Origin of the sequence: Streptomyces endophyticus (assembly GCF_035798155.1) — a bacterium.
GTDB lineage: Bacteria > Actinomycetota > Actinomycetes > Streptomycetales > Streptomycetaceae > Streptomyces > Streptomyces endophyticus.
Window position 1 is genome coordinate 1 of record NZ_JAOZYC010000189.1, and the last position, 44,410, is coordinate 44,410.

Consider the following 44,410-nt stretch of genomic DNA (forward strand, 5'->3'; position numbering starts at 1 on the left):
CGTCCACCCACTCGTCGCCCGACGCGTCGTCGTGCACGACGACACCCTTCGGGACGTACGGCGCCGAGTCCCGGTCGCCGCGCACCCACGCGAGGCCCGCCGCGTCCGTGACGCCGAGGTCGGCGCGCAGGTCCGCCTCGCCGAGCGCGATGCCGTGCACGGAGCGGTGCGCGGCGATGTCGTAGGCGTGCTCGACACCCGTCGCCGACTCCAACAGGGCGTACAGGGGCGGGACTTCGACCGCCCAGTCCTGTACGCGGGTCAGGTCCGCGGGGCCGCCCACCTTCGGCAGGCGCAGCGCGTCGAGGCCGGGGAGCGGGGTGAGGCGGCGCACCTCCTGCTCGGCGAGCGGCCCGTCCAGCGCATTGACGCGGACGTGCACCGGCACCTTGTGCTTGTCGGCGAGGAGTTCGACGGTGGCGTCGAGCGCGTACGCCTTGCGGTCGGGGGCGACCGCGTCCTCCAGGTCGACCAGGACCACATCGGCGCCCGAGCCGAGTGCCTTGGCGACGACGTCGGGGCGGTCCCCGGGCACGTACAGCCAGGTCAGGAACGTCTTTTCCAGTGACTCGGTCATACCGCACCAGCCTCCCGCAAGGACGCGACGGCCGCCTCCGACAGGCCGAGCCCTCCCAGGATCTCGTCGGTGTCCGAGCCGTGCGGGCGGCCCGTCCACCGGATGGCGCCGGGGGTCTCGGAGAGGCGGAAGAGGACGTTCTGCATCTTGACCGTGCCGAGGTCCGGGTCGGGGAGTTCGGTGATCGAGTCGAGGGCCCGGTACTGCTCGTCGGCCAGGACGTCGCGGATGTCGTAGACCGGAGCGATGGCGGCCTCCGCCTTCTCGAAGGCCGCGACCACCTCGTCGCGGGTGTGCGCGGCGATCCAGCCGCCGACCGCCGCGTCGAGCTCGTCGGCGTGGAGCGCGCGGCCCGCCCCCGTCGTGAACCACTCCTCGTCGATGAACTCGGGCCGTCCGACCAGGTGCATCACGCGCTCCGCGATCGACTGCGCGGACGTCGACACCGCGACCCACTTCTCGTCCCTGGTGCGGTACGTGTTGCGCGGCGCGTTGTTCGTCGAGCGGTTCCCCGTGCGCGGCTGGACGTAGCCGAGCTGGTCGTACCAGGTGGCCTGCGGGCCGAGGATCGCCAGCATCGGCTCGATGATCGCCATGTCGACGACCTGGCCGCGGCCCGTCGTGTCCCGGCCGCGCAGCGCCGCCATCACGGCGTACGACGTGGCGAGCGCGGCGATGGAGTCGGCGAGGCCGAACGGCGGGAGGGTCGGCGGCCCGTCCGGCTGGCCGGTGATCGCGGCGAAACCGCTCATCGCCTCCGCGAGCGTGCCGAATCCGGGGCGGTGGGCGTACGGGCCGAACTGGCCGAAGCCGGTGACACGGGCGAGGACCAGACGCGGGTTGGCGGCGCTCAGCTCGTCCCAGCCGAGGTGCCACTTCTCCAGGGTGCCGGGGCGGAAGTTCTCGACGACGACGTCCGACTCGGCGACCAGCTTGAGGAGGACCTCGCGGCCGCCGGGGGAGGAGAGGTCGAGGGTGAGGTTCTTCTTGTTGCGGCCGAGGGTCTTCCACCAGAGGCCGACGCCGTCCTTGGACGGGCCGTGGCCGCGGGAGGGGTCGGGCCTGCGCGGGTGCTCGACCTTGATGACCTCGGCGCCGAAGTCGCCGAGCATCGTGGCGCAGATCGGCCCCGCGAAGAGGGTGGCGAGATCGAGGACGCGCAGGCCGGTGAGCGGGCCCTGGGGCGTTTCGGAGGCGGTGTCGGTGGTGTCGGCGGGGGGTGTCATGCGCGGGCCTCCAGGGTGAGCCGGGCCAGTTCGTCGAAGCCGATGCCGTCGAAGCCGGCGACCGTGGTGGCGAGCCGGTTCTTCAGCGGGGCGGTCCAGCGGTCGCCGAGCGCGTCCGGGTGCCCGGCGAGCAGACCGGCGATCGAGCCGGCGGTCGCGCCGTTGGAGTCGGTGTCCCAGCCGCCGCTCACCGCGCGGCAGATGGAGCCCTCGAAGTCGCCCTCGGCGTGGGTGAGGGCGGCGGAGAGGAGGGCGGCGTTGGGCAGGACGTGGACCCAGTGGTGGTCGGCGTAGGCGGCGTGCAGCTCGTCGACCGCCGTGTCGAAGTCCGCGTGTCTTCCGGCCAGTTCGATGCCGAGGCGGACCGCCTGGGCGTAGCGGGAGTGCGGGGGGACGACGGTGAGGCCCGTACGGAGCGCCGTGTGTACGTCCACCGTGCCCGATGCTGCGGCGGCGATGGCGGCGGCCGTGAACATCGCGCCGTACACGCCGTTCGCGGTGTGGGTGAGAACGGCGTCCCGGTGGGCGAGACGGGCTGCGCGGGCCGGGTCCCCGGGGTTGATCCAGCCGAAGACGTCGGCGCGGATCTGGGCGCCGATCCATTCGCGGAAGGGGTTGCGGTACGTCGCCGTGTGCGGGGGTTCGAGGCCGGTGAGGAGGTTGCGGTAGGCGATGCGTTCGGCGGTGAAGGTGCGGCCCGCGGGGAGTTCGTCGAGCCAGAGCTTGGCGACGTCGGCGGTGGTGAAGTCGGTGCCGTGGCGCTGGATCAACAGCAGGGCGAGGAGGGGGTAGTTGAGGTCGTCGTCCTCCGGCATGCCGTCGATGTTCTCGGCGAGGGAGGTGGGGGCGCTGCGGCGGTTCCAGGGGTAGCGGGCTGCGATCTCCCGGTCTAGGCCGACCTCCGTGAACCAGCCGTTCAGCGGCCAGTTCCCGGTGGACCGGGCGATGGCGCGGATGCCTTCGAGGGGCAGCTTCTCCACGGGTTTGCCGAGGAGGCAGCCGGCGGCGCGGCCGAGCCAGGCGGCGTGCAGCCGGTCGACCGGGGAGTCCTCTTCCCCCGCCCCGCCCCTTCCCGAAAGTCCTGCCGGACGGGCCTCCTCAATCGCCGGAGGGGCTCCAAATGGAGCCCCTCCGGCGATTGAGGAGCGGGGTCCGGGGCGGAGCCCCGGTTTCGGGAAGGGGCGGGGTGGGGGAGAGTTCTTCGTCGCGGACTCGATGGCCGCCAGGTCGGTCGGCTCTCCCAAAGGGGACCGCATCGCGGCGAGTTCGTCGAGCAACTGCTCGGCCAGGGCGCGCAGTTCGGGTGACGCCGGGGCGGCGGAGGCGCCGGCCCGGTCCGGCGCCAGGTGGCCGCCTGCCGCCACCCAGCGGGACGCGACCGCGGAACCGTCCCGACCGTCCTGCGCCGCTTGGCGCAGTTCGTGGCCGATCAGATCCTCGGGCTGCACCCAGGTCAGTCGCAGTGTCACAGGGAATCGCCTCGCGAGGACGCGCCGCTCAGATCGTCCGACCCGCTTGTCCGGCCGGGGGGCCGGGGGTTGTCCCCCGGGAAGGCGCTGTACGGCCCCGCCACCGCCGCGAACGCGGCATCGTGGGCGCGGCGCCGGTCCAGGTCCTTCGCATACACCTCGCGCGTGACGCGCGCGAGCGAGGCCGCCGGGCCGTGCAGGTCCAGCTTGCTGGCCCGCGCGATCTCGGCGCTCCACTCCTTGGGCACGGCCCCCTCCCCGTACAGCGCGCCGACGATCGCCCCGCTCATCGTGGCGATCGAGTCGCAGTCGCGGCCGTAGTTGACCGAGCCGAGCACGGTGTGCCGGAAGTCGCCGCGGCCGACCAGCAGCATGCCGAGGGCGACCGGGAGTTCCTCGATGGCGTGCAGGCGGGAGGGGCGGCGGGCGCCGAGTGACGGCTTGCGGTAGTCGGGGCCGACCGTGTCGAAGGGGGCGACCGCCTCGCGCAGCGGCTTCAGCGCGTCCTCGAAGTCGTCGTGGCGGGACGCCACTTCGCAGACCGCCTCGATCGCCGAGCGGGTGCCGTCCTTGGCGAGCGCGAGGGCGTCCTCGACGACGGACTCGGGCGTCGCGCCCGGCTTGTACGCGGCCGCGACCGCCGCCGCGAAGACGCCCGCCGCCTCCCGGCCGTACGAGGACTGGTGGGCGCCTGCCACATCGAGCGCCTCTTCGTACGCCTTCAGCGGGTTGCCCGCGTTGACCGCGCCGACGGGGGCCATGTACATCGCCGCGCCACAGTTCACGATGTTGCCGGCGCCCGCCTCGCGCGGGTCGATGTGACCGTAGTGGATCCGGGCCACGATCCACTTCTCGGCGAGGAAGATCCGCTGGAGGGGGAGGGCCTCGGCCTCGAGTTCCGGGATCCAGCGGGGAGTCGTCATCAGGTCGGGGACCAGGTGGTCGGCGACCGCGTACGCGTCCAGGTGGTCGCGGACCTTGTCGTAGACCCGGATCAGGGCGTGGGTCATGAGGGTGTCGTCCGTTACGTGGCCGTCGCCCTTGTGGTACGGCGCGATGGGCCGCGCCGTCTTCCAGTCGTCCTTGTAGAACGGCTCCACGATGCCGCGCACCCGGCCGCCGTGCCGCTCCGCGATGGCCTCCGGCGTCCAGCCCTCGACCGGGCCGCCGAGCGCGTCGCCCACGGCCGCGCCGACCAGGGCGCCGGTGGTGCGGTCTTCCAAGCTCATGGTGAAGTTCCTTCCGCTGCAAGGGAGTTCGAGGTGGCGCGGGCGAGCCGGCCGGCCAGGGTGGACAGCTCGGTTCCCGCGAGTTGCGGCAGCGCGCAGCCCGCGAGGATGTCGCAGGCGTCCCGCCAGGTGTGCGGCAGCGCCTCCGCGCCGCCGATGGCGCCGGTGAGGGCGCCGGTCAGGGCGGGCGCCGAGTCCGCGACGCGGGACAGGCAGGCCGCGGTGGGTACGGCCTCGGTGACCGATCCCGCGGCCGCCGTCGCCACGGCGAGTGCCACCGGGACGGTCTCTGCCGCCGCGATGCCGTAGCTGTAGACGTGGTCGACGATCTCGTGTTCCAGGACGGGTACGAGGGCGAACGCGTTGCCGGGGAGGCCGGGTCTGGCCGCCGCCGTGGCGCGGCCCAGCTCCACCGCGCGGTGCGCGTTGCGGTGGATCTCGGTGCCGGCCGGGAGTTGGGCGAGCGCCGCGTCCACGCAGGCGTCGACGTCCGCGCCGCCGAGCGCGGTCGCGACGGCCGCGGCCATCGCGCGGGCGCCGTGCACGCCGTCGCCGTCCTGGGTGTAGCGGGCGTCGAACTCGGCGAGTTCCGCGGCGAGTTCGGGCTCGCCCGGGTGGACGACCGCGAGGACCGCGGCGCGGACGCAGGCCGCGTCGTCGAAGTAGTGCGGGTTGTCGTGTCCTGTGGCGGGTGGGCGCAGGCCCGCCGCCAGGTTGCCGAGGCCGGCGCGGACCGAGATGCGGGCGCGCAGGGGGATGTCGGCGGACTCGATCTCGTCGGCGCGGGCCGCGGCCGCGGCGATCTCGTCGGCGAGGGTGTTCCAGGCGAGGGAGAGGGAGGAGCGGACGCGGTGGTCGGGTGGGAGGTCGCCGAGGCCGTCGGCGTGGGCGGAGAGGACGGCGAATGCGGTGAACGCGGCCCATTCCGCGTCGTCCGAGGGGCCCAGGCGGAGGGGTTCCGGGGGTTGGTTCAGGGCGATGGGGACGGGGAGGGTGGTGGTGGCGTTCTGCTCCGCGAAGGTGTCGAGTTCGCGGGTGAGGCGGCGGGTCCAGTCCGGTAGACGCGCCGCGCGGTGTCGTCCCGACGGCCAGCCGGCGGCGTCCCCTGCGGCGATCCCCAGGAGCAGGCCTTCGATGCGGTTGATGTTCGTGGAGGCGGATGTGGTTGCGCCCCTGGGGCTCTGCCCCAGACCCCGCTGCTCAATCGCCGCAGGGGCTTGATTGTCCGGACCTGCGCTTGAGTGCGCCACAGGGGCTTGATTGTCCGGACCTGCGCTTGAGTGCGCCGCAGGGGCTTGAATGGCGCGGTCCGGGTCGGTAAATCCAGCCCCGCCGGCGTTTGAGGCGCGGGGTCCGGGGCGGAGCCCCGTGGCGTGATCGGGATTCATGCCACCGCCCCCGTCCGGTCCGGTGGCGGAGGTGTCAGGCGGTCCGCGACGTCGAGGACGTGGCGGCCCGCCATTGACGGGAGGCAGCTGCCCCGGACGGGGCCGATGGCCGAGGCCCACGCCGGGGGGATCGCCGACGCGCCGCCGAGGGCACCGGCAAGCGCGCCCGCCACCGCCGCCGTCGTGTCCGCGTCGCGGCCCATGTTGACCGCCGTGAGGACCGATTCGCGGAAGTCGCCGCGGGCCACCGCGAACGCGCCGAAGGCGAGGCCGACCGCCTCGGGGGCGAGGTCCGTCCACGGGTAGCCGCCGATGACGACGGCCTTGCGGACCGCCCGCTCCATCGACAACTGCGTGCCGTCCGGGTCACGGCGGGCCCGCCGCGCCGTCGCGACCGCGCGGTGCAGGGAGCGCGCCGTCCACGAGTCCTCCGGGACGACCGAGAGCGCCGCCTGGACCACCGCGTCCGGGCTGTGGCTGACCATCGCCGCCGCGACCCCCGCCGCGACCGCCCGGCCGCCGTGGATGCCCTCCCCGTCGTGCGACACCGTGCCGTCGATCGCCACCAGGCGGGCCGCCTCGGCTGGGCGGCCCGCCGCGTACACCCCGAAGGGCGCCGCGCGCATCGCGAGGCCGTCGCTCCAGGCGTGCCGGTGCTGGGCGGAGATGGGGGCGGCGAGGCCCCTGCGGAGGTTTTCGAGCGTGCCGCGTTCGCTGAAACCGGCACCCTTGAAGGGGCCCTCGTCGCGGTCCGCGATCCACGTGTGCCAGGCCCTCTCGACGTGCCCGATGGTGAGGCCCGCGCCGTGCTCGGCGAGGAGGAGGCCCGAGAAGATCGCGTACTCGGTGTCGTCCGTGCCCGCCGGGTCGTCGGAGACGAAGCCCTCGATGCGGCCCCAGCGTTCGCGGATCTGGGACGGCTTCATGTTCTCCGCGGGCGCGCCGAGCGCGTCCCCGACGGCGAGCCCGAGGAGCGCCCCGCGGGCGCGGTCCCGCAGGGAGATCGCGGCCGCGGGGGGCGGGTGCGGAACGGTACGGAGTCTGCGTGACTGTGCCGGTCCTCCCGAGGGAGGGTCCGGTTCGACGCTGACGCTCATGGTGTGTTCGTGCTCATCTCTGGGGTTGTGCTGGTCGTACGCGGTGGGGCGGCTCAGCGTTGGTAGCGGTTCAGGATCAGATTGCCGTCGTCGGCCAGTCGTTTGCGCAGCTCTGTTACGCCGAACGCGCCGTTGTAGTACTCCTGGAAGGCCGGAGTGGCGATCTTGTCCTTCCATTCGGCGTAGCCCCGCACCCCGAGCACCGGGGACGGGCGCAGCGAGGCGGCCAGCTCCGAGCCGGTCCGCCAGCCGTACTTCTCGGTGGTCAGGGACGGGTCCTTGAGAGCCTCGCGGCTGGTGGGCAACAGCCAGTCGCCGCGCGCCAGTTGGACCTGGTGGTCGGCCCGCGTGAGGTAGGCGATGAACTGCGCCGCCGCCTTCTTGTGCCCGCTGTCCTCGGAGACGGACAGGGTCTGCGGGGCGACGCCCTGGGCAAGGCCGCCCGAGCCCTCGGGCATCGGCAGGACGGTCCAGTCGAAGCCCTTGGGGGCCTGCTGCTTGACCTGCTGTCGGAACGAGAAGTTGAGCGGCAGCATCGCGTACTTGCCCGCGAAGAAGCCGGGCAGCGTGTCCGAACCGGCCATGCCGAGCGCCGATTTCGGTGCGGTGTGCGCCTTGTCGACCTGCCGGTTGATCAGCCGGGCGACGGCCGAGTCGGCGGCGTCGTAGCGGATCTCGTTCTTGCCGTCCTCGCCCTTGTAGAAGATCTTGCCGCCGGTGGACTGCGCGAGGTTCACGGACTGGGTGACGGGCTCCTTCATCGACCAGGCGACGCCGTACCGCTCGGGCCTGCCGTCGCCGTTCTTGTCGTGCGTGAGCTTCTTGCTCGCCTTCTCGAACTCGGCCCAGGTCCACGGGTGTTGGACTGTGGGTGTGCGTACGCCCGACTGCTTCAGGAGCTTGTTGTTGACGACGAGTACGCGCGGCTCCTGGAGGAACGGGATGCCGTAGATCTTCTTCCCGTACGTCGTCGTGGCCCAGGACGCCTTCGGGATGTCCGCGCGCAGCGACTTCGGCAGGTAGGGGCTCAGGTCGGCGAGGTAGCCGCCGTGCCCGAAGTCGGTGAGGTCGGAGGCGTCGTCGTGGAAGATGTCCGGCGCCTTGCCGCCCTCGAAGGAGGTCAGCAGCTGGTCGTGGATGCTGTCCCAGACGCCCTGGACGTATCGGACCTTGACCTTGGAGTGGGTGTCGTTCCACCTCTTGACCAGGGCCTTGTTCGCCTCGATCGACTCCTTCTGCCAGGCGAGGCTGAGGAATTCGAGGGTGACCGTGCCGTCCGCCGACTCGGAGTCCGAGCCCGACCCGGAGCAGCCGGCGACCAGGGCGAGCGAGAGGGTGGCGGCGGCCGCCGCGAGGATCCTGCGCATCAGCCCTTCACCGCCCCGCTGAGCATGCCGCCGACGAGCCGCCGCTGGAGCAGCGCGAAGAAGACGAGGCTGGGGATCGTGGCGAGGACCGAGGCCGCGGCGAGCGGCCCGAGGTCCGCGACGCCCTCGGCGCCGAGGAAGCGGGTGAGGATGACCGACATCGTCTGGTTCTCCGGGGACTTGAGGAGGACGAGGGCGAAGAAGAACTCGTTCCAGGCGGTCACGAAGCTGAACATCAGCGTGGCCACCAGGCCGGGAGTGAGGAGCGGAAGGACCACGCTGGTCAGCGTGCGCAGCCGGCCCGCGCCGTCCACCGCCGCGGCCTCCTCAAGGGAGCGCGGCACCGACTTCACGTAGCCCTGGAGCATCCAGAGCGAGAAGGGCAGGTTCCAGACGACGTAGACGATGATCAGGCCGAAGAGGCTGTCGATCATCCGCAGGTTCTTCAGGACCAGGAACAGCGGGATGATGATCAGCACGAACGGGAACATCTGGCTGACCAGGATCCAGCCCGTGCCCGCCTGGCTGACGCGGGTCTTGTACCGGACCATGACGTACGAGGCCGGGACCGCGATCGCCACCGAGATCACGGAGGCGCTGACCGCGACGATCAGGCTGTTGAGCGCCGAGTGGAGCAGCGGCTGCGCGTCGAACGCGGCGCGGTAGTTGTCCAGGCTCGGATGCCGCGGCAGCCAGCTCGGGTCGATCGCGCCCAGCTCCTGCGGGGACTTGAAGGACGTCGAGATCAGCCACAGGAACGGGAAGGCCAGGAAGACCATGTAGCAGAGCAGCGCCGCGTACTGTCCGGCGCGGCCCGCGACCCGGGGGAGTGTCGTACTCGCGCTCATGCCGCCGCCTCCACGTCTTCCCTGAGCTTCTTACGGAGGAACAGCGTCAGCAGGATCGCGATCACCGCGACCATCGCCAGGCCCATCGCGGCCGCGTATCCGAACTGCCCGTATTTGAAGGCCTCTTCGTACGCGAACAGCATCGGGAGGCGGGTCTGTCCGCCGGGCCCGCCCTGCGTCAGTACGTAGACCAGGCCGAACGAGTTGAAGTTCCAGATGAAGTTGAGCGCTGTGATGGCGATGACCACCGGCTTCAGGGCCGGCCAGGTCACGGCCGTGAAGCGGCGCCACATTCCCGCGCCGTCCAGCTGCGCGGCCTCCCGCAGCTCGACCGGCACGTTCTGGAGCCCGGCCAGGAGCACCACCGTCGTCTGCGGCATGCCCGCCCACACGCCCACCACGATCACGGCGGGCAGCGCGTACGACAGGTCCGCGAGCCAGTCGACGTTCTCGTGGATGATCCCCAGCTGGGTCAGCGTCTTGTTCAGGACGCCCGCGTCCGAGTGGTAGACGAGCCGCCACATGATGCCGACGACGACCTCCGGCATCGCCCACGGGACGAGCGCCAGGGTGCGGGCCAGCCAGCGGAAGCGCAGATTCTGGTTGAGCAGCAGCGCGAGGCCGAGCGCCAGCACGAACTGCAGCGCCGTCACCGACACCGCCCACACCAGGCCGATCCGGAACGACTCCCAGAACAACGAGTCGTGGCGCAGGTCGAGGAAGTTGTCCAGGCCGACGAACCGGGTGGGGGAGGTCCGTCCCGCCTGAGAGTCGGTGAACGCGAGCGACAGGCCGTACAGGAGCGGGACCACGCTGAGTATCAGAATCGGGATCAGCGCGGGCATCAGCAGGAACCACGCGCCCCGGTCGAGGCCGAGCGCTCGCTTGCGCTGACCCGGCGTACGGGGTGGTGGTGTGCCGCGGCTGCCGGGGACGGCGCTGTCCCGTGGCGCGGTGAGACTCATGGGAATCCTCGGTGTCTCAACTGTCGGACGCCGCCCGGCCCGTGGAGGCGCGGACGACGAGGCGGGGAGGGGCGGTGGTGGTGCGGGGGGTGGGGTTCTCGGAGGTGCTTCCGGGTGCTTCCGGGGTGTCCAGGCGTTGCAGCAGCAGTTCGGCCGCGCGCCGCCCGCGCTCGGTGGAGCCCAGGTCGACGCTGGTCAGCGGGGGCCAGCCGGCCTGCGCGAGCACGCTGTCGTCCATCCCCGCGACCGCGACGTCCTCGGGTATCCGCAGGCCACGGGCGTGCAGGGCGCGGGCGGCGCCGAGCGCCAGCTGGTCGTTGGCGCCGAACACCGCGTCCGGCTTCAGGTCGAGGAGCGACTCGGCGGCCGCGGCCCCGGACTCGATGCCGAAGTCCGTGTGCACGACGAGCTCCGGGTCGTATACGAGGCCGCAGTCCGCGAGGGCCTTGCGGAAGCCCTCGCCGCGCTTGTGCCCGGGGACGGTGTCGGCGGGGCCGTTGACGAAGGCGATGCGGCGCCGGCCCGTCTCGTACAGATGGCGCACGGCGAGCGCGACGCCCTCGACGGAGTCGGCGCGCACGCTGTCGACCGGGACGCCGCTGGGCAGCGAGCCGATGACGACGACCGGGCCCGAGGCCGAGCGCAGCGCGTCCACATGGGCGTCCGTGATGCGGATGGGGCACAGGATGAGGCCGTCGCTGGTGCGGTCGCCGAGGCTGTGCAGCACGGCGAGCTCGTCCTCGGCGACGGCGTCCGTGGAGTGCAGGAGGAGGCGGTACCCGGCGGCCTTCGCGACGGACTGGATGGCGCGGACCATCGCCACGTAGACCGGGTTGCCGATGTCGGGCATCGCGAAGGTGAGCTGGCGGGTGCGGCCGTCCTTGAGGGAGCGGGCCACCGCGTTGGGTACGTAGCCGAGTTCGGCGGCGGCGCGCTCGACCTTGTCGACGGTGGCGGGGCGGGCCCCGATCCCGTTGAGCACACGGGAGACGGACGCGATGGAGACACCCGCGCGCTCGGCGATGGAGATGATCGTCGGCTGACCGCCACCGGTCGCCGCCGCCTGCGTCGTTCCCTTCGGCACCGCGCCTGCCCCCTTCGCCGTCATGCTGTAAACGTTTCCCGCTTCTGAAAACGTTTACGGATGTTGCGTCCTTGTTTCCCTGCCCGTCAACGCACCGATCATGTGATCCACCTCACGGGTGAGTCCGGGAAGGTGGAGGTCAGCGTGTTGCGCAGGGCGCAAAACCGCAGGTAAGTACGGCCTTCCTTGCTGGCAGGGCCGATTTTTCGCGCGTACTTTCGGATGCGTAGAAGCAGCAGTCACAGGGGATCGGGGTTCACGAGCATGACCATCATCGAGACCGGGGCGGCACTGCACGACGCCCACCGGGACAACCACACGCACCGTGACGTCAACGGTGGCTGGCTGCGCCCCGCGGTCTTCGGCGCGATGGACGGGCTCGTCTCCAACTTCGCGCTCATGGCCGGTGTCGCGGGCGGCGCCGCCTCGCAGCAGACGATCGTCATCACCGGCCTGTCGGGCCTCGCCGCCGGAGCCTTCTCCATGGCCGCGGGCGAGTACACCTCCGTGGCCTCCCAGCGTGAGCTGGTCGAGGCCGAACTCGACGTCGAGCGCCGTGAGTTGAGGAAGCATCCGGCCGACGAGGAGAAGGAGCTCGCCGAGCTGTACGTCTCCCGTGGCGTCGAGCCCGAGCTCGCGCACGAGGTGGCCAAGCAGCTGTCGCGGGACCCCGAGCAGGCCCTGGAGATACATGCGCGCGAGGAGCTGGGCATCGACCCCGGCGACCTGCCCTCGCCGATGGTCGCCGCCGTCTCGTCCTTCGGGGCGTTCGCGCTCGGCGCTCTGATCCCGGTGCTGCCCTATCTGCTCGGGGCGAGCGCGCTGTGGCCCGCCGTGCTGCTCGCGCTCGTCGGGCTCTTCGCGTGCGGTGCGGTCGTGGCCAAGGTGACGGCGCGTTCCTGGTGGTTCAGCGGACTGCGGCAGTTGGCCCTCGGTGGTGCCGCGGCGGGTGTGACGTATCTCCTGGGAAGCGTCTTCGGGACTTTTGCTGGTTGACGGGTCGGGGCCGTGGCCTGAAGATGCCTATACAGCGTCTTGCATAAGTAGTCGTTACCGCGCGGTTTCGATTACTTGACGACGGGGCATGAGCCGTAAGCGCTGGGGGCAATGAGGCCCGCGGCGCACGCCAGCACCACCCCGGCCCTCGGTCATCGATCTGCCCGGCGAGGCCTCTTCCGCCGCCACCCGCGGTGTCCGCATGATGGAACGCAGTATCCGGTTACCGAGAATCGCTCCATCATGTAACCTGCACGAAATTTTTTGAGCTGCACTTCTCCGCAGAGGGCCAACGTCGTCCCTCGGCACGTTCCTTGCCACGACGACGACGGGAGAGCCGATGCGTACCTCGCGCCAGCCGTCCCAGCATTCCAACAGCGCTCAGGCTTGGGCGCACATGGATGCTCGCCCTGCTGCCCAGGGCCTGTACGACCCGCGTAACGAGCACGACGCCTGTGGCGTCGGGTTCGTGGCCACCCTCACCGGCGAGGCGAGCCACACGCTGGTCGAGCAGGCGCTGACCGTTCTGCGAAACCTGGAACACCGCGGTGCCACCGGCTCCGAACCCGACTCGGGTGACGGCGCGGGCATCCTGTCCCAGGTTCCGGACGCCTTCCTGCGCGAGGTGGTCGACTTCGACCTCCCCGAGGCCGGTGCGTACGCCGTCGGTATCGCCTTCCTGCCCGAGGAGGGCACCGAGGAGTTCGTCTCGAATATCGAGACGATCGCCGCCGAAGAGGGCCTGAACGTCCTCGGCTGGCGCGAGGTCCCGGTCGCCCCGCAACTGCTCGGCGCCACCGCCCGCTCGACGATGCCGGCGTTCCGCCAGGTCTTCGTCGCGGACGGTGTCAACAAGGACATCGCGCTCGACCGCAAGGCGTTCGTGCTGCGCAAGCGCGCCGAGCGCGAGGCCGACGTGTACTTCCCGTCGCTCTCCGCGCGCACGATCGTCTACAAGGGCATGCTGACCACCGGCCAGCTGGAGCCCTTCTTCCCGGACCTGTCCGACCGCCGCTTCGCATCCGCGATCGCGCTCGTGCACTCCCGGTTCTCCACGAACACGTTCCCGTCGTGGCCGCTCGCGCACCCGTACCGCTTCGTCGCGCACAACGGTGAGATCAACACCGTCAAGGGCAACCGCAACTGGATGCGCGCCCGTGAGTCGCAGCTCGGCTCCGACCTGTTCGGTTCGTCCCAGGAGACGCTGGAGCGGATCTTCCCGGTCTGTACGCCGGACGCCTCCGACTCGGCGTCCTTCGACGAGGTCCTCGAACTGCTGCACCTCGGTGGCCGTTCGCTGCCGCACAGCGTCCTGATGATGATCCCGGAGGCCTGGGAGAACCACGCCTCCATGGCCCCGGCCAGGCGCGCCTTCTACCAGTACCACTCCAACCTGATGGAGCCCTGGGACGGCCCGGCCTGCGTCACCTTCACCGACGGCACCCAGGTCGGCGCCGTTCTCGACCGCAACGGTCTGCGCCCCGGCCGCTACTGGGTCACCGACGACGGCCTTGTCGTCCTCGGCTCCGAGGTCGGTGTCCTCGACATCGACCCGGCCAAGGTCGTCAAGAAGGGCCGGCTGCAGCCCGGCCGGATGTTCCTCGTGGACACCGCCGAGCACCGCATCATCGAGGACGACGAGATCAAGGACGCTCTCGCCTCCGAGCACCCCTACGAGGAGTGGCTCGAGGCCGGCGAGATCGAGCTCTCCGACCTCCCCGAGCGCGAGCACATCGTGCACACGCACGCCTCCGTCACGCGCCGCCAGCAGACCTTCGGCTACACCGAGGAAGAGCTGCGCATCCTCGTCGCGCCGATGGCCAAGGCCGGCGCCGAGCCGATCGGCTCGATGGGCACCGACACCCCGATCGCGGCGCTCTCCGCCCGCCCGCGGCTGCTCTTCGACTACTTCACGCAGCTGTTCGCGCAGGTCACGAACCCGCCGCTGGACGCCATCCGCGAGGAGCTCGTCACCTCGCTGCGCTCCCCGCTGGGCCCCGGCAGCAACCTCCTGGAGCCCACGGCCGCCACGTGCCGCGCGGTCACCCTGCCCTTCCCGGTGATCGACAACGATGAGCTCGCCAAGCTCATCCACATCAACGCCGACGGCGACATGCCCGGCATGAAGGCCGTGACCCTGTCCGGCCTGTACCGGGTGCACGGCGGCGGCGACTCGCTCGCCGCCCGGATCGACGAGATCTGCGCCGAGGCCGACGCCGCCCTCGAGGCCGGCGCCCACCTGATCGTGCTCTCCGACCGGCACTCGGACGCCGAGCACGCGCCGATCCCCTCGCTGCTGCTCACGGCCGCCGTTCACCACCACCTCATCCGTACGAAGAAGCGCACCCAGGTGGGCCTCCTCGTCGAGGCCGGTGACGTGCGCGAGGTCCACCACGTGGCCCTGCTCATCGGTTTCGGTGCCGCGGCCGTCAACCCGTACCTCGCCATGGAGTCGGTCGAGGACCTGGTCCGCGCCGGCACCTTCCTCGCGGACATAGAGGCCGAGGACGCGATCAGGAACCTGATCTACGCGCTCGGCAAGGGCGTCCTCAAGGTCATGTCCAAGATGGGCATCTCGACTGTCGCCTCCTACCGGGGCGCGCAGGTCTTCGAGGCCGTCGGCCTCGACGAGGCCTTCGTCGAGAAGTACTTCAACGGCACCGCCACCAAGATCGGCGGCGCCGACCTGCGCGTCGTCGCCGACGAGGTCGCCGCCCGGCACGCCAAGGCGTACCCCGCCTCCGGCATCGCGCCCGCGCACCGCGCGCTCGACATCGGCGGCGAGTACCAGTGGCGCCGCGAGGGCGAGCCGCACCTGTTCGACCCGGAGACGGTGTTCCGACTCCAGCACGCGACCCGTTCGCGCAGCTACGACATCTTCAAGAAGTACACGGACCGCGTGAACGAGCAGTCCGAGCGGCTCATGACGCTGCGCGGCCTGTTCGGCTTCAAGGCGGAGGGCCGCGAGCCGATCTCCATCGACGAGGTCGAGCCGGTTTCCGAGATCGTCAAGCGGTTCTCGACCGGCGCCATGTCGTACGGCTCCATCTCGATGGAGGCGCACGAGACTCTCGCCATCGCCATGAACCAGCTGGGCGGCAAGTCCAACACCGGTGAGGGCGGCGAGGACGCGGAGCGCCTGTACGACCCGGCGCGCCGCTCGTCGATCAAGCAGGTGGCCTCCGGCCGCTTCGGCGTGACCAGCGAGTACCTCGTCAACTCCGACGACATCCAGATCAAGATGGCGCAGGGCGCCAAGCCCGGCGAGGGCGGCCAGCTGCCCGGCCACAAGGTCTACCCGTGGGTCGCCAAGACGCGTCACTCGACGCCGGGCGTGGGCCTGATCTCCCCGCCGCCGCACCACGACATCTACTCCATCGAGGACCTGGCTCAGCTGATCCACGACCTCAAGAACGCCAACCCGCAGGCCCGCATCCACGTGAAGCTGGTCTCCGAGGTCGGCGTGGGTACGGTCGCGGCCGGTGTGTCCAAGGCGCACGCGGACGTCGTCCTGATCTCGGGTCACGACGGCGGCACGGGCGCCTCGCCGCTCACCTCGCTCAAGCACGCCGGTGGCCCCTGGGAGCTCGGCCTCGCCGAGACCCAGCAGACGCTGCTGCTCAACGGCCTGCGCGACCGCATCGTCGTGCAGACCGACGGTCAGCTGAAGACCGGCCGCGATGTGCTGATCGCCGCGCTGCTCGGCGCCGAGGAGTTCGGTTTCGCGACCGCGCCGCTCGTCGTCTCCGGCTGCGTCATGATGCGCGTCTGCCACCTGGACACCTGCCCGGTCGGCATCGCCACGCAGAACCCGACGCTGCGCGAGCGGTTCTCCGGCAAGGCCGAGTACATCGTCAACTTCTTCCAGTTCATCGCCGAAGAGGTCCGCGAGCTGCTCGCCGAGATGGGCTTCCGCTCCATCGAGGAGGCCGTCGGCCACGCCGAACTCCTCGACACCGACCGGGCCGTGAACCACTGGAAGGCGCAGGGCCTCGACCTGGAGCCGCTGTTCCACGTGCCGGACCTGCCCGAGGGCGCCGTCCGGCACCGGATGATCGAGCAGGACCACGGCCTGGAGAAGGCGCTCGACAACGAGCTGATCAAGCTCGCCGCCGACGCCCTCGCCGCGAACGACCAGACGGACGCGCAGCCGGTCCGCGCCCAGGTCGCCATCCGCAACATCAACCGCACGGTCGGCACCATGCTCGGCCACGAGGTGACGAAGAAGTTCGGTGGCGCGGGTCTGCCCGACGACACCATCGACATCACCTTCACGGGTTCGGCGGGCCAGTCCTTCGGCGCGTTCGTGCCGCGCGGTGTGACGCTGCGCCTGGAGGGCGACGCCAACGACTACGTCGGCAAGGGCCTCTCCGGCGGCCGCGTCATCGTCCGCCCGGACCGCGGCGCCGACCACCTCGCCGAGTACTCGACGATCGCCGGCAACACCATCGCGTACGGCGCGACGGGCGGCGAGCTGTTCCTGCGCGGCCGCACCGGCGAGCGCTTCTGCGTCCGCAACTCCGGTGCCACGGTCGTCTCGGAGGGCGTGGGCGATCACGGCTGCGAGTACATGACCGGCGGTCACGCGGTGGTCCTCGGCGAGACGGGCCGCAACTTCGCGGCCGGTATGTCGGGCGGCATCGCGTACGTCATCGACCTGAACCTCGATCACGTGAACGCCGGAAACGCCTCGGCGGTCGACGTCCTCGACGACACCGACAAGCAGTGGCTGCACGACGTGGTGCGCCGCCACGCCGAGGAGACCGGCTCGACGGTGGCCGAGAAGCTCCTCGCCGAGTGGTCCACCGCTGTGGAGCGCTTCACGAAGATCATCCCCAGCACGTACAAGGCAGTGCTCGCCGCCAAGGACGCCGCCGAGCGAGACGGTCTCTCGGAGACCGAGATCACCGAGAAGATGATGGAGGCGGCGACCAATGGCTGATCCCAAGGGCTTTCTCAACCATGGCCGCGAAGTCGCGCAGACCCGCCCGGTCGACGAGCGCGTCAAGGACTGGAACGAGGTCTACGTTCCCGGCTCCCTGCTGCCCATCATCAGCAAGCAGGCGTCCCGCTGCATGGACTGCGGCATCCCGTTCTGCCACAACGGCTGCCCGCTGGGGAACCTGATCCCCGAGTGGAACGACTACGCGTACCGCGAGGACTGGTCGGCCGCGCAGGAGCGCCTGCACGCGACGAACAACTTCCCTGAATTCACTGGGCGGTTGTGCCCGGCTCCGTGCGAGTCGGCGTGTGTGCTCGGCATCAACCAGCCGGCCGTGACCATCAAGAACGTCGAGGTCTCGATCATCGACCAGGCGTGGGACCGGGGCGATGTCGCCCCGCAGATCCCCGAGCGCCTGTCGGGCAAGACCGTCGCCGTCATCGGCTCGGGCCCGGCCGGTCTGGCCGCCGCCCAGCAGCTGACGCGGGCCGGTCACACGGTCGCCGTCTACGAGCGCGCCGACCGCATCGGCGGCCTGCTCCGCTACGGCATCCCCGAGTTCAAGATGGAGAAGCGCCACATCAACCGCCGCATCGAGCAGATGCGCGCGGAGGGCACCAAGTTCCGCACCGGTGTCGAGGTCGGCCGCGACATCGACGCCGCGGGCCTGCGCAAGCGCTACGACGCCGTGGTCGTGGCGGCGGGCGCGACCGTGTCGCGTGATCTCCCGGTTCCCGGCCGTGAGTTGAACGGCATCCACTACGCGATGGAGTACCTGCCCCTCTCCAACAAGGTGCAGGAGGGCGACTACGTCCAGCCGCCCATCACCGCCGAGGGCAAGCACGTCGTCGTGATCGGTGGCGGTGACACCGGCGCCGACTGCGTGGGCACCGCCCACCGCCAGGGCGCCGCCTCGGTGACGCAGCTGGAGATCATGCCGCAGCCCAACGAGGAGCGGAACACGACCACGCAGCCGTGGCCGACGTTCCCGATGCTCTACAAGGTCACCTCGGCCCACGAGGAGGGCGGCGAGCGCATCTACTCGGCGGGCACCACCCACTTCGAGGGTGACGAGGACGGCAACGTCCAGTGGCTGCACCTCGCCGAGGTCGAGTTCGTCGACGGCAAGCTCGTCAACAAGCCCGGCACCGAGCGCAAGATCCCGGCGCAGCTGGTCACCCTCGCGATGGGCTTCACGGGCACGGACCAGGAGAACGGTCTGGTCTCGCAGTTCGGCCTCGACCTCGACGCGCGCGGCAACGTCGACCGTGACGCCGAGTTCCAGACCAACGTCCCCGGCGTGTTCGTCGCCGGTGACGCGGGCCGCGGCCAGTCCCTCATCGTGTGGGCCATCGCGGAGGGCCGCTCGGCCGCCCGCGGCGTGGACCGCTTCCTGACCGGGGTGTCGGAGCTGCATGCCCCGATCCGTCCCACGGACCGCTCGCTGACCGTATGACCCGCACGGCCTGACAGGCCGTCAACACACGTCCCGTACAACGGCGTACGGAACTGAGCGCGACGCTCGCCCTACAGTCCCCGACCGGACGCTGGGCGGGCGTCGCGGTGCGTTCGGCCGTCCACCCGTTCAGCCCGCGATGCGGAACGTCTCCCCGTACACCTTCCACGTCAGCGGCGTCTTCAGGGACAGGTTGCCGTCGTAGAGGAACTGGCGCTGCGCCGTGTCGATGCGGGTCGTGTCGCGGTCGGGGTTCTTGGCCTTCATGGCCCTGCGGCGCTGGTCCAGGAAGATGTCCAGGTACGCCTTCTCGCGGCCGCCCTGGGACGGGGTGTCGGCCTCCTTGAGGGCGGCCTCGCGCAGGCCGTAGAAGCCGTGCGGTCCGGTGCCGGGGCCGTGCAGGACCATCGCGTCGTAGTAGATGAACTGGCCGAGCGTGCCCAGGCCGTCGAGCTTGGCGAGGCGGACCGCCGGGCCGAAGTAGCCGCGGTCGCGCTCCTTCTCCTGGATGTCCTGGAAGGCCTTGTGCGTGGCCTCCTGCTTCCACGCCGCGGTGAAGCCGGGGTCGAGGCCCTTGTGGGAGTCCGTGCCGTCGACCTTGCGCAGGGCCGGGAGGTAGCGGGCGAGACCGTTGTCCGGGTGGGCCTTGGTGTAGCGCTCGACCAGGGTCAGCAGGTCGTGGGTGCCGGTGCAGAAGCCGATGATGCCCGCCGTGTAGCCCTGGCCGTCGTCGATGTCCTCGATGTAGCCGTACTGGCCGCGCCAGTCGAGGGTCGAGTTCTCGGCGCTGGCGACGATCCGCTGCGCCAGGTCCTTCTTCCGTGGGGCGGCGAGGCCGGGCGGCAGGCTCGCGATCAGCTTGTTGTCCGCCTTGCGCTCCGCTTCGGACTGGTCGCCGGGGTGGGCCGGGGCGGAGGTGGTGGGGCGTGGGCCCGCTCCGTCCTGTGTGTCGTCCGGTGACAGGAGGTAGACGGCGGCCGTGGCGAGTGGGGCCACGGCTATGAAGGAGAGGAGCAGGCAGCCCGCGCGTTTCATGCGGCACAGATTAAGCGAGTGTGTGCGCGACGTGGCGACCGGTGTCCGTTCCTGGGGCGGCAACGGCGTTACGGCCACGGGGCTCCGCCCCGGACCCCGCTGCTCAATCGCCGCAGGGGCTTGAATTGCTCACCCGCTCCCGGCACTCCGCCGGCGTGCCCCACGCGTCCCGTAGTGGGCGGGCCTTGCGGAGCCATAGGGACAGGTCCAATTCCTCCGTGTAGCCGACGGCGCCGTGGAGTTGGAGAGCGGCCCGCGCCGCCGCGTACGCCGCCTCGCCCGCCGCCAGCTTCGCCGCCGCGACGTCGGTCGACGTCATCGTGAGCGCCGCCCCGAACAGCAGTGGCCGCGCGAACTCCAGGCCCACCAGCGCGTCCGCGAGCCGGTGCTTGACCGCCTGGAACGAGCCGATCGGGACTCCGAACTGTTCGCGCTGCTTCGCGTAGTCGACCGTGCGCCGGAGCAGTTCCAGGCCCACGCCGAGCGACTGCGCCGCCGTCAGGAACGACGCCATGTCCGACGCCTCCCGCACCTGCGCGCCGCGCGCGACGACCTCGCCGCCCTCGGGCACGAACAGCCGCCGCGCCGGATCGGCGGACTCCCGCAGCGGCCCGTACCCGGCGGCGAGCCGCACCGCGTCGCCGTCCACCACGAACACGGCGTCCGCCGAATCCGCGTCCAGCGCGTACGGGCCCGCGGCCAGCGTCACCGCCGCCTCCCCGGCCGCGATCCGGGGCAGCCACTCCTTCCCGGCCTCCGTACCGTTCAGCAGCATCGCCACCGCCGCCGTCTCGACCACCGGACCCGGCACCGCGTGGCGTCCCAACTCCACGTAGGACAGTGCCAGTTCTACGGGCAGCGGGCCCACCCCCTCGTACGCCTCCGGGACCGCGAGCGCGAACACCCCCGCCTCCGCGAGCCGCCCCCACACCGCGCGACCGGGCCCGGCGTCGCCGCCCGCCCACGCGCGGACCGCCGACGGGGTGTCCGCCGCCGTGAGCATCCGGTCGAGCGTGCGGCCGAACTCGGCCTGCTCCGCGTCCAGGAGGAACCTCATCAGCGGCGTCCCTTCGGCAGGCCGAGCAGGCGCTCGGCGATGATGTCGCGCTGGATCTCGTTCGTACCGGCGTAGATGGGGCCGGCCAGAGAGAAGGTGTAACCCTCCGACCACTCGCCCTCCGCCAACTCGCCGTCCGCACCGAGGAGTTCCAGCGCCGTCTCGTGCAGCGCGATGTCGTACTCCGACCAGAACACCTTGTTCAGGCTCGACTCCGCCCCGATCTGCTCGCCCGCCGCGAACCGCGACGCGTTGCCGTACGTGAACAGCTGGTACGCGCGCGCACCGACCACCGCGTCCGCCACCCGGTCCCGCAGCGCCGGATCCGCGCCGCGCTCCCGCCACAGCCCGAGCAGCCGGTCGGCGGAGGCGAGGAAGCGGCCGGGGGAGCGGAGCATGAGCCCCCGCTCGTTCCCCGTCGTCGACATCGCGATGCGCCAGCCCTTGCCGACCTCCCCGATCACATCCTCGTCGGGCACGAACACGTCGTCCAGGAACAGCTCGGCGAAGGCCGGCTTGCCGTCGATGCGGCCGATCGGCCGGACCGTGACCCCGGGCGCGCGCAGGTCGAACATCAGGTACGTGAGCCCGTGATGGGGCTTGGCCGCCTCCGGGTCCGTACGGAAGATGCCGAACGCCCGGTCCGCGAAGGCCGCCCGCGACGACCACGTCTTCTGCCCGCTCAGCAGCCACCCGCCGTCCGTGCGCACCGCCCGCGAGCGCAGCGCCGCCAGGTCGGAGCCCGCCTCCGGCTCCGACCAGGCCTGCGCCCAGATCACCTCGCCGCTCGCCATCGACGGCAGCACGCGCGCCCGCTGCTCGTCCGTCGCGTGGTCGAAGAGCGTGGGGGCCAGGAGGTTGATGCCGTTCTGTGAGACTCGGCCAGGGGCCCCCGCCGCGTAGTACTCCTCCTCGAAGATCAGCCACTTGAAGATGTCGACGCCACGGCCCCCGAACTCCTCGGGCCACGACACGACCGACCAGCGGTCCGCGGACATCTCGGCCTCCCACGCGCGGTGCGCGGCGAAGCCCTCCGAGGTCTCCAGGGAGGGGAGCGGCTCGGCCGGTACGTGCGCGGCGAGCCATGCCCGCGCCTCCTCGCGGAACGCGTCCTGATCCGGGGTGAACTCCAGGTTCATCGGGAGCCCGCCTCCTTCATCGCGCGCACGTCCATGCCGCCCAGCGAATCCGCGGCCGTCTCCGCGTTGTGCGCGTGCGCCAGGTGGTGCAGGCCGAAGACCGAGTCCATGCCCGCGTGCAGGCCTTGCAGATCCTCCGCCTGGTTCACCGCGCGCTTGGTCAGCGCGAGTCCGAGCCGCGGCATCTCGCTCACCCGGTCCGCCAGGTCGTGCGTGGCGGCGGCCAGTTCCTCCCGGGGCGCCACCCGGTTGACCATCCCCACCTCGTACGCCCTGCGCGCGCTCATCCGCTCGCCCGTGAACAGGAACTCCTTGGCGATCCGCGGCGGCATCGCCCACGGGTGCGCGAAGTACTCGACGCCCGGTATCCCCATCCGGACGACGGGGTCGGCGAAGAACGCGTCCTCGCTCGCCACGATCAGGTCGCACACCCAGGCCAGCATCAACCCGCCCGCGACGCACGCCCCTTGCACCGAGGCGATCACCGGCTTCGGCAGCTCGCGCCAGCGCCTGCACATGCCGAGGTACACCTCCGACTCGCGGGCGAACCGCGACTCGGCGCCCCGCTTGTCGGAGTGGTCCCACCACAGCCCCGCCCGCCGCTCGAACGGCAGGTGCGCGTCCCGCTCGGGCGTCCCGATGTCGTGCCCCGCGGAGAAGTGCTCGCCCGCGCCCGCGAGGACGATCACCTTCACGTCCTCGTCCTCCGCGGCTCGGTAGAAGGCCGAGTCCAGGGCGTATGTCATCGCCGAGTTCTGCGCGTTGCGGTATTTCGGGCGGTTCATCGTCACGTGGGCGACCCGGCCCCTGACCTCGTACAGGACGGGAGAGTCGGGACTGGTGTCGGGGCCGGTCTCGGCGGACTGCGCTGCGGGCATCGGAAACATCCTTCCCTAACAAGTGTTTGGTAGGTTAGCTTATGAGCACGGACAGCGTCGACCCGAAAGAGGTGCGCGTATGAGTTCGTCGGCTTCCACGGCTCCCGGATACGTCCCCGGCCACCAACTGCTCGACGGGCGGAGCGCCGTGATCACCGCGGCCGCCGGCGCCGGGATCGGCGGCGCCACCGCGCGCCGCTTCCTGGAGGAGGGCGCCCGCGTCGTCATCAGCGACGCGCACGCGCGCCGCCTGAAGGAGAGCGAAGAGGCCCTCGCCGCCGAGTTCGGGGCCGAGCGCGTCTCCGCGCTCGCCTGCGACGTCACCGACGAGGAGCAGGTGCAGGCGCTCTTCGCGCACACCGCCGAGCGGCACGGCGGGCTCGACATCGTCGTCAACAACGCGGGCCTCGGCGGCACTTCGGCGCTCGTCGACATGAGTGACGAACAGTGGACGAAGGTCCTGGACGTCACCTTGAACGGGACCTTCCGGTGCGTACGGGCCGCCCTGCGCGCCTTCCGCGACACCGGCCGCGACGGCGTGATCGTCAACAACGCGTCCGTCATCGGCTGGCGTGCCCAGGCCGGACAGGCGCACTACGCCGCGGCCAAGGCCGGTGTGATGGCCCTGACCAGGACCGCCGCGATAGAGGCGGCCGAGTACGGGGTGCGGGTCAACGCGGTGGCGCCCAGCCTCGCCATGCACCCGCACCTGGTGAAGGTCACCTCGGAGGAACTCCTTGCCGAGCTGACCGGGAAGGAGGCCTTCGGCCGGTACGCGGAACCCTGGGAGGTGGCCAACGTGATGGTCTTCCTCGCCTCCGCCTACTCCTCGTACATGACCGGCGAAACCGTCTCCGTCAGCAGCCAGCGCGCATGAGCCCCTCGCCCGAGCGGCGCAGGGAACTCCTCGCCACGGCGGCCGAGGTGTTCGCGGCACAGGGCTACGACGCCACCTCCGTGCGCCGGATCGCCGACGCCGCGGGGATGCTGGCGGGCAGCCTCTACTACCACTTCGACTCCAAGGACTCGATCGTCGAGGAGATCCTGCGCGGCTTCCTCGACGAGCTGTGGGGCCGCTACGACACCGTGCTCGCCGCCGGACACGAGCCGCGCGAGACGATGCGGGCCCTGGTCACCGAGTCGTTCCGGGAGATCGACCGGCACGGGCCCGCCGTCGCCATCTACCAGAAGGAGTCGAAGGCGCTCGCGGCCAGGGAGCGGTTCGCGTTCCTCGCCGCGTCGCAGCGCAAGTTCGAGCAGACCTGGCTGACCACCCTCCAGGAGGGGGTGGCGGCCGGGGCGTTCCGCGCCGACCTCGACATCCGGCTCACCTACCGGTTCGTGCGCGACACCGTGTGGGTCGCCGCGTCCTGGTACCGGCCGGGCGGCAGACACAGCCCCGAGGAGATCGCCCGCGAGTACCTGGCGATGGTGCTCGACGGGATAGCCCAGCCCCACCATCCTTAGAAGAGACTGGAGTTGATGCGTCATGGCCGAGGCCTACATCGTCGATGCGGTCCGTACGCCCGTCGGGCGGCGCAAGGGCGGGCTCAGCGCCGTCCACCCCGCCGACCTGGGCGCCCACGTGCTCAAGGAGCTCGTCGCGCGGACCGGGATCGACCCGGCCGCCGTCGAGGACGTCGTCTTCGGCTGCCTCGACACCGTCGGCCCGCAGGCCGGCGACATCGCCCGCACCTGCTGGCTCGCCGCGGGGCTTCCCGAGGAGGTGCCGGGCGTCACCGTCGACCGGCAGTGCGGCTCGTCCCAGCAGGCCGTCCACTTCGCGGCGCAGGGCGTGCTCTCCGGGACGCAGGACCTCGTCGTCGCGGGCGGCACCCAGAACATGTCGATGATCCCGATCGCCTTCGCCTCCCGGCAGGCCGCCGAACCGCTCGGCCTCACCGAGGGCCCCTACCTCGGCAGCGAGGGCTGGCGCGCCCGCTACGGCGACGCGCCGGTCAACCAGTTCCACGGCGCGGAACTCATCGCCGAGAAGTGGGGCATCACGCGGCAGGACCAGGAGGAGTGGGCGCTCCGCTCCCACCAGCGGGCACTGCGCGCCATCGACGAGGGCCGGTTCGCGAAGGAGTCCGTCGCCTACGGGGACGTCACCACCGACGAGGGACCGCGCCGGGACACGACCCTGGAGAAGATGGCGGGCCTGAACCCGGTCGTCGAGGGCGGCACCATCACCGCCGCCTGCTCCTCGCAGGTCTCGGACGGCGCGGCGGCCATGCTGATCGCCTCCGAACAGGCCGTACGGGAGCACGGGTTGACGCCCCGCGCCCGCATCCACCACCTCTCCGTACGCGGCGAGGACCCCATCCGGATGCTGTCGGCACCCATCCCGGCGACCGCGTACGCGCTCAAGAAGACCGGCCTCACCATGGACGACATCGACCTCGTCGAGATCAACGAGGCGTTCGCGCCGGTCGTCCTCGCCTGGCTCAAGGAGACCGGCACCGACCCGGAGAAGGTCAACGTCAACGGCGGCGCGATAGCCCTCGGCCACCCGCTCGGCGCCACGGGCAGCAAGCTGATGACGACCCTGCTGCACGAACTGGAGCGCACCGGCGGCCGGTTCGGCCTCCAGACGATGTGCGAGGGCGGCGGCCAGGCCAACGTCACGATCATCGAGCGCCTGTGAGCCCCCCGGCCGGAGCCGCATCCCGCTGAGCGGGAACCGACGGTGGAGCGCCGGGTGAGGCATGGACAGGGTGAGGGCATGACCCGTACTCCTGTTCCTCCCGAGCCCGGCGACGCGCTCGCGCTGCGGCGCCTCGCCGAGAGCTACGCGCTGGCCGTCGACGGGCGGGAACCCGCCCTGCTCGACGCCCAGTTCACCGACGACGGCAGGCTCGTCGCCCACAAGCCCGACGGCACGGTGCTGTGGGAGCGGGCCGGCTCCGCCGAGCGCAACAAGCTCTTCGACGAACTGGCCGTCTTCCCGCGCACCTTCCACCAGGTCGGGAACCACGTCGCCGAACTGACCGGGCCCGAGAGCGCCCGCGCCGTCACGTACAGCCTCGCCCATCATCTCGGTGCCGACGGGGGCGATGTGCGCTGCCTCGTCCGGTACGAGGACGAGTACCGGCGCACCCCGGACGGCTGGCGGATCGCCGTCCGTGCCGTCCTTCCCCAGTGGTACGAGAGGAGCGAGACGCTGTGAGCAGCAACTCTGTTGTGGAGTGGGACGAGACGGTCGACGTGCTGGTCGTCGGCTCCGGCGGCGCCGCCCTCACCGGCGCGTACAGCGCCGCCGCGCGCGGCCTCGACACCCTCGTCGTCGAGAAGACCGAGTACTTCGGCGGGACGACCGCGTACGCCGGGGCCTGTCTGTGGCTGCCGGGCAACCAGGCGCAGGCCCGCGCCGGCGTCGAGGACAGCGCCGACCTGGCCCGCGCGTACTTCCGGTCCCTGGTCGGCGACTCGACGCCGCACGAGGTGCAGGACGCGTACCTCGACGGGGCCGGGCCCACGGTCGAGTTCCTGGAGCGCAGCGAACTCCTCCGGTTCGAGTACCGGCCGTTCCCCGACTACTACCCGGGCCCCGGCCGCTTCGACGCGGGCCGCGGAGTCTTCCCGGTCGCTCTGGAGCGGCCCGAGGGCGAGCAGCCGCTGCTCGACGCCGTCCGCCCGCCCGCGTGGAGCGAGCGGCTGGGAGTGCCGGCGCCCGAGGGGGCGCTGGAGGACGGACGCGCGCTGATCGGCCGGCTGCTGCTCGCACTGGAGGAGGCGGGTGGGCGGGCGCGCTCGCGCACCGCGTTCACCGGGCTCGTACAGGACGAGGACGGGCGGGTCGTCGGCGCCGAGGTGCGCGACGCGGAGGGCCGCACGGTCTTCATCCGCGCCCGGCGAGGTGTGCTGCTCGCCGCCGGTGGCTACGAGCGGGACGCCGAGCTGCGCCGCGCGTGGGGCAACGGGCCGGGGGCCGACTGGACGATGGGGCCCGAGGGCGGCGGCACGGGCGACGCGCTGCGGGCCGCGCAAGGGCTCGGCGCGGCGACGTCCCTGCTCGGCGAGAGCTGGTGGTGCCCGTCCGTGCTCTTCCCCGACGGCGGGGCGGCGTTCGCGCTCGGCTTCCGCGGCGGTGTCTTCGTCGACGCCGAGGGCCGCCGGTTCGCCAACGAGTGCCTGTCCTACGACCGGATGGGCCGGGCCATGATCGCGGCGGGGGCCGGGGACGCGCCGGAGCGCCCCGTGTGGTGGGTGTGGGACGCGCGGCACGGCGAGGAGCCGCCCGGCATCGTCCTCGTCCCGGTCGACCGGGAGTCGTTCGAGGCGGCCGGGGTGTGGCACAGCGCGGACTCGGTGGAGGCGCTCGCCGAGGCGATCGGCGTGCCGGTGGAGGGCCTCGCGGCGACCGTCAAGACCTTCAACGAGTACGCCGGGAACGGCCACGACCCGGAGTTCGGGCGCGGCGACGACCCCTACGACCGGTTCTTCGCGGGCGAGGGCGAGGAGGGCGCGCCCAACCCGTGCCTGCTGCCGCTGAGTTCGGGGGCCTTCCACGCGGTGCGGATGGTCCTCGGGGACCTCGGCACGAAGGGGGGCCTGGTCACCGACGTGGACGCGCGGGTCCTTCGCGAGGACGGGTCCGCGATCGACGGGCTGTACGCCGTCGGGAACACGGCGGCGAATGTCACCGGGGCGGTGTATCCGGGGCCCGGTGCGCCGATCGGGACGGGAATGGTGTTCGGGTACCGGGCGGCGGGGCGGATGGCCGGGGCGTGAGTGCCGAGTAGCGCGGAAGGTCCGAGCAGGAACCGAGTGGGAGGCGTACGACGATGAGTGAGTGGCACGGACAACTGGCCGGGAAGGTCGCCCTGGTGACCGGCGCGGCCCGCGGGATGGGCGAGGCCATCGCCCGCGAACTGGTGGGGCGCGGGGCACGGGTCGTGCTCGGGGACGTACTGGTGGCCGAAGGGGAGAAGGTCGCCGGTGAACTCGGTGACGCCGCGGCCCGCTTCGTGCGGCTCGATGTCACCGACGCGGCGTCCTGGGCAGGCGCCGTCGGCGTCGCCGTCGACACCTACGGCCGCCTCGACATCCTCGTCAACAACGCCGCCATCTACACGACGTCACCCATCGTCGACGAGGATCCGGCCCAGCTGGAGCGGATCCTCAAGGTCGATCTCGTCGGGCCGTTCCTGGGGGTCCAGGCCGTCGTCCCCGCCATGCGGGCGGGGGAGCGGGGCGGCGCGATCGTCAACATCTCCTCGCAGGCCGGGGTCCAGGGCATCTGGGGGCACGGCTCGTACGGCGCCGCGAAGTGGGGGCTGCGCGGGCTCAGCAGGACCGCCGCCCTCGAACTCGGCGGCGACGGCATCCGCGTCAACGCCGTCTTCCCCGGCGCCATCGACACGGCGATGACCGCCCACCTCGGCACCACCGAGCACCCGGCCGCCGCGCTCGGCCGCATCGGGCGGCCCGAGGAGGTGGCCAGCCTCGTCGCGTTCCTCGCCTCCGACGACGCCTCCTACCTCACCGGCGCCGAGGTCGCCGCGGACGGCGGCGCGTCGGCCGGGCGGATGCCGGTGTTCGCGCAGCGCGGCCGAGGGCAGGGGCAGGGGGACGAGCGGTGACCCCTGCCCGCGGCCGCCGCCCCCGCCCCGACGTGCAGGCCCTCATCGACGCCTGCACCGCCAACTTTCCCGCCCTGGGTACCGAGTTCACCGACATCCGGGACGTACGGGCGTACTTCGCGGAGCGCCCCGCCCCGCCGCCGCCCCGACTCCCCGCGCTGCCCCAGGTGACCGACCTGGACGCCGACGGCGTGCCCGTGCGGGTCTACGACCCCCCGAGCGGGAACGAGAACGCACCCGTCGTCGTCTTCTTCCACGGCGGCGGCATGGTGCTGTGCTCCCTCGACTCGCACGACGGGTTCTGCCGTGAACTCGCCGCGACTAGCGGTGCGTCGGTCGTGTCCGTCGACTACCGGCTCGCCCCCGAAGCGCCCTTCCCCGCCGCCCCCGAGGACGCGTACACCGCACTCCTGTGGGCCGCGAAGACCTACCCGGACCGGCCCCTCGTCGTCGCGGGCGACAGCGCAGGCGGCAATCTCGCCGCCGTCGCCGCGCTGCTCGCCCGAGAGCGCGGCGGGCCCGCCCTCGCAGCCCAGCACCTGTACTACCCGATGCTGGACCCGGAGCGCTCCTCGGCCTCGTACGAGGAGAACGCGCACGGATACTTCGTCACCGCCGACCATCTGCGCTGGTACTGGAAGCAGTACCTGACCCGCCCCGAGGACGCCCGCGACCCCCGCGCCACGCCCTTCGCCGCCGACCGGCTCGACGGTCTGCCGCCCGCGTTCGTCGTCACCGCCGGGCTCGACCCGCTGCGCGACGAGGGCCGGCGGTACGCCGAACTCCTGGCCGCGGCCGGGGTTCCCACGCGCTACCACTGCTACGACGAGGCGTTCCACGGCTTCATGTCGATGGGCGGGGACGCCGCGCTGCCCGAGGCGAAGGCGGCCCGCGCGGCGGCCTTCGCCCACCTGGCGAACCTCACCCGCTGAGCAGCTCGAACCCCTGGTACCCGGACGCCGCGACCTTCTCGATGATGTCGCCGTACACCCCGAAGCCGCCGACGAACGGCATGAACACCCGTGGCTTTCCCGGGATGTTGGCGCCGAGGTACCAGGAGTTCGCCGCCGTCATCAGCGTGCCCTCGGCCCGCTCCCGGCACTCCTCCACCCACGCGTCCACGGCGTCGGCGCGCGCCTCCACGCCCGCGTAGCCGCCCTCGCGCAGCTGTCCGAGCAGTCCGGCGATCCAGTCGGTGTGCTGCTCGCCGCAGAGGATCATGTTGGCGAGGACGGACGGCGAGCCGGGACCCGCGAGGTTGAAGAGGTTCGGGAAGCCGTCCACGCCGAGCCCGAGGTACGTCCGCGGGCCCGCCGCCCACGCCTCCTTCAGCGTGCGCCCGCCCCGTCCTGTGACGGAGATCCGGTCGAGGGAGCCGGTCATCGCGTCGAAACCGGTCGCGTACACGATCACGTCCAGCTCGACGAGCGTGCCGTCCGAAAGGCGGATACCGGCCGCCTCGACCCGCTCGACCGGGTTGCCGCGCAGGTTCACCAGGTGCACATGGTCGCGGTTGTACGTCGCGAAGTAGCCGTCGTCCGTGACGATCCGCTTGGTGCCGATGGGATGGTCGGCGGGGATCAGCTGCTCGGCGACGGCCGGATCGGCGATCTCCGCGCGCACCTTCTCCTCCCAGAACCGGCGCGCCTCGTCGTTCGCCGCGCGGTCCGTGAGCTGGTCGGGGAACGTCTTCGAGTACAGCACCCCGCCCAGCTCCCAGCGCTCCTCGAACGCCGCCCGGCGCTCCTCGGGCGAGGCCTCCAGCGTCTTCAGCGGATGCGCCATGTGCGGTGAACCGCCCCCGGAGAGCCGGGCGAGGCGGCGCCGCTCGGCGTACTCCGCCTTCTGCGCGGCGCGGTCCTCGTCGCTGAGCGGCTTGTTCCCCGCCGGGATCGAGTAGTTGGCGCTGCGCTGAAACACCGTCAACTGTGCTGCCTGCGCGGCGATCTCCGGGATCGACTGGATACCGGACGAACCCGTCCCGACGACACCGACCCGCAACCCGGAGAGGTCCACACCCTCGTGCGGCCACTCACCCGTGTGGTACGAGGCTCCGGCGAAGTCGGCGATGCCCTCGATCTCGGGGAGATGGGTGGAGGACAGGCAGCCGACGCCGAACAGCACGTACCGCGCCTCGACCACCTGACCGCCGTCCGTGCGCACCGTCCAGCGCAGCCGCTCCTCGTCCAGTTCGGCGGAGACCACGGACGTACCGAAGGTGAAGTGCCGTCGCAGGTCGTGCCGCTGCGCCACATGCTCCACGTAGCGCAGGATCTCCGGCTGCGTCGCGTACTTCTCCGACCAGTCCCACTCCTGCTCCAGGTCCTTGTCGAAGGAGTACGAGTAGTCGACGGACTCCACGTCGCAGCGGGCGCCAGGATACCGGTTCCAGTACCAGACCCCGCCGACGTCCGCGCCCCGCTCGAACCCGGCGACGCTCAGGCCGAGTTCACGCATCCGGTACGCGGCGTACAGGCCGGAGAATCCGGCGCCGACGATGACGACATCCACCTGTTCGGGCATGGCGGCTCCTTTGGGTTGTGGGCGGTCGGGCGCCGGCGTGCTCCGTGGGAACCCGGTCACGCCGGGGAGGCTCGCAGAGCCGCCGCCACCCGGTCAGCCACGGCTTCCCGCTCACCGGGAAGACACCGTCGCCGCGGCCGCCGCGGCCCGCCTACGTTCACCGCACCCGAGCAACCCAGCAGCGAGGAGCGGCCCGATGCTCACGGAAGCCGAGCGGCGCAAGGCCGCCGAGGCGCTGGCCGCGGCGGAGTCCGCGCGCTCGCCGATCCGTCCGTTGACCGAGACCTTCGGCGGTATCACCGCCGACGACGCCTACGAGATCCAGCTCATCGGCATCCGCGAGCGGCTGGCCGCGGGCGAGACCGTCCGCGGCCACAAGGTCGGCCTGTCGTCGCCCGTGATGCAGCGGATGATGGGCGTCGACGAGCCCGACTACGGCCACCTCCTGTCCACGATGGAGCTGACCGAGGACACCCCCGTGCCCGTCGGCCGGTACTGCGCGCCGCGCGTCGAGGTCGAGATCGGCTTCGTGCTCGGCGCCGCATTGCCCGGCGCGGACTGCACCGTCGCCGACGTGCTCGCCGCCACCGAACGCGTCGTACCGGCCCTGGAGTTGATCGACTCCCGGATCGCGGACTGGCGCATCGCGATCGCCGACACCATCGCCGACAACGCCTCGTCGGCCGGATACGTGACCGGTGCGGGCCGCCCGATCGGCGAGCTCGACCTGCGGGACGTGGAGGCGCACCTCACCGACGACACCGGCGCGCACCTCGCGTCCGGACGCGGCGACGCCGTCCTCGGCGACCCCGCCGAGTCCGTCGCCTGGCTCGCCCGCACGGTCGCCCGGTTCGGGGTGCGCCTGGAGGCCGGGCACCTGATCCTGCCCGGCTCGTGCACGCGGGCCGTCGACGTCGCGCCCGGCCGCACGTACACCGCCGACTTCACCGGGCTCGGCCCGGTGTCCCTGACGTTCACCAAGTGAGGTCCCGTATGACGAAGAAGGCGACCGCCGCCATCGTCGGCTCCGGCAACATCGGAACCGACCTCCTCTACAAACTCCTGCGCTCCGAGCACATCGAGCCGCGCTGGATGATCGGCGTCGACCCGGCGAGCGAGGGCCTCGCCAAGGCGCGCGCCGCAGGCCTGGACGCGAGCCACGAAGGCGTCGACCGGCTGCTCGCGCAGGACGAACTCCCGGACCTCGTCTTCGAGGCGACCAGCGCGTACGTGCACCGGGAGAACGCCCCCCGCTACAAGGAGGCGGGCATCAAGGCGATCGACCTCACCCCGGCCGCCGTCGGCCCCGGCGTCGTCCCGCCCGCCAACCTCATGGCCCACCTCGACGCCGACAACGTCAACATGGTCACCTGCGGCGGCCAGGCCACCATCCCGATGGTGTACGCGGTCTCGCGCGTCGTCCCCGTCCCGTACGCGGAGATCGTCGCCTCGGTGGCCTCCCGCTCCGCCGGGCCCGGCACCCGCCAGAACATCGACGAGTTCACCCGCACCACCTCGCGCGGCATCGAGGAGATCGGCGGCGCCGATCGCGGCAAGGCGATCATCATCCTCAACCCCGCCGAGCCACCCGTCATCATGCGCGACACCGTCTTCTGCGCCATCCCCGAGGACGCCGACCACGAAGCGATCGTGCGCAGCGTCAAGGAGGTCGCCGCCCAGGTCGCCGCGTACGTACCCGGCTACCGGCTGCGCGCGGACCCGCAGTTCGACGAGGCGAGCACCGAGAACGGCGGCATGGCCCGCGTCGCCCTGTTCCTGGAGGTCGAGGGCGCGGGCGACTTCCTGCCGCCGTACGCAGGAAACCTCGACATCATGACCGCCGCCGCGACCAAGGTCGGCGAGGAGTTCGCGAAGCAGCAGCTGAAGGGGATCATCAAGTGACCAGCCCTGCCCGCCCTCTTGAGAACCCGTTCTCCGACGCGCTCGACATCCGCGTCACCGACTCCTTCTGCCGCGACGGCTCCCACGCCCACCGCCACCAGTTCACCACCGGACAGGTACGCACCGTCGTCGGCGCCCTGGACGCGGCCGGCGTCCCCGTCATCGAGGTCACCCACGGCGACGGCCTCGGCGGCTCCTCCTTCAACTACGGCTTCTCGCACACCCCCGAGCAGGAGCTCATCAAGGCGGCGGTCGAGACGGCGACCAACGCCAGGATCGCCTTCCTGATGCTCCCCGGCCTCGGCACCAAGGACGACATCCGCGAGGCCCGCGCCAACGGCGCGCAGATCTGCCGCATCGCCACCCACTGCACCGAGGCGGACGTCTCCGAGCAGCACTTCCAACTCGCCCGCGAGCGGGGCCTGGAGACCGTCGGCTTCCTGATGATGGCCCACTCCACCACCCCGGAGGCGCTCGCCAAGCAGGCCCGCATCATGGCCGACGCGGGCTGCCAGTGCGTGTACGTCGTCGACTCGGCGGGCGCGCTCCTCATGGACGGCGTCACCGACCGCGTCTCCGCGCTCGTCGCCGAGCTGGGCGACGACGCGCAGGTTGGCTTCCACGGCCACGAGAACCTCGGCCTCGGCGTCGGCAACTCCATCGCCGCCGTCCGCGCGGGCGCCCGCCAGATCGACGCCTCCACCCGCCGCTTCGGCGCCGGCGCGGGCAACACCCCGACCGAGGCCTGGGCGGCGGTCGCCGAGCGCTCGGGATGGCGCACCGGCATCGACGTACTGAAGATCATCGACGCGGCCGAGGACGAGATCCGCCCGATCATGGCCGACGAGTGCCTGCTCGACCGGAACTCGCTGCTCATCGGCTACGCGGGCCTGTACTCCTCGTTCCTCAAGCACGCCGAGCGGCAGGCCGCGCGCTACGGGATCAGCGCCACCGACATCCTCCTGGAGGCCGGCCGCCGGGGGCTCGTCGGCGGCCAGGAGGACCAGCTCATCGACATCGCCGTCGCTCTCTCGGCCATTTCACAGAAAGCCTGATGCGCCATGACGACCACCGATCACACCCCCGCCGCCGACGTCCGCGTGATCGACGCGGGCGCAGCCCCCACCCGCTTCGCCCGAGGCTGGCACTGCATCGGCCTCGCCGCCGACTTCCGCGACGGAACGCCGCACGAGGTCCAGGCGTTCGGCACCACCCTCGTCGTCTTCGAGGGCGCCGAGGACAAGCAGCTGCACGTCCTCAACGCCTTCTGCCCGCACATGGGCGGCAACCTCGCCCACGGCACCGTCAAGGGCGACACCCTCGCCTGCCCCTTCCACGACTGGCGCTGGGGCGGCAACGGCCGCTGCCGCGAGATCCCCTACGCCCGCCGCGTCCCGCCACGCGCCAAGACCCGCACCTGGCACGCCCTGGAGCGCAACAAGCAGCTCTTCGTCTGGCACGACCCCGAGGGCAACCCGCCCCCCGCCGACCAGGACATCCCCGAACTCGCAGGAATCCACGGCCCGTCGCAGGAGACCGCCCTGTGGTCCGACTGGCAGTGGAACGCCGTCACCATCGACACCAACTGCCGCGAGATCGTCGACAACGTCGTCGACATGGCGCACTTCTACTACGTGCACTACTCGTTCCCGGTGTTCTTCAAGAACGTCTTCGACGGCCATGTCGCCACCCAGTACATGAAGTCCGAGCCGCGCCCCGACGTCGACCTCGGCACCCTCTCCGCCTCCGGCGGACTGCGCTCCGAGGCCTCCTACTTCGGGCCCTCGTACATGATCGACTGGCTGTACGCGGAGGTCGCGCCGGGCGCCGAGATGGAGACCGTCCTCATCAACTGCCACTACCCGGTGGGCCCCGACCGGTTCGTCCTCATGTACGGCGCCATGGTCAAGAAGCTGCCCGGCATGAGCGACGAGGAGGCCGCCGAGGCCGCCCGCGTCACCAGCGAGGGCCTCGCCGTCGGCTTCGAGCAGGACGTCGAGATCTGGAAGAACAAGACCCGCATCGACAACCCCCTCCTCACCGAGGAGGACGGCCCGGTCTACCAACTCCGGCGCTGGTACGAGCAGTTCTACGTCGACGTCGCCGACGTCAAGGACGAGATGACGGACCGCTTCGAGTTCGAGCTCGACACCCGGCACGCGAACGACAACTGGCGCGCCGAGGCCGAGCAGAACCTCAGGGCGGGCGGCGTCACCTCGTACATCACCGGGGGCGGGGCATGACGCCCGTCGGCTGCGGCACCTGCGGCAGCCAGGTGCTCTGCGAGAAGTACAGCCCGTACCACCTGCAGATCCAGTGGACGCGCGCCGCGTCGGCCACCTGCCCGCGCCTCGGCGCGCAGGGCTGCCCGGAGCTGCGCGCGTCCATCGGCCGGGCCGTCGACGAGGGACGTCTGGAGGTGACCCGGCGTGACCAGCGCTGACCTGGCCGAACCGGTCACGGGTGTGCTCACGCTGCGGGTGTCCGAGGTCGTGCGGGAGACCGCCGACGCCGTCTCGATCGTCCTCAACGCCCCCGAACTGCGGTACCTGCCCGGCCAGTTCCTCACCCTGCGCATCCCCGGTGGCGGCGCCCGCTGCTACTCCCTCGCCTCCTCCCCGTACACCGGGGAACCGCCCCGCGTCACCGTGAAGAAGGTGCCGGGCGGGGCGGGCTCCGGGTGGGTGTGCGAGGAGATCAGGGCCGGTGACGTACTGGAGTGCCTGCCGCCCGCCGGGACCTTCACACCCGCGTCGCTCGACGAGGACGTGCTGCTGCTCGCGGGCGGCAGCGGCATCACCCCGTGCCTGTCGATCGCCCGCTCCGTGCTCGCCGCCGGCACCGGCACGGTCACCCTCGTCTACGCCAACCGCGACCAGGACTCGGTGATCTTCCGGGACGCGCTGTGGGGCCTGGCGGAGGAGCACCCCGGGCGGTTCGCGGTCGTCCACTGGCTGGAGATCCTCCAGGGGCTGCCCACGCGGCAGGCGCTGGCCGCGCTCCTGGCGCCGTACGCGACACGGACCGCCTACCTGTGCGGGCCGCAGCCCCTGATGGACGGGGCCGAGGACGTCCTGCGGGAGGCGGGCGCGACCGCCGTGCACCGGGAGCGGTACTTCTCCCTGTCCGGCGACGTGTTCGACATGCCCACGCCCGCCTCCGCCTCCGCCTCCGCCTCCGCCTCCGCCTCCGCCTCCGCAGGATCCTCCGTGACCGTCACCGCCGAGCTGTACGGGCAGACCCACCAGGCGGCCGGCGACGAGCACACCCCGCTCCTCGACGCCCTCCTCGCGGCGGGCGTCCCGGCCCCGTACTCATGCCGCGAGGGCGCCTGCGCGGCCTGTACATGCCGGGTCGTGGAGGGCGCGGTGACCCTGCGGCACAACGAGGTCCTCGACGCCGAGGACCTCGCCGAGGGCTACACCCTCGCCTGCCAGGCGCTGCCGACGACGGGCCGAGTGCGGGTCGAGTACTGACGAAAGTCCCGGCCACAGGACTGCCGAACGGCCGCATGCTGGAGGCAGACAGATCATCCTTCTCAACGAGGAGCTGGAGGAGCACATGTCCACGATCGCTGTCACCGGAGCCGGTTCCGGCATGGGTGCCACACTCACCGAGCGGCTGCGCGCGCAGGGCCACACGGTCATCGGCGTCGACCTCAAGAACGCCGACGTCACCGCCGACCTCGGCGCCCCCGAGGGCCGTGCCCACGCCGTCGCCGAGATCACCCGCCTCAGCGGCGGCAGACTCGACGGGTTCCTGCCGTTCGCCGGGCTCGCGGGCGGCGTGGGCCGCCCCTCAAGCCTGCTCGTATCCGTCAACTACTTCGGCGCCGTCGACCTGCTGGAGGGCCTGCGCCCGGCGCTCGCCGCCGCAGGGACCTCCTCCGTCGTCCTGATCTCCTCCAACTCGACGACCACCCAGCCGAACTGGCCGGAGCAGGTCGCCGAGGCCTGTCTCGCCGGGGACGAGGCCGAGGCCCGCCGCGTCGCCGACGAGGCGGGCGCACACGACGGCGGCGTCGGCGCCTACCCCGCCACCAAGGCCGCCCTCGCCTGGTACGCCCGCACCCGCGCCGCCGACTACACGGCCGACGGCATCCGCCTCAACGCGGTCGCCCCCGGCTACATCGACACCCCGATGACCCGCGCGGCGGGCGAGGACCCGACGACCGCCGAAAGCATCCGGCAGTTCCTGGCATCCATCCCGGCGGGCCGCGCGGGCAGACCCGAGGAGATCGCGGAGCTGGTCGAGTTCCTGCTGTCGCCGAAGTCCGCGTACTGCGTCGGCTCCGTCTTCTTCGCCGACGGCGGCCTCGACGCCCAACTGCGCGGCACGGACTGGCCGAAGGTGTGGCACCCCGAGGCGTAGGGCCGTCGAACCGTCACATCCAGGAGTCGGACCGCACCCACCCCAGCAGGTTGGGGATGGTGCGGTCCACCGCCGCGTCCTGCGGCGTCACGTCCGGGGCGGGCGCGTGCCGTGCCGCCCGACCGGGACCGTTCAGATCCCGCCAGATCGCCCGCGCCGCCCCGTGCAGCAGCGGCGCGGCCAGCTCCAACGGCCGCAGCCCGCCCAGCGAGCCCAGCGAGATGGCGGCCACCGCCCGGCCCGCGCCGCGCAGCGGCACCGCCGAGCACACGAGCCCCGAGAACGTCTCCCCGCGGTCGTACGCGATCTGCGCCGTACGCACCCGCGACAGCTCCGAGCAGAACACGTCGGGCCGCGTCACCGTGCGATGCGTACGCGGCCGCAGGCCCGCCGCGACGACCTGCTCGATGTCGCCCTTGTCGCCGAACGCCAGGATCGCCTTGCCCGCGGCCGTGGCGTGCGCGGGCAGCCGCGCCCCGATCCGCACCGGGTACGCGCGGTCCGTCGCGTCCCCCACCGACTGCGGCAGCGAACCGGCCCGCTCCAGACACACCACGTCCGTCACGCCGTCCAGGACGTACAGCTGCACGAGCTTGCCCGTGGCCTCGTGCAGCGCGTCCAGATGCGGGATCGCCGTGCGGATCAGCCGGTTGTGGTGCGCGGCGAGCCCGCCGTGTTCGAGCATCCGCAGGCCGAGCCGGTAGTCACGGCCCTCCCGGTCCAGCCAGCGCAGCTGCACCAGTTGGTCGAGGATGCGGTGCGCGGACGACCGCGACAGCCCGGAACGGTGGATGATCTCGGTCAGCGACAGCCGGCCACGCCCGCCGTCGAAGGCCGCGAGAACCTTCTCCGCCTTCTCCAGGAGAGACAGCGGAGCATCTGCCTCCAGGGCCGTTTCGAGCACAGCACACCCCCGTAGAACGGTCGCCATCAGCGCTGAAGGGACCCTGCCACGCCGAGGCCCGCTAATCCAGCCCCTGCGGCGATTGAGCAGCGGGGTCCGGGGCGGAGCCCCGCGACGTAGGAGGACGCCCCCTTCCCACTCACCGGGAACCCCACCTGTCCGCCCCCCGGCGGAGCCGCTTAGCGTCCCGACCTATCGCCGACACAAGAGGGGCATCACATGACCGACGACTCCACCGCAGACGTCCTCGCCTCGGTCCGCGCGCTCCTGCCCGCCATCGCGGAGCGCGCCACCGAGGCGGAGGAACTGCGCAAGGTCCCCGAGGCCACCGTCAAGGAACTCACCGCGACCGGCTTCTTCCGCCTCCTCCAGCCGAAGCGCTACGGCGGGTACGCCGCCGACCCCACCGTCTTCTACGACGGCGTCAAGGAGATCGCCCAGGCCTGCGGCTCCACCGGCTGGGTCGCCTCCGTCGTCGGCGTCCACCCCTGGCACGTGGGCCTCTACGAGAAGCAGGCGCAGGACGAGGTGTGGGGGGAGAACGGCGAGCGCGCCGACACCCGCATCTCCTCCTCGTACGCCCCCACCGGCAAGGTCACCCCCGTCGACGGCGGCTTCCGGCTCTCGGGCCGCTGGCACTTCTCGTCCGGCTGCGACCACGCCACGTGGGTGATCCTCGGCGCGCTCGTGCCCGACGCCGAGGGCAACCTCGTCGACATGCGCTCGTTCCTGCTGCCGAGCGAGGAGTACGAGATCAAGGACGTGTGGGACACCGTCGGCCTGCGCGGCACGGGTTCCAACGACATCGTCGTCGAGGACGTCTTCGTCCCCGAACACCGCGCCCTGTCCTTCGGCCCGGTCACCGCCCTCACCCCGCCCGGCGCCGAGGCCAACCCCGAGCCGCTGTACAAGCTCCCCTACGCGAGCGTCTTCACCACCACCATCTCCACCCCGATCGTCGGCATCGCACAGGGCGCCTGGAACGGCTTCGTCGCCGCGACCCGCGAGCGCATCCGCGTCAGCTACGGGCAGAAGGTCGCCGAGGACCCGTTCGCGCAGATCCGCCTCGCCCGCGCCGCGAGCGACATCGACGCGGCCTGGCGGCAGCTGCGCGGCAACATCGCCGAGATGTACGAACTGGCCTGCTCCGGCGCCCCGTTGCCGACCGAACTGCGCGCCCGCGCCCGCCGCGACCAGGTCCTCGCCACCGAGCGCGCCGCGGCCGCCGTCGACCTGCTGATGGAGAACGCGGGCGGCAACGCCATGCGCACCGGCGCGGGCCCCGCCGGCATCCAGCGCGCCTGGCGCGACATCCACACCGGCCGCGGCCACGCCGCCAACGACCCGGAGCGGGCGCTGCTCATCTACGGCCAGGACGCACTCGGCCTGGAGATCCAGGACGTGATGCTGTGACCGCCTCGTACACATCCGAGAGCACCCAACGCTTCGTGAAGGCCGGCGGCATCCAACTCGCGTACCACGAGGCAGGACCCGCGGACGGGCCCGCCGTGATCTTCCTGCACGGCGGCGGCCCCGGCGCGAGCGGCTGGTCCAACTTCGGCGCCAACCTGCCGGTCTTCGCCGCCGCCGGCTTCCGTACGATCCTCCTCGACCAGGTCTGCTTCGGCGCCAGCGACAAACCCGAGCTCGACGCCGACTACTGGACGGCATCCGCCCGCTGCACCGTCGCCTTCATGGACGAACTCGGCATCCGGCAGGCCGACTTCGTGGGCAACTCGCTCGGCGGCGGCACCGCGGCCCGGCTCGCCCTCGACTTCCCCGACCGCGCCCGCAAGCTCCTCCTCATGGGCCCCGGCGGCATCTTCCTGAACCTCTTCCACGCCGACCCGACCGAGGGCATCCGGCAGCTCTTCGAGTTCAACACCGCCGCCGAGCCGACCCGCGAGCAGATGCGGGCGTTCCTCACCACGCTCGCGTACGACAGGTCGATCGTCACGGACGCCTTCGTCGAGGAGCGCTACCAGCGGGCCATCGACCCCGACGTCCGCCTCGGCACGGCCCGCATGGGCGCCTCCTTCGCCAACCCCGAGTGGGCCGAGCGCACCCAGATCTGGCGCGACGCCGGGAAGATCCCCCACGAGACGCTGCTGACCTGGGGCCGCGAGGACCGCGTCAACCCCATCGACGGCGCGTTCGTCGCCCTCAAGACGATGCCGAACGCCCGTCTGCACGTCTTCCCGAAGTGCGGCCACTGGGCGCAGACCGAGAAGGCCGACGAGTTCAACCGCCTCGCCATCGACTTCTTTACTCACTAAGGAACCCGCATGGACATCCGCGCACTCGGCCACCTGCGCATCGAGACGGCCGACCTCGCCGCCTGGCGCACCTACGTCCTCGACATCCTCGGCATGACCGAGGCCCAGGGCAGCACCGACACGCAACTCAACGTCCGCATCGACGACCGCATCCACCGCTTCCAGTTCGTCGCGGGCACCCAGGACCGGCTGCTCGCGGCCGGGTTCGAGGTGCCGAACGCCCGCGAACTGGCCGTCGCCGCGGCCGAGTTGGAGGCGGCGGGGCACGCCGTGAAGGAGGCCGACGCCGCCACCCTCGCCGACCGCCGCGTCCAGGGCCTGATCCACGTCAGCGACCCCGCGGGCAACCCCCTGGAGATCTACTGGGGCCAGGCCCAGGACCACACCCCGCTCGCCACGCCGCACGGCAACCGCTTCGTCACCGGGACCAGCACGCCGTCGACGGGCGACCTCGGCCTGGGCCACGTCGTCCTCCCCGCCGTGGAGATCGAGGAGGCCGTCGACTTCTACGAGAACCTCCTCGGCTTCCAGCTCCGCGACTCCATGCAGCTGCCGCCGGCCGCCGTCCCCACCGGCAAGCCGGGCCAGGACATGTACCGCATGTACTTCCTCTCCCCGAACCGCCGCCACCACAGCCTCGGCCTCTACCCGGGAGCCCTGCCGCCCGGCATCGTCCACTTCATGGTCGAAGTCGAGCAGCTCGACGACGTCGGCTACGGCCTCGACCGCATGAAGAAGGCCGGCTACCCGATCGCCTCCTCCCTCGGGCGGCACTCCAACGACCACATGGTGTCCTTCTACGCCCAGGCGCCCGGCGGCTTCCAGGTCGAGTACGGCTGGGACGGCCTGGTCGTCGACCCGGAGACCTGGGTGGCCAAGGAGATCACCGCCGACTCCCTGTGGGGCCACGAGTGGAACGGCTGAGCACCCTGGACGCCATCGACCCGGGGGAGTACCGGGACACCCTGTCCCGGTTCGCCTCCGGCGTCACCGTCGTCGCCGGCCTCGACGAGGCCGACGCCCCGGCAGGCCTCGCCTGCCAGTCCTTCACCTCCCTCTCCCTCGACCCGCCCCTCGTCCTCGTCTGCGTCGCCCGTACGTCGACCAGCTGGGCCCGCATCGCGCCCGCGCGGCGGTTCGGGATCTCCGTGCTCGCCGAGGACCAGCGCGCCCTGTGCCGCACCCTCGGCTCCCGCGGCCCCGACAAGTTCGCGGACCTCGACTGGCACACCGGCCGGGACCACGGCAGCGTCCTGATCGACGGCGCCCTCGCCCACCTGGAATGCGAGCTCGAACGCACCGTCGACGGCGGCGACCACGACATCGTCATCGGCCGGGTCACCACGCTCACCACCCCGCGCGCCGACGGCCGCCCGCTCCTCTTCTTCCGCTCCGCCTTCGGCACCGGCCGTTTCGGCACGGACCAGGAAACGGTGGACCTCTTCGCCCAGTGGCTGTGACGCCCGGGACAATGGGCCCGTGCCTACGAAGTCAACGAAGCCCGCGAAGCCCGCGAAGCCCGCGAAGAAGAAGTCCCCGTCGACGAACGCGACGCCCGAGCGGCGCGGCGAGCTCCTGCACACCGCGGCAGAGGTCTTCGCCGAGCAGGGCTACAACGCCACGACCGTCCGCAAGATCGCCGACCACGCGGGCATGCTCGCCGGCAGCCTCTACTACCACTTCGACTCCAAGGAATCGATGCTGGAGGAGATCCTGCGGACCTTCCTCGACGAGCTGTGGTCCGGCTACGACACCGTGCTCGACGACGAACTCGGACCCAAGGAGACCCTGGAAGCCCTGGTCACCGAGTCCTTCCGGGAGATCGACCGGCACCGCGCCGCCGTCGCCATCTACCAGCGGGAGTCCCAGCAGCTCGTCGCGCAGGAACGCTTCGCGTTCCTCGCCGAGTCGCAGCGCAGGTTCGAGAAGACCTGGCTGACCACCCTGGAGCGCGGCGTCGCCGACCAGGTCTTCCGCGCCGACCTCGACATCCGCCTCACCTACCGGTTCGTGCGCGACACCGTCTGGGTGGCGGCGTCCTGGTACCGGCCCGGCGGCCGGCACAGTCCTGAGGAGATCGCGCGCCAGTATCTGTCGATGGTTCTGGACGGGATCGCGGTGCGGTGACGTTGCATGCTAAGATTCATGACGTTGCAGTTTTGGTACCCATAGACTTTATGCGCGCCTGACGGGAATGTTCCTCAGGCGCATTATTGTTTTCACCGGGAAATTTCCCGGTTTCCGGCGTTCACGTGGGCGTTCGTGGAATGGGGACTGCTACCTGTTCTTAAGGAGAACGACATGGCCACCGGTATCGTTAAGTGGTTCAACTCGGAAAAGGGCTTCGGCTTCATCGAGCAGGACGGCGGCGGCGCTGACGTCTTCGCCCACTACTCGAACATCGCCACCTCGGGCTTCCGTGAGCTCCAGGAGGGCCAGAAGGTGACGTTCGACGTCACGCAGGGCCAGAAGGGCCCGCAGGCGGAGAACATCCTCCCCGCCTGATCTCGCTCGTAGATCACTCGACCTCACCGGGCTGACCCGGTGAGATCGGATCGAGCATCACCGGGCCGGGGCCCGCACCGCTACGGTGCGGGCCCCGGTTCCTGCTGTCCCGTCCCGGAAGGCATCGCCGCATGGCCAGTTCTGCCCGCCCGTCCCGCCGCAGTCCCCGTCCCGCAGCCGGGCAGCGCCGCGCCCCCGAGCAGCGTCGCCGGCCACAGTCGGCGCCGCCGAGCGAATTCACCATGCCGGAGAACACCACTCCCGCGCTGCCCGCGGTGGACAGCTTCGCCGAACTCGACATGCCGGGCGTCCTTCTGAAGACGCTGGGTGAGCAGGGCGTCACGGAGCCGTTCCCCATCCAGGCCGCGACGCTCCCCAACTCGCTCGCCGGACGGGACCTCCTCGGCCGCGGCCGCACCGGCTCCGGCAAGACCCTCGCCTTCGGCCTCCCGCTGCTCACCCACACGACCGGCGCCAAGGCCGAGCCGAAGTCCCCTCTCGCGCTCGTCCTCGTCCCCACGCGTGAGCTCGCCCAGCAGGTCACCGACGCCCTCACCCCGTACGCCACCGCGCTGAAGCTGCGCATCGCGACCGTCGTCGGCGGCATGTCGATCTCCCGGCAGGCCGGCGCGCTGCGCCGCGGCGCCGAGGTCGTCGTCGCCACCCCCGGCCGCCTCAAGGACCTCATCGAGCGCGGCGACTGCATGCTCGGCTCGGTGCGCACCACGGTGCTCGACGAGGCCGACCAGATGGCCGACATGGGCTTCATGCCGCAGGTCACCGCGCTCCTGAAGCAGGTCGAGGCGGGCGGCCAGACGATGCTGTTCTCCGCGACGCTCGACAAGAACGTGGACCGGCTCGTCAAGCAGTTCCTCAACGACCCCGTCGTGCACTCCGTCGACCCGTCCGCGGGCGCGGTGACGACGATGGAGCACCACGTCCTGCATCTCCTCGACGAGACCGACAAGAAGGCCGTCACCGCGCGCATCGCCGCCCGTGAAGGACGCGTCCTCCTGTTCGTCGACACCAAGCGCTCCGCCGACCGGCTCGCCAAGCGGCTCCTCGCCACCGGCGTGTACGCGGCTCCGCTGCACGGCGGGCGCAGCCAGCCGCAGCGCAACCGCACCCTGGAGCAGTTCAAGGACGGCCGGGTCACCGCGCTCGTCGCCACGAACGTCGCGGCGCGCGGCATCCACGTCGACGACCTCGACCTCGTCGTCAACGTCGACCCGCCCACCGAGCACAAGGACTACCTGCACCGCGGTGGCCGCACCGCCCGCGCCGGTGAGTCCGGCAGCGTCGTCACCCTGGTCCTGCCCGAGCAGAAGCGCGATGTGCAGCGCCTGATGCGCGACGCGAAGATCCAGCCGCGCACGACGCAGGTCCGCTCCACGGACGTGGAGCTCACGGAGATCACCGGCGCGCGCGAGCCGTCCGGTGTCGCCGTGGCCATAGCCGTGCCGGAGCCGGTCGCTCCCGCCGCCGCGGCCAAGCCGCGCCGCTCCCGCCGCTCCCGCGGGGGATCGGGCAACGGCAACGGCAACGGCAACGGTGGCCGTGCCGCGGGCGCCGGTTCGAGCGCGGGCGCGGG

At 71.6% G+C, this 44,410-nt stretch carries 40 protein-coding genes; 24 read left to right on the forward strand and 16 right to left on the reverse strand.

What is annotated here, in order from left to right; all coding sequences use genetic code 11:
* From OKJ99_RS37940 to OKJ99_RS37985, 10 genes are all read right to left on the reverse strand, one after another.
* On the reverse strand, window positions 1-577 hold a 577-nt coding region (locus tag OKJ99_RS37940; protein ID WP_326022969.1), incomplete at its 3' end, for an HpcH/HpaI aldolase/citrate lyase family protein.
* Complete coding sequence (locus tag OKJ99_RS37945; RefSeq protein ID WP_326022970.1) at window positions 574-1,803, reverse strand: CaiB/BaiF CoA transferase family protein; 1,230 nt, start codon at window positions 1,801-1,803, stop codon at window positions 574-576. The genes OKJ99_RS37945 and OKJ99_RS37940, both read right to left, overlap by 4 nt.
* Window positions 1,800-3,272: an ADP-ribosylglycohydrolase family protein gene (locus OKJ99_RS37950; protein ID WP_326022971.1), complete on the reverse strand. Its 1,473-nt coding sequence runs from the start codon at window positions 3,270-3,272 to the stop codon at window positions 1,800-1,802. Before OKJ99_RS37950 ends, OKJ99_RS37945 begins: the two co-directional genes overlap by 4 nt.
* Window positions 3,269-4,501 (reverse strand): ADP-ribosylglycohydrolase family protein, encoded by a 1,233-nt coding sequence (locus OKJ99_RS37955; RefSeq protein WP_326022972.1) that lies wholly within the window; start codon window positions 4,499-4,501, stop codon window positions 3,269-3,271. Before OKJ99_RS37955 ends, OKJ99_RS37950 begins: the two co-directional genes overlap by 4 nt.
* The gene (locus OKJ99_RS37960; RefSeq protein ID WP_326022973.1) at window positions 4,498-5,889 is read right to left on the reverse strand and encodes an ADP-ribosylglycohydrolase family protein; all 1,392 of its coding nucleotides are present in this window, start codon (window positions 5,887-5,889) and stop codon (window positions 4,498-4,500) included. The genes OKJ99_RS37955 and OKJ99_RS37960 overlap by 4 nt, the downstream gene beginning before the upstream one ends.
* Complete coding sequence (locus OKJ99_RS37965) at window positions 5,886-6,986, reverse strand: ADP-ribosylglycohydrolase family protein (RefSeq protein WP_326022974.1); 1,101 nt, start codon at window positions 6,984-6,986, stop codon at window positions 5,886-5,888. Before OKJ99_RS37965 ends, OKJ99_RS37960 begins: the two co-directional genes overlap by 4 nt.
* A gap of 53 nt (window positions 6,987-7,039) precedes the next feature.
* On the reverse strand, window positions 7,040-8,353 hold the full coding sequence (locus OKJ99_RS37970) for an ABC transporter substrate-binding protein (protein WP_326022975.1): 1,314 nt from the start codon (window positions 8,351-8,353) through the stop codon (window positions 7,040-7,042).
* On the reverse strand, window positions 8,353-9,201 hold the full coding sequence (locus tag OKJ99_RS37975; protein ID WP_326022976.1) for a carbohydrate ABC transporter permease: 849 nt from the start codon (window positions 9,199-9,201) through the stop codon (window positions 8,353-8,355). The genes OKJ99_RS37970 and OKJ99_RS37975 overlap by 1 nt, the downstream gene beginning before the upstream one ends.
* Window positions 9,198-10,166: a carbohydrate ABC transporter permease gene (locus tag OKJ99_RS37980; protein ID WP_326022977.1), complete on the reverse strand. Its 969-nt coding sequence runs from the start codon at window positions 10,164-10,166 to the stop codon at window positions 9,198-9,200. Before OKJ99_RS37980 ends, OKJ99_RS37975 begins: the two co-directional genes overlap by 4 nt.
* A 16-nt stretch (window positions 10,167-10,182) precedes the next feature.
* Window positions 10,183-11,274, reverse strand: a complete 1,092-nt coding sequence (locus OKJ99_RS37985) for a LacI family DNA-binding transcriptional regulator (RefSeq protein WP_326022978.1) — start codon at window positions 11,272-11,274, stop codon at window positions 10,183-10,185.
* A 240-nt stretch (window positions 11,275-11,514) separates the two neighbouring features.
* Between OKJ99_RS37985 and OKJ99_RS37990 the strand changes: the two genes are divergently transcribed.
* From OKJ99_RS37990 to OKJ99_RS38000, 3 genes are all read left to right on the forward strand, one after another.
* Window positions 11,515-12,246, forward strand: coding sequence for a VIT1/CCC1 transporter family protein (locus OKJ99_RS37990; RefSeq protein WP_326022979.1), 732 nt, complete (start codon window positions 11,515-11,517; stop codon window positions 12,244-12,246).
* Between the two features lie 340 nt (window positions 12,247-12,586).
* Complete coding sequence (gene gltB / locus OKJ99_RS37995) at window positions 12,587-17,188, forward strand: glutamate synthase large subunit (protein WP_326022980.1); 4,602 nt, start codon at window positions 12,587-12,589, stop codon at window positions 17,186-17,188.
* Window positions 17,181-18,644 carry a glutamate synthase subunit beta gene (locus OKJ99_RS38000; protein ID WP_326022981.1) on the forward strand — a complete coding sequence of 488 codons (1,464 nt, stop codon included), beginning with the start codon at window positions 17,181-17,183 and terminating at the stop codon, window positions 18,642-18,644. The genes gltB and OKJ99_RS38000 overlap by 8 nt, the downstream gene beginning before the upstream one ends.
* A gap of 129 nt (window positions 18,645-18,773) precedes the next feature.
* Here the strand turns inward: OKJ99_RS38000 and OKJ99_RS38005 are convergent, their stop codons facing one another.
* The 4 genes from OKJ99_RS38005 to OKJ99_RS38020 all read right to left on the reverse strand — a co-directional run bounded on the left by OKJ99_RS38005 (window position 18,774) and on the right by OKJ99_RS38020 (window position 22,753).
* Window positions 18,774-19,679 carry a chitosanase gene (locus OKJ99_RS38005; RefSeq protein WP_326022982.1) on the reverse strand — a complete coding sequence of 302 codons (906 nt, stop codon included), beginning with the start codon at window positions 19,677-19,679 and terminating at the stop codon, window positions 18,774-18,776.
* A 103-nt stretch (window positions 19,680-19,782) separates the two neighbouring features.
* Window positions 19,783-20,736 carry an acyl-CoA dehydrogenase family protein gene (locus OKJ99_RS38010; RefSeq protein WP_326022983.1) on the reverse strand — a complete coding sequence of 318 codons (954 nt, stop codon included), beginning with the start codon at window positions 20,734-20,736 and terminating at the stop codon, window positions 19,783-19,785.
* Window positions 20,736-21,875 carry an acyl-CoA dehydrogenase family protein gene (locus tag OKJ99_RS38015; protein ID WP_326022984.1) on the reverse strand — a complete coding sequence of 380 codons (1,140 nt, stop codon included), beginning with the start codon at window positions 21,873-21,875 and terminating at the stop codon, window positions 20,736-20,738. The genes OKJ99_RS38010 and OKJ99_RS38015 overlap by 1 nt, the downstream gene beginning before the upstream one ends.
* Complete coding sequence (locus OKJ99_RS38020) at window positions 21,872-22,753, reverse strand: enoyl-CoA hydratase (protein ID WP_326022985.1); 882 nt, start codon at window positions 22,751-22,753, stop codon at window positions 21,872-21,874. The genes OKJ99_RS38015 and OKJ99_RS38020 overlap by 4 nt, the downstream gene beginning before the upstream one ends.
* A 79-nt stretch (window positions 22,754-22,832) precedes the next feature.
* Here OKJ99_RS38020 and OKJ99_RS38025 point away from each other — a divergent pair, with 79 nt between their 5' ends.
* From OKJ99_RS38025 to OKJ99_RS38055, 7 genes are all read left to right on the forward strand, one after another.
* Window positions 22,833-23,630, forward strand: a complete 798-nt coding sequence (locus tag OKJ99_RS38025) for an SDR family oxidoreductase (RefSeq protein ID WP_326022986.1) — start codon at window positions 22,833-22,835, stop codon at window positions 23,628-23,630.
* Window positions 23,627-24,220, forward strand: a complete 594-nt coding sequence (locus tag OKJ99_RS38030; protein ID WP_326022987.1) for a TetR/AcrR family transcriptional regulator — start codon at window positions 23,627-23,629, stop codon at window positions 24,218-24,220. Before OKJ99_RS38025 ends, OKJ99_RS38030 begins: the two co-directional genes overlap by 4 nt.
* A 22-nt stretch (window positions 24,221-24,242) precedes the next feature.
* Window positions 24,243-25,400, forward strand: a complete 1,158-nt coding sequence (locus OKJ99_RS38035) for an acetyl-CoA C-acetyltransferase (RefSeq protein WP_326022988.1) — start codon at window positions 24,243-24,245, stop codon at window positions 25,398-25,400.
* 78 nt (window positions 25,401-25,478) lie between these two features.
* Window positions 25,479-25,922, forward strand: a complete 444-nt coding sequence (locus OKJ99_RS38040) for a nuclear transport factor 2 family protein (protein ID WP_326022989.1) — start codon at window positions 25,479-25,481, stop codon at window positions 25,920-25,922.
* Window positions 25,919-27,487 carry an FAD-dependent oxidoreductase gene (locus tag OKJ99_RS38045; RefSeq protein ID WP_326022990.1) on the forward strand — a complete coding sequence of 523 codons (1,569 nt, stop codon included), beginning with the start codon at window positions 25,919-25,921 and terminating at the stop codon, window positions 27,485-27,487. Before OKJ99_RS38040 ends, OKJ99_RS38045 begins: the two co-directional genes overlap by 4 nt.
* A gap of 53 nt (window positions 27,488-27,540) precedes the next feature.
* A complete protein-coding gene (locus tag OKJ99_RS38050) occupies window positions 27,541-28,338 on the forward strand; it encodes an SDR family NAD(P)-dependent oxidoreductase (protein WP_326022991.1) in 798 nt (265 codons plus the stop codon).
* Window positions 28,335-29,270 (forward strand): alpha/beta hydrolase, encoded by a 936-nt coding sequence (locus OKJ99_RS38055; protein ID WP_326022992.1) that lies wholly within the window; start codon window positions 28,335-28,337, stop codon window positions 29,268-29,270. Before OKJ99_RS38050 ends, OKJ99_RS38055 begins: the two co-directional genes overlap by 4 nt.
* Here the strand turns inward: OKJ99_RS38055 and OKJ99_RS38060 are convergent.
* A complete protein-coding gene (locus OKJ99_RS38060) occupies window positions 29,260-30,861 on the reverse strand; it encodes a flavin-containing monooxygenase (RefSeq protein ID WP_326022993.1) in 1,602 nt (533 codons plus the stop codon). The two genes, OKJ99_RS38055 and OKJ99_RS38060, sit on opposite strands and share 11 nt — an antisense overlap.
* Window positions 30,862-31,057: 196 nt before the next feature.
* On the opposite strand from OKJ99_RS38060, the gene OKJ99_RS38065 reads away from it, so the two are divergent.
* The 7 genes from OKJ99_RS38065 to OKJ99_RS38095 all read left to right on the forward strand — a co-directional run bounded on the left by OKJ99_RS38065 (window position 31,058) and on the right by OKJ99_RS38095 (window position 37,134).
* Entirely contained in the window at window positions 31,058-31,846 is a 789-nt protein-coding gene (locus tag OKJ99_RS38065) for a 2-keto-4-pentenoate hydratase (protein ID WP_326022994.1), read from the forward strand.
* 8 nt (window positions 31,847-31,854) lie between these two features.
* Complete coding sequence (locus OKJ99_RS38070) at window positions 31,855-32,763, forward strand: acetaldehyde dehydrogenase (acetylating) (protein ID WP_326022995.1); 909 nt, start codon at window positions 31,855-31,857, stop codon at window positions 32,761-32,763.
* On the forward strand, window positions 32,760-33,818 hold the full coding sequence (gene dmpG / locus OKJ99_RS38075) for a 4-hydroxy-2-oxovalerate aldolase (protein ID WP_326022996.1): 1,059 nt from the start codon (window positions 32,760-32,762) through the stop codon (window positions 33,816-33,818). Before OKJ99_RS38070 ends, dmpG begins: the two co-directional genes overlap by 4 nt.
* Before the next feature lie 6 nt (window positions 33,819-33,824).
* Window positions 33,825-35,006 (forward strand): Rieske 2Fe-2S domain-containing protein, encoded by a 1,182-nt coding sequence (locus OKJ99_RS38080; RefSeq protein WP_326022997.1) that lies wholly within the window; start codon window positions 33,825-33,827, stop codon window positions 35,004-35,006.
* Window positions 35,003-35,206: a hypothetical protein gene (locus OKJ99_RS38085; protein ID WP_326022998.1), complete on the forward strand. Its 204-nt coding sequence runs from the start codon at window positions 35,003-35,005 to the stop codon at window positions 35,204-35,206. Before OKJ99_RS38080 ends, OKJ99_RS38085 begins: the two co-directional genes overlap by 4 nt.
* Entirely contained in the window at window positions 35,193-36,239 is a 1,047-nt protein-coding gene (locus tag OKJ99_RS38090; RefSeq protein ID WP_326022999.1) for a ferredoxin--NADP reductase, read from the forward strand. Before OKJ99_RS38085 ends, OKJ99_RS38090 begins: the two co-directional genes overlap by 14 nt.
* Window positions 36,240-36,324: 85 nt before the next feature.
* A complete protein-coding gene (locus OKJ99_RS38095; RefSeq protein ID WP_326023000.1) occupies window positions 36,325-37,134 on the forward strand; it encodes an SDR family oxidoreductase in 810 nt (269 codons plus the stop codon).
* A 13-nt stretch (window positions 37,135-37,147) separates the two neighbouring features.
* Here the strand turns inward: OKJ99_RS38095 and OKJ99_RS38100 are convergent, their stop codons facing one another.
* Complete coding sequence (locus OKJ99_RS38100; protein WP_326023001.1) at window positions 37,148-38,038, reverse strand: IclR family transcriptional regulator; 891 nt, start codon at window positions 38,036-38,038, stop codon at window positions 37,148-37,150.
* Window positions 38,039-38,257: 219 nt separating this feature from the next.
* Here OKJ99_RS38100 and hsaA point away from each other — a divergent pair, with 219 nt between their 5' ends.
* From hsaA to OKJ99_RS38135, 7 genes are all read left to right on the forward strand, one after another.
* Window positions 38,258-39,451: a 3-hydroxy-9,10-secoandrosta-1,3,5(10)-triene-9,17-dione monooxygenase oxygenase subunit gene (gene hsaA / locus OKJ99_RS38105; protein ID WP_326023002.1), complete on the forward strand. Its 1,194-nt coding sequence runs from the start codon at window positions 38,258-38,260 to the stop codon at window positions 39,449-39,451.
* Window positions 39,448-40,314 carry a 4,5:9,10-diseco-3-hydroxy-5,9,17-trioxoandrosta-1(10),2-diene-4-oate hydrolase gene (gene hsaD, locus OKJ99_RS38110; RefSeq protein WP_326023003.1) on the forward strand — a complete coding sequence of 289 codons (867 nt, stop codon included), beginning with the start codon at window positions 39,448-39,450 and terminating at the stop codon, window positions 40,312-40,314. The genes hsaA and hsaD overlap by 4 nt, the downstream gene beginning before the upstream one ends.
* 9 nt (window positions 40,315-40,323) lie before the next feature.
* Window positions 40,324-41,238, forward strand: coding sequence for a VOC family protein (locus OKJ99_RS38115; protein WP_326023004.1), 915 nt, complete (start codon window positions 40,324-40,326; stop codon window positions 41,236-41,238).
* Window positions 41,226-41,774 (forward strand): flavin reductase family protein, encoded by a 549-nt coding sequence (locus OKJ99_RS38120; protein WP_326023005.1) that lies wholly within the window; start codon window positions 41,226-41,228, stop codon window positions 41,772-41,774. Before OKJ99_RS38115 ends, OKJ99_RS38120 begins: the two co-directional genes overlap by 13 nt.
* Before the next feature lie 19 nt (window positions 41,775-41,793).
* Window positions 41,794-42,441 carry a TetR/AcrR family transcriptional regulator gene (locus tag OKJ99_RS38125; RefSeq protein WP_407700843.1) on the forward strand — a complete coding sequence of 216 codons (648 nt, stop codon included), beginning with the start codon at window positions 41,794-41,796 and terminating at the stop codon, window positions 42,439-42,441.
* Between the two features lie 174 nt (window positions 42,442-42,615).
* Window positions 42,616-42,819: a cold-shock protein gene (locus OKJ99_RS38130; RefSeq protein ID WP_266720703.1), complete on the forward strand. Its 204-nt coding sequence runs from the start codon at window positions 42,616-42,618 to the stop codon at window positions 42,817-42,819.
* Between the two features lie 131 nt (window positions 42,820-42,950).
* The coding region (locus OKJ99_RS38135; protein WP_326023006.1) for a DEAD/DEAH box helicase at window positions 42,951-44,410 on the forward strand (1,460 nt) is incomplete at its 3' end.

Excerpts from the sequence above, each read along its gene's own strand:
- OKJ99_RS38020 (WP_326022985.1), bottom strand. The coding sequence starts at position 22,753 with ATGCCCGCAGCGCAGTCCGCCGAGACCGGCCCCGACACCAGTCCCGAC.
- hsaA (WP_326023002.1), top strand. The coding sequence starts at position 38,258 with ATGACCGACGACTCCACCGCAGACGTCCTCGCCTCGGTCCGCGCGCTC.
- OKJ99_RS38010 (WP_326022983.1), bottom strand. The coding sequence starts at position 20,736 with ATGAGGTTCCTCCTGGACGCGGAGCAGGCCGAGTTCGGCCGCACGCTC.
- OKJ99_RS38085 (WP_326022998.1), top strand. The coding sequence starts at position 35,003 with ATGACGCCCGTCGGCTGCGGCACCTGCGGCAGCCAGGTGCTCTGCGAG.
- OKJ99_RS38080 (WP_326022997.1), top strand. The coding sequence starts at position 33,825 with ATGACGACCACCGATCACACCCCCGCCGCCGACGTCCGCGTGATCGAC.
- OKJ99_RS38115 (WP_326023004.1), top strand. The coding sequence starts at position 40,324 with ATGGACATCCGCGCACTCGGCCACCTGCGCATCGAGACGGCCGACCTC.
- OKJ99_RS38065 (WP_326022994.1), top strand. The coding sequence starts at position 31,058 with ATGCTCACGGAAGCCGAGCGGCGCAAGGCCGCCGAGGCGCTGGCCGCG.
- OKJ99_RS37980 (WP_326022977.1), bottom strand. The coding sequence starts at position 10,166 with ATGAGTCTCACCGCGCCACGGGACAGCGCCGTCCCCGGCAGCCGCGGC.
- OKJ99_RS37965 (WP_326022974.1), bottom strand. The coding sequence starts at position 6,986 with ATGAGCGTCAGCGTCGAACCGGACCCTCCCTCGGGAGGACCGGCACAG.
- OKJ99_RS37970 (WP_326022975.1), bottom strand. The coding sequence starts at position 8,353 with ATGCGCAGGATCCTCGCGGCGGCCGCCGCCACCCTCTCGCTCGCCCTG.
- OKJ99_RS38095 (WP_326023000.1), top strand. The coding sequence starts at position 36,325 with ATGTCCACGATCGCTGTCACCGGAGCCGGTTCCGGCATGGGTGCCACA.
- OKJ99_RS38035 (WP_326022988.1), top strand. The coding sequence starts at position 24,243 with ATGGCCGAGGCCTACATCGTCGATGCGGTCCGTACGCCCGTCGGGCGG.
- OKJ99_RS38030 (WP_326022987.1), top strand. The coding sequence starts at position 23,627 with ATGAGCCCCTCGCCCGAGCGGCGCAGGGAACTCCTCGCCACGGCGGCC.
- OKJ99_RS38000 (WP_326022981.1), top strand. The coding sequence starts at position 17,181 with ATGGCTGATCCCAAGGGCTTTCTCAACCATGGCCGCGAAGTCGCGCAG.
- OKJ99_RS37945 (WP_326022970.1), bottom strand. The coding sequence starts at position 1,803 with ATGACACCCCCCGCCGACACCACCGACACCGCCTCCGAAACGCCCCAG.
- OKJ99_RS37955 (WP_326022972.1), bottom strand. The coding sequence starts at position 4,501 with ATGAGCTTGGAAGACCGCACCACCGGCGCCCTGGTCGGCGCGGCCGTG.
- OKJ99_RS38060 (WP_326022993.1), bottom strand. The coding sequence starts at position 30,861 with ATGCCCGAACAGGTGGATGTCGTCATCGTCGGCGCCGGATTCTCCGGC.
- OKJ99_RS38025 (WP_326022986.1), top strand. The coding sequence starts at position 22,833 with ATGAGTTCGTCGGCTTCCACGGCTCCCGGATACGTCCCCGGCCACCAA.
- OKJ99_RS38015 (WP_326022984.1), bottom strand. The coding sequence starts at position 21,875 with ATGAACCTGGAGTTCACCCCGGATCAGGACGCGTTCCGCGAGGAGGCG.
- OKJ99_RS38040 (WP_326022989.1), top strand. The coding sequence starts at position 25,479 with ATGACCCGTACTCCTGTTCCTCCCGAGCCCGGCGACGCGCTCGCGCTG.
- OKJ99_RS37985 (WP_326022978.1), bottom strand. The coding sequence starts at position 11,274 with ATGACGGCGAAGGGGGCAGGCGCGGTGCCGAAGGGAACGACGCAGGCG.
- OKJ99_RS37960 (WP_326022973.1), bottom strand. The coding sequence starts at position 5,889 with ATGAATCCCGATCACGCCACGGGGCTCCGCCCCGGACCCCGCGCCTCA.
- OKJ99_RS37990 (WP_326022979.1), top strand. The coding sequence starts at position 11,515 with ATGACCATCATCGAGACCGGGGCGGCACTGCACGACGCCCACCGGGAC.
- OKJ99_RS38005 (WP_326022982.1), bottom strand. The coding sequence starts at position 19,679 with ATGAAACGCGCGGGCTGCCTGCTCCTCTCCTTCATAGCCGTGGCCCCA.
- OKJ99_RS38130 (WP_266720703.1), top strand. The coding sequence starts at position 42,616 with ATGGCCACCGGTATCGTTAAGTGGTTCAACTCGGAAAAGGGCTTCGGC.
- OKJ99_RS38070 (WP_326022995.1), top strand. The coding sequence starts at position 31,855 with ATGACGAAGAAGGCGACCGCCGCCATCGTCGGCTCCGGCAACATCGGA.
- OKJ99_RS37975 (WP_326022976.1), bottom strand. The coding sequence starts at position 9,201 with ATGAGCGCGAGTACGACACTCCCCCGGGTCGCGGGCCGCGCCGGACAG.
- OKJ99_RS38050 (WP_326022991.1), top strand. The coding sequence starts at position 27,541 with ATGAGTGAGTGGCACGGACAACTGGCCGGGAAGGTCGCCCTGGTGACC.
- gltB (WP_326022980.1), top strand. The coding sequence starts at position 12,587 with ATGCGTACCTCGCGCCAGCCGTCCCAGCATTCCAACAGCGCTCAGGCT.